Annotated in this window: 50 protein-coding genes and 1 tRNA gene (2 of these 51 cut by a window edge); 12 read left to right on the forward strand and 39 right to left on the reverse strand. The window is 58.9% G+C overall.

From position 1 onward, the window contains the following. Both EH31_RS13580 and msrA read right to left on the reverse strand, forming a co-directional pair. Positions 1-625, reverse strand: partial view of a hypothetical protein gene (locus EH31_RS13580; protein WP_034961130.1) — the 5' portion only. 206 nt of this gene lie to the left of the window's left edge; 625 of the gene's 831 nt are visible here — the first part of the coding sequence; it begins with the start codon at positions 623-625; the stop codon falls past the left edge of the window. A 12-nt stretch (positions 626-637) separates the two neighbouring features. Beyond that, positions 638-1,183, reverse strand: coding sequence for a peptide-methionine (S)-S-oxide reductase MsrA (gene msrA / locus EH31_RS13585; RefSeq protein WP_034961363.1), 546 nt, complete (start codon positions 1,181-1,183; stop codon positions 638-640). A 155-nt stretch (positions 1,184-1,338) separates the two neighbouring features. On the opposite strand from msrA, the gene EH31_RS13590 reads away from it, so the two are divergent. Genes EH31_RS13590 through folK form a run of 3 tightly spaced genes read left to right on the forward strand, consistent with a single transcriptional unit; the run spans position 1,339 to position 3,569 of the window. After that, positions 1,339-2,208 carry a class I SAM-dependent methyltransferase gene (locus EH31_RS13590; RefSeq protein ID WP_051699268.1) on the forward strand — a complete coding sequence of 290 codons (870 nt, stop codon included), beginning with the start codon at positions 1,339-1,341 and terminating at the stop codon, positions 2,206-2,208. Positions 2,209-2,226: 18 nt separating this feature from the next. Then, complete coding sequence (aguB, locus tag EH31_RS13595; RefSeq protein WP_034961132.1) at positions 2,227-3,093, forward strand: N-carbamoylputrescine amidase; 867 nt, start codon at positions 2,227-2,229, stop codon at positions 3,091-3,093. After that, on the forward strand, positions 3,090-3,569 hold the full coding sequence (folK, locus tag EH31_RS13600; protein ID WP_241765929.1) for a 2-amino-4-hydroxy-6-hydroxymethyldihydropteridine diphosphokinase: 480 nt from the start codon (positions 3,090-3,092) through the stop codon (positions 3,567-3,569). Before aguB ends, folK begins: the two co-directional genes overlap by 4 nt. An 88-nt stretch (positions 3,570-3,657) precedes the next feature. Here the strand turns inward: folK and EH31_RS13605 are convergent, their stop codons facing one another. Continuing rightward, positions 3,658-4,182, reverse strand: a complete 525-nt coding sequence (locus EH31_RS13605) for a PEP-CTERM sorting domain-containing protein (protein ID WP_034961136.1) — start codon at positions 4,180-4,182, stop codon at positions 3,658-3,660. A gap of 234 nt (positions 4,183-4,416) precedes the next feature. On the opposite strand from EH31_RS13605, the gene EH31_RS13610 reads away from it, so the two are divergent. Next, complete coding sequence (locus EH31_RS13610) at positions 4,417-5,967, forward strand: tetratricopeptide repeat protein (RefSeq protein ID WP_034961138.1); 1,551 nt, start codon at positions 4,417-4,419, stop codon at positions 5,965-5,967. A 138-nt stretch (positions 5,968-6,105) separates the two neighbouring features. Further along, positions 6,106-6,181 (forward strand) — tRNA-Lys (locus EH31_RS13615). A 94-nt stretch (positions 6,182-6,275) separates the two neighbouring features. Here EH31_RS13615 and EH31_RS13620 read toward each other — a convergent pair. From EH31_RS13620 to EH31_RS13630, 3 genes are all read right to left on the reverse strand, one after another. Next, positions 6,276-7,853, reverse strand: coding sequence for an alkaline phosphatase D family protein (locus EH31_RS13620; protein ID WP_034961140.1), 1,578 nt, complete (start codon positions 7,851-7,853; stop codon positions 6,276-6,278). Between the two features lie 70 nt (positions 7,854-7,923). Continuing rightward, positions 7,924-10,221, reverse strand: coding sequence for a GAF domain-containing protein (locus tag EH31_RS13625; protein ID WP_081853413.1), 2,298 nt, complete (start codon positions 10,219-10,221; stop codon positions 7,924-7,926). Then, positions 10,218-10,661: a hypothetical protein gene (locus EH31_RS13630; RefSeq protein ID WP_034961141.1), complete on the reverse strand. Its 444-nt coding sequence runs from the start codon at positions 10,659-10,661 to the stop codon at positions 10,218-10,220. The genes EH31_RS13625 and EH31_RS13630 overlap by 4 nt, the downstream gene beginning before the upstream one ends. A gap of 489 nt (positions 10,662-11,150) precedes the next feature. On the opposite strand from EH31_RS13630, the gene EH31_RS13640 reads away from it, so the two are divergent. Genes EH31_RS13640 through EH31_RS13655 form a run of 4 tightly spaced genes read left to right on the forward strand, consistent with a single transcriptional unit; the run spans position 11,151 to position 24,851 of the window. Continuing rightward, positions 11,151-12,821, forward strand: coding sequence for a ShlB/FhaC/HecB family hemolysin secretion/activation protein (locus EH31_RS13640; RefSeq protein ID WP_241765930.1), 1,671 nt, complete (start codon positions 11,151-11,153; stop codon positions 12,819-12,821). A 25-nt stretch (positions 12,822-12,846) separates the two neighbouring features. Then, a complete protein-coding gene (locus EH31_RS13645; protein ID WP_034961147.1) occupies positions 12,847-21,408 on the forward strand; it encodes a beta strand repeat-containing protein in 8,562 nt (2,853 codons plus the stop codon). Then, entirely contained in the window at positions 21,408-24,446 is a 3,039-nt protein-coding gene (locus tag EH31_RS13650; RefSeq protein ID WP_034961148.1) for a CHAT domain-containing protein, read from the forward strand. Before EH31_RS13645 ends, EH31_RS13650 begins: the two co-directional genes overlap by 1 nt. A 3-nt stretch (positions 24,447-24,449) precedes the next feature. Next, entirely contained in the window at positions 24,450-24,851 is a 402-nt protein-coding gene (locus EH31_RS13655) for a PaaI family thioesterase (RefSeq protein WP_034961150.1), read from the forward strand. Between the two features lie 33 nt (positions 24,852-24,884). On the opposite strand, the gene EH31_RS13660 is transcribed toward EH31_RS13655, so the two are convergent. Next, the gene (locus tag EH31_RS13660) at positions 24,885-25,340 is read right to left on the reverse strand and encodes a flavin reductase family protein (protein ID WP_206742038.1); all 456 of its coding nucleotides are present in this window, start codon (positions 25,338-25,340) and stop codon (positions 24,885-24,887) included. A gap of 344 nt (positions 25,341-25,684) precedes the next feature. Here EH31_RS13660 and nhaA point away from each other — a divergent pair, with 344 nt between their 5' ends. Beyond that, a complete protein-coding gene (gene nhaA / locus EH31_RS13665) occupies positions 25,685-26,920 on the forward strand; it encodes a Na+/H+ antiporter NhaA (RefSeq protein WP_051699270.1) in 1,236 nt (411 codons plus the stop codon). Between the two features lie 4 nt (positions 26,921-26,924). After that, entirely contained in the window at positions 26,925-27,797 is an 873-nt protein-coding gene (locus tag EH31_RS13670) for an alpha/beta hydrolase (protein WP_034961153.1), read from the forward strand. On the opposite strand, the gene EH31_RS13675 is transcribed toward EH31_RS13670, so the two are convergent. The 19 genes from EH31_RS13675 to EH31_RS13765 all read right to left on the reverse strand — a co-directional run bounded on the left by EH31_RS13675 (position 27,794) and on the right by EH31_RS13765 (position 44,454). Continuing rightward, the gene (locus tag EH31_RS13675; RefSeq protein WP_034961155.1) at positions 27,794-28,168 is read right to left on the reverse strand and encodes a hypothetical protein; all 375 of its coding nucleotides are present in this window, start codon (positions 28,166-28,168) and stop codon (positions 27,794-27,796) included. The two genes, EH31_RS13670 and EH31_RS13675, sit on opposite strands and share 4 nt — an antisense overlap. A 15-nt stretch (positions 28,169-28,183) precedes the next feature. Next, a complete protein-coding gene (fliD, locus tag EH31_RS13680; RefSeq protein WP_034961158.1) occupies positions 28,184-29,617 on the reverse strand; it encodes a flagellar filament capping protein FliD in 1,434 nt (477 codons plus the stop codon). Between the two features lie 30 nt (positions 29,618-29,647). Next, complete coding sequence (locus EH31_RS13685; RefSeq protein WP_034961160.1) at positions 29,648-30,784, reverse strand: EscU/YscU/HrcU family type III secretion system export apparatus switch protein; 1,137 nt, start codon at positions 30,782-30,784, stop codon at positions 29,648-29,650. A 3-nt stretch (positions 30,785-30,787) separates the two neighbouring features. Next, on the reverse strand, positions 30,788-31,588 hold the full coding sequence (locus EH31_RS13690; RefSeq protein ID WP_034961162.1) for a flagellar biosynthetic protein FliR: 801 nt from the start codon (positions 31,586-31,588) through the stop codon (positions 30,788-30,790). Between the two features lie 15 nt (positions 31,589-31,603). Next, complete coding sequence (locus tag EH31_RS13695; RefSeq protein ID WP_034961163.1) at positions 31,604-31,876, reverse strand: flagellar biosynthetic protein FliQ; 273 nt, start codon at positions 31,874-31,876, stop codon at positions 31,604-31,606. A gap of 13 nt (positions 31,877-31,889) precedes the next feature. Continuing rightward, the gene (fliP, locus tag EH31_RS13700) at positions 31,890-32,684 is read right to left on the reverse strand and encodes a flagellar type III secretion system pore protein FliP (RefSeq protein WP_422110929.1); all 795 of its coding nucleotides are present in this window, start codon (positions 32,682-32,684) and stop codon (positions 31,890-31,892) included. Between the two features lie 2 nt (positions 32,685-32,686). Continuing rightward, positions 32,687-33,004 carry a flagellar biosynthetic protein FliO gene (locus EH31_RS13705; protein ID WP_051699271.1) on the reverse strand — a complete coding sequence of 106 codons (318 nt, stop codon included), beginning with the start codon at positions 33,002-33,004 and terminating at the stop codon, positions 32,687-32,689. Continuing rightward, a complete protein-coding gene (locus EH31_RS17395) occupies positions 33,001-33,642 on the reverse strand; it encodes a flagellar motor switch protein FliN (RefSeq protein ID WP_081853415.1) in 642 nt (213 codons plus the stop codon). Before EH31_RS17395 ends, EH31_RS13705 begins: the two co-directional genes overlap by 4 nt. After that, entirely contained in the window at positions 33,639-34,586 is a 948-nt protein-coding gene (locus tag EH31_RS13715) for a FliM/FliN family flagellar motor switch protein (RefSeq protein ID WP_034961166.1), read from the reverse strand. Before EH31_RS13715 ends, EH31_RS17395 begins: the two co-directional genes overlap by 4 nt. Then, positions 34,583-35,161 (reverse strand): flagellar basal body-associated FliL family protein, encoded by a 579-nt coding sequence (locus tag EH31_RS13720; protein WP_034961169.1) that lies wholly within the window; start codon positions 35,159-35,161, stop codon positions 34,583-34,585. Before EH31_RS13720 ends, EH31_RS13715 begins: the two co-directional genes overlap by 4 nt. Positions 35,162-35,223: 62 nt before the next feature. Further along, positions 35,224-36,630, reverse strand: coding sequence for a hypothetical protein (locus EH31_RS13725; RefSeq protein ID WP_152553573.1), 1,407 nt, complete (start codon positions 36,628-36,630; stop codon positions 35,224-35,226). Between the two features lie 79 nt (positions 36,631-36,709). Next, positions 36,710-37,162, reverse strand: a complete 453-nt coding sequence (locus tag EH31_RS13730; protein WP_034961173.1) for a hypothetical protein — start codon at positions 37,160-37,162, stop codon at positions 36,710-36,712. Next, positions 37,155-38,522 carry a FliI/YscN family ATPase gene (locus EH31_RS13735; protein WP_034961175.1) on the reverse strand — a complete coding sequence of 456 codons (1,368 nt, stop codon included), beginning with the start codon at positions 38,520-38,522 and terminating at the stop codon, positions 37,155-37,157. The genes EH31_RS13730 and EH31_RS13735 overlap by 8 nt, the downstream gene beginning before the upstream one ends. Before the next feature lie 10 nt (positions 38,523-38,532). Next, positions 38,533-39,363, reverse strand: coding sequence for a FliH/SctL family protein (locus EH31_RS17005; protein ID WP_051699272.1), 831 nt, complete (start codon positions 39,361-39,363; stop codon positions 38,533-38,535). Continuing rightward, positions 39,347-40,417 (reverse strand): flagellar motor switch protein FliG, encoded by a 1,071-nt coding sequence (locus EH31_RS13745; RefSeq protein ID WP_081853416.1) that lies wholly within the window; start codon positions 40,415-40,417, stop codon positions 39,347-39,349. The genes EH31_RS17005 and EH31_RS13745 overlap by 17 nt, the downstream gene beginning before the upstream one ends. Further along, entirely contained in the window at positions 40,417-42,225 is a 1,809-nt protein-coding gene (gene fliF, locus EH31_RS13750; protein ID WP_051699273.1) for a flagellar basal-body MS-ring/collar protein FliF, read from the reverse strand. Before fliF ends, EH31_RS13745 begins: the two co-directional genes overlap by 1 nt. A gap of 5 nt (positions 42,226-42,230) precedes the next feature. Next, positions 42,231-42,617 (reverse strand): flagellar hook-basal body complex protein FliE, encoded by a 387-nt coding sequence (fliE, locus tag EH31_RS13755; RefSeq protein ID WP_051699274.1) that lies wholly within the window; start codon positions 42,615-42,617, stop codon positions 42,231-42,233. Beyond that, positions 42,614-43,939 carry a sigma-54 interaction domain-containing protein gene (locus tag EH31_RS13760; protein WP_241765931.1) on the reverse strand — a complete coding sequence of 442 codons (1,326 nt, stop codon included), beginning with the start codon at positions 43,937-43,939 and terminating at the stop codon, positions 42,614-42,616. The genes fliE and EH31_RS13760 overlap by 4 nt, the downstream gene beginning before the upstream one ends. Before the next feature lie 227 nt (positions 43,940-44,166). Next, the gene (locus EH31_RS13765; RefSeq protein ID WP_034961177.1) at positions 44,167-44,454 is read right to left on the reverse strand and encodes a hypothetical protein; all 288 of its coding nucleotides are present in this window, start codon (positions 44,452-44,454) and stop codon (positions 44,167-44,169) included. Between EH31_RS13765 and EH31_RS13770 the strand changes: the two genes are divergently transcribed. Then, positions 44,453-45,271: a flagellin N-terminal helical domain-containing protein gene (locus EH31_RS13770; RefSeq protein ID WP_034961179.1), complete on the forward strand. Its 819-nt coding sequence runs from the start codon at positions 44,453-44,455 to the stop codon at positions 45,269-45,271. The two genes, EH31_RS13765 and EH31_RS13770, sit on opposite strands and share 2 nt — an antisense overlap. A gap of 127 nt (positions 45,272-45,398) precedes the next feature. On the opposite strand, the gene EH31_RS13775 is transcribed toward EH31_RS13770, so the two are convergent. The 13 genes in view from EH31_RS13775 to EH31_RS17010 are tightly spaced (at most 57 nt apart) and all read right to left on the reverse strand, a layout consistent with a single transcriptional unit that may run on beyond the window. Next, positions 45,399-46,217 carry a class I SAM-dependent methyltransferase gene (locus EH31_RS13775; RefSeq protein WP_034961181.1) on the reverse strand — a complete coding sequence of 273 codons (819 nt, stop codon included), beginning with the start codon at positions 46,215-46,217 and terminating at the stop codon, positions 45,399-45,401. Beyond that, positions 46,214-48,736: an HAD family hydrolase gene (locus EH31_RS13780; RefSeq protein ID WP_051699276.1), complete on the reverse strand. Its 2,523-nt coding sequence runs from the start codon at positions 48,734-48,736 to the stop codon at positions 46,214-46,216. The genes EH31_RS13775 and EH31_RS13780 overlap by 4 nt, the downstream gene beginning before the upstream one ends. Before the next feature lie 48 nt (positions 48,737-48,784). After that, on the reverse strand, positions 48,785-49,756 hold the full coding sequence (locus EH31_RS13785; protein WP_051699277.1) for a flagellar motor protein MotB: 972 nt from the start codon (positions 49,754-49,756) through the stop codon (positions 48,785-48,787). A 14-nt stretch (positions 49,757-49,770) separates the two neighbouring features. Further along, on the reverse strand, positions 49,771-50,634 hold the full coding sequence (gene motA / locus EH31_RS13790; protein WP_034961184.1) for a flagellar motor stator protein MotA: 864 nt from the start codon (positions 50,632-50,634) through the stop codon (positions 49,771-49,773). Positions 50,635-50,683: 49 nt separating this feature from the next. After that, on the reverse strand, positions 50,684-51,601 hold the full coding sequence (locus EH31_RS13795) for a flagellin N-terminal helical domain-containing protein (RefSeq protein WP_034961186.1): 918 nt from the start codon (positions 51,599-51,601) through the stop codon (positions 50,684-50,686). After that, positions 51,601-52,959: a flagellar hook-associated protein FlgK gene (gene flgK / locus EH31_RS13800; protein ID WP_034961188.1), complete on the reverse strand. Its 1,359-nt coding sequence runs from the start codon at positions 52,957-52,959 to the stop codon at positions 51,601-51,603. The genes EH31_RS13795 and flgK overlap by 1 nt, the downstream gene beginning before the upstream one ends. Continuing rightward, positions 52,959-53,285, reverse strand: a complete 327-nt coding sequence (locus tag EH31_RS13805; protein ID WP_034961190.1) for a rod-binding protein — start codon at positions 53,283-53,285, stop codon at positions 52,959-52,961. The genes flgK and EH31_RS13805 overlap by 1 nt, the downstream gene beginning before the upstream one ends. Beyond that, positions 53,282-54,343 carry a flagellar basal body P-ring protein FlgI gene (locus EH31_RS13810; protein WP_241765932.1) on the reverse strand — a complete coding sequence of 354 codons (1,062 nt, stop codon included), beginning with the start codon at positions 54,341-54,343 and terminating at the stop codon, positions 53,282-53,284. Before EH31_RS13810 ends, EH31_RS13805 begins: the two co-directional genes overlap by 4 nt. 57 nt (positions 54,344-54,400) lie before the next feature. Beyond that, on the reverse strand, positions 54,401-55,096 hold the full coding sequence (locus EH31_RS13815) for a flagellar basal body L-ring protein FlgH (RefSeq protein WP_081853417.1): 696 nt from the start codon (positions 55,094-55,096) through the stop codon (positions 54,401-54,403). Between the two features lie 15 nt (positions 55,097-55,111). Further along, a complete protein-coding gene (gene flgG, locus EH31_RS13820) occupies positions 55,112-55,903 on the reverse strand; it encodes a flagellar basal-body rod protein FlgG (RefSeq protein ID WP_034961197.1) in 792 nt (263 codons plus the stop codon). Positions 55,904-55,921: 18 nt separating this feature from the next. Further along, positions 55,922-56,683, reverse strand: a complete 762-nt coding sequence (locus tag EH31_RS13825) for a flagellar basal body rod protein FlgF (protein WP_034961199.1) — start codon at positions 56,681-56,683, stop codon at positions 55,922-55,924. Between the two features lie 22 nt (positions 56,684-56,705). Continuing rightward, a complete protein-coding gene (locus EH31_RS13830) occupies positions 56,706-57,518 on the reverse strand; it encodes a flagellar hook-basal body complex protein (protein WP_034961201.1) in 813 nt (270 codons plus the stop codon). A 30-nt stretch (positions 57,519-57,548) separates the two neighbouring features. Then, positions 57,549-57,671, reverse strand: partial view of a flagellar hook assembly protein FlgD gene (locus EH31_RS17010; RefSeq protein ID WP_081853418.1) — the 3' portion only. 270 nt of this gene lie beyond the right edge of the window; 123 of the gene's 393 nt are visible here — the last part of the coding sequence; its start codon lies beyond the right edge, outside the window; its stop codon occupies positions 57,549-57,551.

Below are 57,671 nucleotides of genomic sequence, written 5' to 3' on the forward strand. Positions count from 1 at the left end.
TTGAGTTCACGTGGTCCCCCGACCCACCGATAAAGGCATTGCCGGGAGGAAATCCGTTTTCAGCCGTTACCAAAGCCTCGATATAACCCTTGGCAAGGTCAAAAGGCGCGACGAACACGCGCTCGCCTTGGGCCAGGCCGAGCGTCTTTGGCTCAGCATATTGAAACGCGGTGGAAAGCGCCGATTGCTGAACCGATTGCTGGGCCACTTTCTTGGCCTCTTCGCGCCATTGCTCAAAATTGCGGTTGCGAAAGATGACGCCGCGCCCGCGAATGGTGACCACAACCGCGCCATCAGCGTTGAAAAGCTCAATCACATAACCAAGCTTTCCCTCCTCGCTTTCGAGACGATAAAACCCGCGTGTCGCATGGCCGCCGTCAGCTTCGCCAAGCTCCCAGTCAATCCAGGTAAGCGCTGTCCATTTGGTCTCCTCCCACCCTTGCAGCGCGCTCGACGCGCCGACGGCAGTCCAGAAGCTTTGCGTCTGGACCACCACCGGATGATGCACGGGCAGGGCGAGCCAAGGGTTGGCCCTCACATCTTGCGAGCATTGGAAGGCGACCGAGTCATGCGCCTGAACCTCATGCGCGAAGGAATAGGGATTGGCCGGATGTTGGGAAGCCATCGGCGTTTGAGCCTAGCTTTTCACATATTTTTGAAAACTCTTGCGAAGTTTCATGATCTTGGGCGGGATCACAGCAAGGCAATAGGGATTGCGCTGCCCTTCGCCGTCCCAATACTCCTGATGGTAATCCTCAGCCGGATACCACGGCGCGGTCTGTGCATCGCCATCAAGGCCCTCGATAGTGGTCACAGCCACCTTGCCATTTTCCGCATTCCAACGCTCAATCGCGGCCTTGGCTTCTTCGCCTTGCGCCGCATTCAAAGGGAAGATCGCGCTGCGGTATTGTGTGCCGATGTCATTGCCCTGGCGGTTCAATTGGGTTGGATCGTGCGTGCCAAGGAAGACGTCGTAAATCTCACCCAGGCTGATCGCGTTGGGATCAAACGTCACACGGATGCCTTCGGCATGGCCGGTGGAGCCGGTGCACACCTGCTTGTACGTCGGATTGGCAATTGTCCCGCCGATATATCCGCTTTCGACTTCGTTCACACCAATCACGTCCTTGAACACGGCCTCGGTGCACCAAAAGCACCCGCCTGCGATAATTGCCTGTTCCATAAATTCTCCGATCATTCGTTTGGCCAGAACATAGGAAGCGACACGTATTTTCAAAAGACCCAAGCTATTTTCAAAGGATAGGGCGCGCCTCTCTTGTCATGCGCCCTCCACGCCTTAAAACAAGCCGCAGGCTCACCCAGAGAGGATCTCTTGCCATGAAATTCAAATTCCTTGCCCCCGCAGCAGTTCTTGCCGCTTCCACTGCGATGATTTCAATTGCCGCTCCGGCGGTCGCTGACGATCATGCCGAGGCGGCGGCACCTGCCCTTGCAGACGTGCTTGCACACGAACGCCGCGATGGCGACCGCGAGCGTGACCAATATCGCAATCCTGCCGAAACCCTTGCCTTCTTCGGCGTCGAACCAACCATGACGGTTGCCGAATATAGCCCCGGCGGTGGATGGTACACCCGGGTGCTTGCGCCCTATTTGATGCCGGCTGGCACCTACATTGCGTTTAACGGTGACAGCGATGGACGCACCTACCAAACCCGCGCTCAAGAAGCGCGCGCCAAGGGTTGGACGGAAAGCTTCAAGGAAGGCATGGCACAGGCCATGGGCGTTGAAGCTGATAGCGTGATGGCTTTTGAAGTCGACGAAATGCCTGAAGAAGCCGCTGGCACGGTTGACCGCGTGCTGATCTTCCGTTCGATGCACGGGCTGAATATTGGCAATAATGCCGATGATATCCTGAAAGCGGCACGCGTCATGCTAAAAGATGATGGCATGGTCGGCGTGGTTCAGCACCGTGCACCCGAAGGCGCCAGCTATGACGATTATGGCGCACGCCAGCGCGGTTACATGCGCAAACAGGACGTTGTCGCAATTTTCGAGGCCAACGGATTTGAACTCGCCGCAGAAAGCGAAGTGAACGCCAACCCCAAAGACACAGCCGACTATGAAGGCGGCGTGTGGACGCTTCCTCCATCGTTTGGGTTTGGTCGCCAAAGCGAAGAGGAAATGGCCAAGCACCGCGCCATTGGTGAAAGCGACCGTATGACCTTGCTCTTCCGCAAGGCTGACTAAAGTTCTAAGGGCGGCGGCATGAACACTCTTACTGTCGCCGCCCTTCAACTTGCGCTTGGCCGCGCTGATGAGGCTGAGAATATCGCCGCTGTTGCCGCTTTGGTCGAAGAGGCTGCGGCGCGCGGAGCCAAGGTGATCTTGCCGCCAGAGCTATTCTCCGGCCCCTATTTCTGCAGCGTTGAGGACGAGGCGCTCTTTGCGCTGGCGCGTCCTACATCAGAGCACCCCAGCGTGATCGCGATGCAGGCGCTTGCCGCGAAGCTCAAGGTCACCATCCCGACCAGCTTTTTTGAACGAGACGGGCACCACTATTACAACACGCTTGCCATGATCGGCCCGGATGGCGCGATCATGGGCACATACCGGAAAAGTCACATTCCCGATGGGCCGGGCTATGAGGAAAAATTCTATTTCCGGCCCGGCAACGATGGCTTCAAAGTCTGGGATGTGCCGGGTGACGAGGGCACGAGCGTGCGCATTGGCGTCGGCATTTGCTGGGACCAATGGTATCCTGAATGTGCCCGCGTGATGGCGCTGAAGGGCGCAGAAGTGCTGCTGTATCCCACGGCCATCGGGTCAGAGCCTTATGACGCCGACCTCGACACAAGCCGGATGTGGCGCAGGGCAATGGTGGGGCACGCAGTGTCCAATTGCATGCCGGTGATCGCGGCCAATCGGATCGGCACAGAGGGCGATCAAAGCTTCTATGGCCACTCCTTCATCACCGACGAATGGGGCGATTTGGTCGAAGAATACGGCGCTAAGGAAGCGGGCGCGCTTCTCAGCACTCTCGACCTTGGCGAGGCTGCCAAGCACCGTGCCGGCATGGGGTTTTTCCGTGATCGCCGCCCGCAGCTTTACAGCCGCATCGCCGAAGATATTTGAACGCGGTCCTTGTGAGCAGTTCGTATCTCATCGCGTTGGGGTCCAACCGGCGCCACCACATTTACGGGCGTCCGCGCGATGTTGTGCGCGCTGCGATGGAGGAATTGGCTGTGCTGGGCACAGTCACTGCGCGATCAAGGATCATAACAACCGATCCCATCGGCCCTGCACAGCGGCGTTTTTCCAACGCCGCCTTGGTGATTACAAGCGAATACGACCCGCTAAGCCTTTTGGCAGGGCTTAAACATATCGAAAGCGAGTTTGGGCGGCGCACGGGACAACGCTGGGGCGACCGTGTGCTTGACCTTGATATTGTGCTTTGGAGCGGAGGGGCGTTCGCCTCGCGCACGCTCACCATCCCTCACCGTGAATTCCGCCTGCGCGATTTTGTGTTGAAACCAGCGCAGATGGTTGCACCCGGTTGGCGCGACCCGGTGACGGGCTTAAGCATCAGACAGTTAAGCGCCCGGATTTAGGCGCCAGATACGGGAAGGGCGCCTCGCCAGTTTCCTGACAACGCGCCCTTATCACTTACAGAAGGACCAATTCTGCGAGACGAATTCGTTAAGCGGCTGCAGTAGCTGCCTTGATGCGCTTGCGACGGCGGCCAAAGCCGAGCGCCACAAGTGCCAGACCAAACAGGCCAAGGACGCCCGGTGCAGGGACATCAACCACGCGGTAGTCAGCAATGCGGCGCACGTAATCGCCTGCAACCACAGGGTTGCCCCACCATGACCACAAATTGATGCGGTTGTTGCTCATGGTTTTGATCATCCATGGGTGGAAGCGGCTGCCGTTCTGGCGGGTCGGCGTGTATTCCTGACCGCGTATAGTGCGCGTGCCGGTCATGTCAGAAAGCGTAAACATGAAACTAGGGTTCGCGCCGCCCTGGAACGACCGAAGTTCGTCCCCGGCAAAGGACACATCCATGTCATCGCCGATCCAACTGCCGGTGCCATTATCGGTGTTGATCGTGAGGATGTCGCCATCGCTCATTTCGTATTCAAAGATTGTCGCTGATGCAGGCGCAGCGGCAACCATGGCAGTTGCGGCCATTGAAATCGCAGCCGTTTTGATCGCTGTTTTCATACTTAATCCCCCTGAACGCGCAATCGTATGTCGAGGGACATTCGGTGCTGCGCCATGCGTCTGTTGATTGGTTATCGTCGGATAAGCAATTGCCGTGCCAACACGTTGTAAAGCGCGCTTTTCAGGAGAGTTTGATGGTTAACGCAAAGATCCGGTAAAACCGAAGTGTCAACTTTTCCGACGCTATTGCCTTGAACAAGAAGGCGTTAACCCTTCAACGGTACACCGCGCAGGATGCAACTGCGCCAAAACCTCCTTCATCTAAGCGGTGCGACCGCCTTGCTGCTTACCCCTGTGCTGGCAGGGTGTGATACCGGCCCGTCAGATCCCCTTGCCGCTGCGCAAGAAGCGCTTGCTTCAGGGCAACCGCGCACAGCGCTCGATCTGATCGGAAAAGCGATTGAGGCATCGCCGGACAGTCCTGCCGTCCGAATGCTTGCAGGGGACGCGGCGATGGCTCTGGATAATCCAGACCGGGCAATCGCCGAGTTCCAGCGTATTGGCGAGGATGCGGCTGAGTATTCTCTGGCTCAGGCCAAGCTTGCCGAAGCGCAGGTGATGGCCAATTATCTGGAGGCGGCAAGCGACACGCTTGAAAATCTCCCTATGGATCACGCGCTCTCATACACCGCGGCGATTGCCTACCATCTGGCGCGCGGTGAGACGTTTGAGGCTTTCGATGCGCTTGATGTAGGACTTACAAAATTTCCCGACGACCCGCGTCTTGTGACAACAGATGCCGAGCGACTTTGGGCACAAGGCAGGGACGAGGCAACCTTCGCTCGCCTTGCTCCCATCCTCAAGCTGGAGCCTGCTATCAGCCAGGCCCATCTGTTCGCGGGGCAATTGCGCCTTGGAATGCGCGATGCTGAGCAAGCAAAGCGGCACTTCCAGAAGGTTTTGAGCGTTCGCCCGATGCATCAAACCGCGATGCTTGCGATGGCCGCGATCGCCCGGGACGCAGGCGACATGCGCGAAGCAGGCAATTGGATCAACAAAGCCAATGATGCAGGCCCCCCTCACCCGGTTGGCCTCCTGTTCGCAGCGCAAATGGCTTATGATGCAGGCGATATGAGCCGCGCGTTCGAGCTGATTGAAAAAGCGCCCTCCTCGGTCGTCAATGAACCCGAATTTGCGCGCCTTCGCGGACTGATTGACGCAGCGCGAGGTCAAGATGCGATGGCCGCTCTTGCGCTTGGCGATTATGTCGAGGCCACAGGAGGCGATCCGTTTTCGCGGCAGATCCTCGCCAACAGCCTCGCACAGCAAGGCAAGTTCGACGAAGCCTGGAGCGCGATACTCCCGGTCATTGATCACCCGCAATCCGATGTGCCTGCTCTGAGGGTTGCTCTGGCGCTGGCTGAAAAAACCGGCAAGGGCGACGCGGCTTCGATCCGGGCAAAGATTGCACGCCAGCAAAATGCGCCCTCAATCGATGCCGAAATGCGCAAGGCGGCCGCAGCTATTCGTGCTAGCGAATGGGCGAAAGCTGACAGCATCTATACCCCTCTGGTTGAGGGCAAAGGGAAGCAAAATGCGGGGCTTCTCAACAACGCAGCGGCGGTAAAGACCAAGCTTGGCGAGCACGACAAAGCGGTGGCATTGGCGCGCCGCGCTCTGGCTGAGGCCCCGACCAGTCCAGAAATTATGGACACTTTAGCCTGGGCCTTGTGGCAAGGCGGCAGTGACAAGGCCGAGGCGCGCGCATTGCTCCAAAAAGCGCGGCAAGCAGCCCCTGCCAACCGCGAAATTGCCGAACATTGGGCGATTGTTAACGCGCTCTAGGCGGTATAAAGCGCGACAAAGTGCAACATTCGCTGCGCAATCCTACAGTGATGGCTTGACCGACCGCCTTTGCCTGCCTAGTGGGGCGCTTCTGCGAGCGACACAAGATTCTCGCACTTACCGAGACACCTCGCTTGGGGGCCCTTAGCTCAGTCGGTAGAGCAACTGACTTTTAATCAGTAGGTCGCTGGTTCGAACCCAGCAGGGCTCACCACCTTTTTCCTGTGAAAATCGATTTCAGCGTGATCCATATGGAAAGCTGAAACGGCATACCGGGCATTCCGGGCCTCGAACCCCAGGGCGCCTGGTCACTGCGCATCATCGGGCGCAAATTGTGGCGGCTGCTTCCATTCATAGGCCGTTTTGCCGCGCTCCAGGATCAGATAATATTTAAGGCCCTTGGCCGCGGCCTTGTAGAGAAATCCGACATTGCGGTCGTAGATCGTCTTTGGAGCCTTACCCTCATTGCCAAACTCGGCCAGACCAACTTCGTAGCCTTTAACCCGGCTTTTGCGGGTCGAAACAATATCGACAAACCACTGGAAGATTTTACCGGCCGGCTTGTGCACGATCGCTGATGATACGGCCTGATTAACATATCGCTCACTGCCGCTTGTTCGTTTGATCCTGCCAGCGCCAGCAGAATGCACATCGCCTGAAAGGACATGGACATATTTGGGCGAATGGGTGTCGCCAAAGTTGAAGATCAGATCGATCAATTGCCTTTGTTCGTCCGCGTGAATGTGGTGGTCCCAATGATCGAGGGCATCATCATCAAGACTCTTTCGAAAGTCACCTTTCACAAGCCATTTGAGCCACTCTTCCACCCGGCGCCTGTAATTCAAATGGGCAATGGGCACAGGGATCGCGAACAAAACCACGCGTTGCCCCTCAAGCGCCACTGGGCATGAGCCAAACAGCGCGCTGTCATTGATGCGACGAAGGTCCTCATATTGCTCATCAGACATGATTTGATCTTGCCGGCGAAAAGACCGGTTATCCAAAATCAAGATCTCGTAATTGCGAAAGCTAATGTGCTGGGAATAGTGTGTGTTTGAAATCAGAGCGGCATTGTCGCGCGTGCGCACCTGCAAAAGCTCAAAATACCGCTTTGCGACCTCAAAGATGGCGGCGAAGAGCTCGCAGTTTTGAAGCGCCTTGGGATAGGAGCCCCACCCATCAATGATATCATGATCATCCCACATCATGGCCGATGGGATGGATGCAAGAACTCTGCTGACAGGGGCTTTGCTCCAACTGGCGATGTAAAGGTCTTCGTAGAAATTCTCGATTTCCTCTATCAGATCAGCCTTGTCCCGCGGATCAACGGTATGGCTCGACATCTTCTTTGTAGACCGCCAGCCGAGCAGATCGTGGTCCTTGAAATAGGAAATGCGCTCCCAGATAGGATCGGCATAAATCTGATCGCCGCACAGCAAGAGGCCGTGGAATGAATAGTCCAATCCATCCGTCTCGTGATTGTCCCACAACCTGTCCCACATGATGTAATCGGCGTTGTTCATCTCACTTGGAAAATGCGAAGAGCTACCGTTGCAAGAGGCAAATCCGATCTTTGGAAGCGTATCTGTGCCCGGCACGACAAATGTCCATTCGCTTTGCCCTGCGGTGTTGGCTAGCGACCGGCCATCGCGGATTAGGCGGTAAGTGACCTCATAGGGCTGAGGCGCTTTTTCTATCGGGATTGTGCAGCGATAGAGCCTGTTTGCCCTAAGAGTGTCGCACGCTTGAACATCAAGTTCGTGCTTTCCTCCGCCAAATGACAGGCACAGTTTTAGCGGCTTTTCCTCAAGGTCCAATGGCAGCAAAAGGACCAAGGAGTATTGGTAGTCACCTTCAATACCCAGCAATGGCCCAAGCGAAATCACATCTTACCCCTAGCTCTGCCCGCCAAGTGTTGTTGCACCATACTGGAGAGTTGAGAAGCACAGATTGCAATTACTTCGAGGTCATCACCCAAACGCCGTCCCACTCATCGCCAGGAGGGCTCGCTTTCATAAGCTCGCACCGGTCGATGTAAGTCTGACTGAGCTTATCTTCAGGGTTTGCAGCCAAAGCTTTGGCAAAAAAGCCCGATGCGCGGTCCCATTCCTGGCGGCGGTAGAGTTTTACCCCCTCGTTGAAACAGCCCAGCACTTCTTGCAGTTCGGGGAAGGTGGTGTCGTCGTGGTAATCGAGGCATTCAAACACGCCAACGGGCTCTGTCTTGCCTTTGACCACCACCTTGTCGATTTCGCGAAGACGGTACACGCCTTTGAGCCGCGCGACCGTATATTCTGAAAGAAGGATGCGCGCCGAATACTGCTTGCACGCGCTTTCGAGGCGGGCCGCCAGGTTCACCCCGTCGCCGATCATGGTGTAATCCATGCGTTTCCTGGAGCCGATATTGCCCGCCACAATGCGGTCGGTGTTGAGGCCCAGGCCCATATCGACCGGCATTTGCCCTTGCGCCTCGCGCGTCTTGTTCCATTCGCGCAACGAGGCGATCATATTGATGCCAGCGCGAAGACCGCGATCTTCGTCGTCCTCATGGCCCACCGGAATGCCAAAGGCGGCCATAATCGCATCGCCGATAAACTTGTCGAGCATCCCGCCCTGGTCGGTGATGCAGCCCACCATAAGCTCAAAATAGTCATTAAGAAGCGCCACGGTCCCTTGCGCGCCCAAATTTTCCGTGATGGTCGTAAACCCGCGAATATCGGAGAAAAGGACGGTTGCAGTGGTGTCTTTCCCACCAAGAAATTCGTCCTCGCCCCCGCCGCTCAACATTTGGGCGGCAACGCCCGGGTCCATATAGCGTGAGAGCGTGGATTTCGCGCGTTTGGCGTCCGAGATATCCTCGATCATGCACAGCGTGCCCAGCGCCTCATCCTCGCCCAATTGCATCGGCAGCACGGTGACATTGGCCGACACAGTATCGCCGCCAAAGACCAGCTCCACATCGGTCAGGCTTTGCGAGGTATTGGTGTCCGCCACCGCCGCAATCGTCTCGGCCAGCCATGCATTGGCCTCACCCAAAATGTCCTGAGGCGATTGACCCACAAGATCACCCGCCAACGCGCGCAAAATCCGCTCGCCCGCTTGGTTGCAGGTGCGGTTCTCACCTTTCTCATCGAACGTAATCACACCGTTCGACATGGATTGCAGCATGCTTTCGTTATAGTTCTTCATCGACTGGATATCAGCAAACAGCTTTGCATTTTCCAAACCGATGGCGATTTGCGCGGTGAAGGCTTTAAGACGGCTTTCGTCTTCCTCGCTGAAGGGTCCGCCGCGCTTGTTCAGCACCTGCGTCACCCCGATCGTCTCGCCCGCCTTGTTGATCACGGGCACACACAGGATTGAACGGGTGAAAAAGCCTGATTGCTTGTCAAAGGCGGGGTTAAACCGAAGGTCGGTGTAGGCGTGGGGAATGTTGATCGCCTCGCCATTGGTAAAGACTGAACCTGCAATCCCGGCGGTATTGGGCAGACGGATCTCCATCGAATCAAGCCCTTCGCCCACGTGGCTGAAAAGCTCGCCCGTTTTCTCATCATTGATAAAAAGGGTCGAGCGCTCTGCGTCCAGCATGGCAGTCGCCTCTGCCATCACACGGCGCAAAAGCGTGGTCAGCTCAAGCTCTGAGGTCATTTCTGAAACGATGTTCAAAAACTCAACCTCACGCTTTCGCGAGGCTTCCATTTGTTCAACCAATTGCATGGATTGAAGGGTGATCGCGCACTGGGTGGTGATCCCGCCAAGCACGGTCAGGTCCTGCGCGGTAAATTCACCGTCGACCTTGTTAAGAGCCTGCGCCACGCCGATGATTTGGCCCCGGGCATTGCGCACAGGACAGGCAAGGATGCTCTGCGTTTTAAAGCCCGTCTCGGTGTCGACATCGCTGTTAAATCGCGGGTCGGCATAGGCATCGTGAATGATCATGCCCTCACCGCTGTGGAAGGCAGCGCCAGCAATACCGATATCATCCATAATGCGAATTTCGCGCCGCTTCATCCCTTGGGCGATACGGCTGTAGAGTTCGCTCGTCGCCGGGTCATGCAGGAACAGCGAGCCGCGATCGGCCCCCACCGCCTTCACCGCGACCGACATCAGCGTATCAAGCACTCCATCCAGCGTGTCCATCGAGGCCACCTGGCGCGACACATCAAGGATCATTTGCAGCTCTTTCAGCTGCTCTTCCTGCGAAAGCTCAGGCGCGCTGCTAGCCGCTTGCATGGATGTCGGCATTTCGTTCATGCGCTTTTCTCCGTCAAAGAGGCGCGAAGCTTTTGCACCATAGTCTCCAGCTCCTTGATCTCATTTCGATGAGCCAGAAGGAGCGATTGCCTGTCGCGCGCTGCGTCAGAGCGTTGGTCTTCCAATGTCTCTCGCAAACCTTGAATGGTGTCTTTCAACTGGCGAATTTCCGCCGCAGTTTCGGCCCGCGCTGCCTGAACAGTGTCGCCAATGCTGGCGGCTTGTTCTTCCAGAGCATCACGCAAGGATTGCACCGTGCTTTTCAGCTGAGTGATTTCGGCGGTCGCATCGCTTTGCGCTTTTTGGACAAGGCGGCGCGCTTCGTGGTCCTTGTCTTCCAGCGCATCGCGCATTTGCGCAATGGTCCGTTGCAACTGACGGTTCTCGCCAGAAAGATCAGGTGCCGGATCGGATGCAGAATTTGTGTGTGTTTGCGCCATTGTCGAACTATCTTCAAACCCCCAAATTCAGCATATGCGAAGAGCGGTGTTCCCCGCCTGCGTGCTGCCTACTTACCGCGCACCAAGCGCGCGCCACCTGCAGCAATCCACCCGCACCAGGCTGTTGCCCATCGAGCCAACCGGCACGCGGCGCAAGCACTTTCGCCTCAGAACCGGTACAATCTTGCATCGGCATCAACGACAAATTCGGATATATCCGCATCCACTCTCACTTTGCTTAGGCTGCGTTAATCTCTGCACAACGATGCTCGTTTATCGCTCCTGCGAACCGTGCCCACAAAGATGTAGAAATTTATGGTTAACAGTCTCTTGCCGCATTGCCTGTTAAGCGGTACCGGCTTTGTAACAAGACGTATTGCGAGCCGAGCAAAGTTGCACGATTTGCATGTTTCGGGTCGTTAAGGGGGAACAATGATATCGACGAAAGCCTGCTTTGCAGGTCTCGCTGTGGCTACGTGCGGCGCAGTTATGTTGCCTGCCACAAAAGCGCAGGCACAAGTTGCTCCCACCAGAGAAGAATTGCAGGGCATTGCTCCTACCGATGAGCTTCCCGCGCCGCGTCTCAACATCGAAGGCGGGATTGAACGGTCCCCCTGCTCGCTTGCTGATCCGCAATATGCCGATGTCACGGTCACCGTGCGCGAAGTTGTCTTCAACGGATTAAAAGGCGCGACGCCAGCAGAGCTTGAACCGGCGTGGAGGCCGTTTGAGGGTGAGCAGCACCCGGTCGCGGTGCTGTGCGAAATCCGCGATGCGGCCGCGACAATCTTGCGCAACAAAGGCTATCTTGCCGCAACGCAAGTGCCAACCCAGCGGATCGAAGACGGCACGGTCGAATTTGAAGTGCTCTATGGCCGGATCAGCGCGGTGCGCGCGCGCGGCGAAACAAGGGGCGCAGAAACCAAGCTTCAGCAATATCTGGGCCGGCTTGCCGAGGACGAGATTTTCGACCGCAATCAGGCAGAACGAGCGCTTCTGCTTGCCCGCGACTTGCCCGGCTACACCGTCAATCTGACCCTGCGCCCCGCTGGCGGCGCGCCCGGTGATTTGATTGGTGAGGTGACCGTTCGGCGCGACAGATATGCGCTTGATATGGCGGTTCAGAACTTTGGCGCTGAGGGCACCGGCCCTGTCGGCGGCCAGGTGCGCGCACAATTCTTTGGCCTCACTGGCCTTGGTGATGTGACCTCGCTCTCATACTTTTCCAGCAGTGATTTTGACGAGCAGCAGGTTTTTGCCGCCTCTCACGAATTTCGCCCCGGCGGCTCTGGCCTGACAGTGGGCGGGCAAGCAACATACGCCATCACCCGGCCCGACCTTGGCACTGCTGCGGCGCTCGGGTTTGCGGTTCAGGATCTGGAAGCCACAACATTTTTCGCCAGCCTTTCGGCAAGCTATCCGATCAAGCGCACCCAGGGCGAAAATTTCTACGCCAGCGGCGGGTTTGACTATATCGATCAGGATGTCGACTTCATCGCGCCCCTGTCGCGCGACCGGATCAGGGTTGGCTGGCTTAAACTGGACTACGATTCCATCGATCTTGATCGGCGTGCGCCGCGGTATCAGGCGTCGGCCTCGCTCGAATTTCGCCAAGGTTTGGACATTTTCGGTGCCCGCGACGTATGCCTTGGCGCAGCGTGTCCGGCAGGCCAGGTCAATCCGGGCCGGATTGACGGGGAGGCAACCTCTTCGGTTATCCGGGCAAGCGGCAATCTGGAACTGGCGGTCACACCCAAATTTGCGATTGCTTTCAAACCGCGCGCGCAGCTTTCATTGAGCGGCGGATTGTTCGGATTTGAAGAATTTGCAGCGGGCAACTTCACCGTTGGCAGAGGCTATGATCCGGGCACGATCATCGGGGACAGCGGCTTTGCCATGACCACCGAGCTGCGCACATCGACGCTGCCTTGGGGGGACAAGGTGGCTATGCAACCCTACGCATTTTTTGATCTGGCACGCATCTATAATGAAGCGCCAGACCTTGATGATGATCTGTATTCGGCTGGTGTGGGTTCGCGCATTGCATTTGCGGGGCGATACTCGCTCGACAGCATGATCGCGGTCCCTCTGAAGCGCGCCGGACTTCAGGCGCGCCGCGGTTCGATCCGCTTCCTGTTTACGCTGTCCGCCAGCTTTTAAGAAATTTGCGAAAGAGCCCAAAGTAATGTCGAAAAAACACTCTATCGCTCTCACGCAAAGTTCAGCGTTGGCCCTCGCCACCGGATTGGCGATGGCGGCAACCCCTGCTGAGGCCCAACTCAATGATGGCTCGTTTCAGGCCAATGGCACCATCATCGAAGGCTCGGGGCAGATCATCCAGGACATTGACCTTACCGAGGTCATTGTCGAATCCGACAGCGTCGTCATCGATTGGGCGCCTTTTGATGATTTTGGCTCTGGTGACATCGATTTTCAGCCGTTTGGCACCACCGCGATCTTCAGAGACGATGGCATCGTCACCGATTTTGCCGTCCTGAACCGCATTTTGCCCACTGATCTGTCGCGCCGGGTTGTGTTTGACGGCACGGTCATCTCCGAAATTCAGGGGCAGGTTGGCGGAACCGTCTTCTTCTATAGCCCGGGCGGCATTCTGGTCGGCTCCAATGCGGTGTTTGACGTGGGCAATCTGGGCCTGACGACGGCAGAGCCTGTTACCGATGGCTTTGGCAATTTCATTCTGGGCGACACTGTCACCTTTGCCCAAAGCGATCCCACCGCATCAATCACGATTGATCCGGGCGCGAGCATTTTCGCGGACCAAAATCAGGGCAGCTATGTTGCGCTGTTTGCGCCGAGCATTGTGAACCGTGGCGGTATCTTTGTTGATGGGCAGGCGGCTCTTGTCGGCGGCGAAGCAGGCACAATCACTTTCAGCCCGGACGGCCTGTTCGACATTCAGGTTTCTATTGGCAGCGAATTTGCGACCCCGATTGAAAACACCGGGGTCATTGGCGGGGGTGCAAGCCTTGATGGTTCCAGCCGTGTTTACATGGTTGCCATTTCCAAAAACAACGCAGCAACCATCGCCATCAGCGGGGGAAGCTCGCTTGGCTTTGATGTCGCGAACAGCGCTTTCATGGACGGTGACACGGTCGTGCTGTCTGCTGGCTTTAACGTCACAGCCGGACAGATCGAGAGCGCTGAGGCCAGCGATGGCATTATCGATATCACGTCCGAAGACACAGGCTTTGGCGGCGGTGTTTCGTTCACCTCAAGCGTCGTGGGCCAGGCGGCAAGCGATGTGATCCTGAATGTCCGGGACACACTTGGTTTTGAAGGCAATGCCACATTTTCGGGGCGCCAGGTCCTCGCAACGCTCGACGCCAATGTTCAAACTGGCACATTTGGCAATCTGGTCGCTGATGGCGATTTAACCCTTCTTGCCGACCGTGCCCGCATTGGCGCGGATGTGGGCAATGCGCAGCTTAGCCTGTTCAGCGGCTCTCTGGCGGACATCACCGGCAATCTGCAGGTGAGCTCGATCGCGACAGCGGATGGCGATGGCAATGGCAATGGCATTGCGCTTGCGTCCAACAGCGGCGTTCTGGTCACCGGGCCCGGCTCGCAATTGAATGTGGGCGGTGATCTTATTGCTGAATCGCTCGCTGACCTTTTCAACGATCCGTTGTCGCTTCGCGCGCAAAGCTCAGGCGCGCTCATCACAGCCGAAAATCAGGGCTCGATCACCGTCGGCGGAGTGACAAGAGTGCGAAGCGAAGCCATCGCTGGTCTTGGCGGCATCGCTCAATCGGCCGCGGCCGAGCTTTTCGCGCGAACTGGCGGGACAATCACAACAGGCGAACTCAACATCGCGTCGCGCGCGCTTGGCGGTGATGGCGATGCCATGGGGCTGCAGGCGGGCGACGCAATCGGCAGTGTTGCGCGCATCAATTCGAGCGATGCGGGCAGCGCGATCACGGTCCTAAACGCCAACACCATTGGCGACCCGGCGACAGGAGAGCTGGCCTTCCTGTTCAGCGAGGCGATTGGCGGCACAGGGATCAGCGGGAATGGCGGGAATGCCAGCACCGCTGATGTGGATCTGGGGCTGGGCGTCGGGGCTTTGCTTTCCCTGCCCAATGTGCCGGGCAATCCGATGACAATCATCAACCGCGCTGTGGGCGGGGACACGCTCGCCACTGAGGCATTTGGCGGGGATGCAACGATAGGCCGCACATTCTTTCAGGTTTTTGGCGGCACGCACAACCTTGGCCGTGTCGCATTCCTGACCCAGGCCATCGGCGGCTCTGCCGCGCCCGGTGTTGCGCTTAGCAATGGCGGCAATTCCAATAGCGACCTGCTTTTATTGAACTTCTTTGACACGATCACTGCAATTGCCATTGACGAAGTCCGGCGCGAGGCATTCGGCGGCAATGCCTCCGACGTCCAAGGTGGCTTTGCGGGCGGCGGTAGTCTCAACACTGTTGAACTCAGAGTGACGGACAGCGAGCTCGATATCGGCTCTGATCTTGATATTTCGCAAGTGGCAATCGGCGGGATTGCGTCCGAAAACGGCGGCTTTGCGTCGACCGGGCAAATTGGTGTCTTTGCGCAAAACTCGGTCATCTCGGTTGCAGGCGACGCCACACTGACGAATGAGGCGATTGGCGGCGTGTCGCTGAATGAAGCCGTTTTCGATCCGGGTTTCGCCTATCTCGAACAAGGCGGGGGCGCGAGTAGCGGGCAGACCGTCGTATCTATCGACTCCACTCAAATAAACGTCGCAGGCGTGCTTGATCTTGGCTCGTTTGCAACCGGCGGGAGCGCGCGCTCCAATCTTGGCGGCAATGCGGATGCGCAGCGCGTCTTTGTCGCTCTCAATGGCACGACCGCCCCAAGCATCATCACCGCAAACGAAGTCCTGCTCACATCCAGCGCCGAGGGTGGCTCGATTGACAGCACCGGCAATCCAAACAGCTTTGGCACCGGTGGCAATGCGACCAGCGGCGGCATGCTCCTTTCGTTTTTTGGCGGCGACAACCTGATTAACGCCGATGTTTCTGTATTGGTGCAATCAGACGCAGGCGACAGCGGCCTTATTCAAGGCAATGGCGGGGTCAGCAACACGGGCAATTCATCACTGGTCGCAGACGGAGCGGGCAGCCCTGCCATTTCCGGCAACTGGGTTTCGCAGATCACGTCATTGGGCGGCGATGCCCCCGCTGGCTTTGCGGGTAATGCCAATTCAGGCTTCAGTGAGATATTCGCCCCCGGCGGCGATATCACCATCACAGGCGATGCCAGCCTCTCCGCCATTGTCGAAGGCGGCGATGGCCAAACCGGCGGCAATGCCACAGGCTCGTTCGCGCAAGTTAATCCGGGCGCTGGACGAACAATCCAGATCGGCGGGACGCTCGCCCTGTTTAATTCGGCAACCGGCGGCGATGGCACTTTAGGAACAGGCGGGACTGCAAATTCCGGTTCGCAGAACGCAGAAGCGCGTCAAGGCGGTGCGATCACGATAGGCAATGCGATCCAGTTTGGGTCTGTCGCGGTTGGGGGCAATTCCACCAACAATCGGGGCGGAGACGCCGCTATTTCCTCGATTAACATCGGCGCTGTGGATGCCGGATCAAGCTTCACGGTGCAGGGCAACGACCCGCAAATCGCCAGCTCCATGACGACGCAGGCAATCGGCGGCACGGGCGGCGCAGGTACCGGTGCAAACGGCGGATCGGCGCAGGGCGGTTTCCTATCAATTGGCGCATTCAATGATGCGACGCTCACTCTGACGAGTAATGCCGACCCCTTCCTCATCAGCCAGCTTGCGCGCGGCGGAGATACCTTGGGGAATGATGCCTTGGCGGGCGAGGGATCGCAGGGCGGGATCTCGATCAATGTGAATTCCTCCACGGCCAATCTGGGCAATCTGGAAATTCGGACCGAAGCATTCGGCGGCTCTGCGCTGCCGGGCGCTCAGCGATCGGCGGGCGGCAATGTGTTTCTTGGCAGCGTTGGACTTTCGTTTAACGACGCAGATGTCGATGTGGCCTTTAGTGGGATCACCATTGATGGTGTTGGCGGTGATGGTTCTGGCGATGAATTCGGGGTCGGTGGTAGCGCACAATTTGGCGATTTCAGCCTGAATGTGACGAACACGGCCCTTGATATTCCAAGCGAGCTTGTCGTCCAGGGAACGGCGCGCGGTGGCAATGGCTGGGCAGGCGGCGACGCTACTGCACCGGGCTCATCACCGTTCCTTGAAAACACAATCGTCAATATCGCAGACGATCTCATCATCGACTTGCAAGCCACAGGAGGTCTGGCCACGGGCGCTGGTCAGGCAGGCGGATCGGCCAGCGGCCAACCGTTTGTCCTCGACCTTGTAAACTCCACCCTTGCGGCCACTGGCTCTATTGCATTCGAGGCATCAACCACGGGCGGCGATGCGCAGGACGGCGACGGCGGCAGCGCAACGACAAGCCGCGTGGATGTAAACATCTCTGGTGGGTCGACCATCAGTGCGACCGGGTTGCTTTTTGATGGGAATGCCGTTGGCGGGTCTGCGCTTGGACAAGGCATCGGCAATGGCGGTGATGCGTTTATCGACCCTGCGCGCCTGAACTATACATTTGATGGCACCACCAATGTGGCCACAGTCGATACAGATGTCATTTTTGCCAGCAGTGCGCAGGGCGGAAATGCCGCAGCGGGCGGTGGTGACGGCGGCAATGCAACGGCTGGCAACGGCGAAATCTACAATTTCACCAGCGGCACAATCGCCATTAGTGGCGGCATCGATTTCTTCAGGGAAGCCCTTGGCGGAACCGCAGCATCCGGCATTGGCGGCAGCGCCGCAGTATCAGAGACCGATGTCATAGCCTTTAGTGGCGGTTCGCTTCTGGTTGATGGCGGTTTGACGACCACAACACTGGCGCGCGGCGGCGATGGCCAAGCGGGCGGCGATGCGACCGGAGGGTCCAGCCGATTGTTAGCGCGCGGCACGCTGACCCTTGGCGAGGGCTTGATTGTCAATGAACAGGTTCAGGGCGGCAATGCCTTGGCCAGCCCAGCGCCGGGCACAGCGCCGGGTGCGGGCGGAAATGCGCTGGCAGGCTCCCTGCAAATCCTGGGCGGCAACGAAGCCACCGTTGCAACATCACAGCTGACGCTTCCCTCAATCGAGGTCACTTCGAGCGCTGTGGGCGGCAATGGCGGCGCGGGGCTTGGCGGAGCAGATGGCGGGGTCGGGGGCAATGCCACTGGCCTTGGCGGCACTGTTTTGGGCCAAGCGATCAATGGCATTTTGCAGGTTAATGGCGCGACGAGGATCACCGCCAATGCAACCGGCGGGCAAGGTGGTACCGGCGCAAATGGCGGCGACGGTGGCCGCGCAAGTGGCGGTTTCTTGCAAATCGGTACGTCGAGCGGCGGCGAGGTGCCCAACCCGCCAGAAGGCTCTGCTACGTTTACAACCCTTGATGTGGTCAACAACGCTGTGGGCGGCAACGGCGGGAGCGCGACTGCAAGCGGCGGTGTTGGTGGCACGGGCGGCGAGGCGATTGGTGGCAATGCCACTTTGCTCGTGCGCGGCGCATTGGTCACCGCTGACAGCGCAACTTACACCCTCAATGGGACAGGCGGCAACGGCGGCTCCGGCAGTGTTCAGGGCAGCGCCGAGGGCAATGGCGGCGACGGGGCAGGCGGCAACGCGTCGCTTCTTATCAGTGAGGCTTTCACCAATCCGGGCCGAGGCGCGGCTGATATTGGCGCGCTGGTCATCAACAGCGCAGGCCAAGGCGGCCTTGGCGCAGTTGCAGGCTCGAGTGAATTTGCAAACGGGGGTCAGTTGACGATTGAACAATCTGACGTGACCATCGGGTCAATCACCGTAAACCTTGCAGGCGACAACACGCCCGACTTCCTCGTCGACGATGGCATGGGCGGACAGGTCCCTGTCCCGGTCAACCCCTTTGCGGTCATCTTTACAGATGGGGCCAATATCGACTTTGGCAGCATCACCATCACCACGCCGGGCGATGTGTCCCTGGTCAACAGCGGTTCGGCGGCAACCGGCGATGTGTTCGACATCGACGCCGGCGGCTTTGCCCCATCGACCATCGATACATCCGACCCAGCCTTCGTCCCCGGCGTCATCAACGCCGCCTCTTCGCTGGTGCTGACATCTGCCACTGGGCATATCCTTGCAGATACGCAGCTTGCAACACCGGGCGATCTGATCCTCAATTCCTTTGGCGGGATCACCACGCGCGGTCTTACCGGTGGGTCGATCTTCCTGACCCTTGGCACAGGCGGCGCGCTGGATGTGACAAGCCTCACCGCTTCGGGCGGCGGGATTTCCATCGAAGCGCAAGATGATCTGGCCACAAACGGCAATATTGATGCAGCTTCGGTTCTGCTGCGTTCTATCAATGGTACGGTCAGCATCGACAGCGCGGTTTCTCTGTCAGGCGATCTTGTGGCTCAAGCCGCTTTGGGCGTGAATGTTGACGCGGTGAGCGCACAGAATGTCACCTTGACCACGGCGGCCGGCGACATTGTTGCCACTGGTCTTGTGACTGCGTCCGATCTGGTTGACCTTGATGCAGGCGGGTCCATTGATGCGCAATCGCTGATTGCATCAAACGGTGTTGTCGATCTGGATGCCTTGGGCTCGGTTAGCGTCGCGAATGTCGATGCGTTATCGATCATAATGCGCGCACAAAACGGAAATGTTGCGGCGACCGGCGCGCTTACCGCAGAAGATGACATCGACATTGAAGGCAGCGGCGGTGTGGCTATCCAAATGGCCTCAGCACGCACACTTGGCCTTCGCTCCTTGCTTGGCAATGTCAGCAGCGGCGGCCAGATTTCGGTCGATAACGCCGCCAATATCGCCGCCAATGGCGATGTGGCGCTTGCCGGTGTCGATGCAGGGGCGCTGGGCGTTTCTGCGGCGCAAGGCAATATCAGCGTCAATGGCAGCGCGCTCGTCGATAGCGCTGCGAATTTCGATGCAGCCGCAGGCGCGGTGACACTTGGCGAGGTCACAGCCGGGTCCATCCTTGCGAATGCCGGTGGGGGTGCGATTAACGCAGGGCCGTTGAACGCGGCTGGCGGCGATGTTGTTCTCAACGCATCGAGCAACATCGACCTGGAAAGCGTCGATGCAGACACGCTTAACGCAGTGGCACAAGGCGGCAACATTACAGCAGGGCCCATCAACGCAGGCGGCGGCGCGTTTCTGGAAGCGGGGACTGCGCTGATCCTTGGGGACGTGACAGCCGGGATCATCATCGGACAGGCGGCCGAAAACCTTTCGGTCAATGGAACCTGGCAAGCCCCCGTTGTCGCATTGACCACACCCGCGCTTGATTTTGGCGGCGATGGCTTCATCGACACAGGGTCAACTGGCCAGATAACGATCAACTCCACAAACCCATTTGGCGTATTGGTCGGGGCAAATGATGGCTCCACTTTCGATGGGCTTGCACTGGACTTGGATCGGCTTGAACGCCTGACTGCGGGCAATCTTGATGTAACCGCGCTTGGCGCTGTTGGTCAGGGGAACGCGGATGCCGCGACGATCCGCCTGGGCGATCTTGATGTGACCGGCCTTACCGGGCTTGCCGATCTTGCCTTCTTCGCAGGAGACGCCGTTGCAATCGAGGGCGCGTTTACAAGTTCAGGCGACCTGCGCCTTCGCGGGCAATTGGTTACACTCAACACCGAGGCGGGCCGGATCAATCTTGGTACCGATGGCACCGCCCTTACCGTGGATGCTGGCACATTCATCGTCGGCGATGCCAGCGTTCTCGATGGCTTTAACGCCGGGCTTTCAATCGAGGATGCTCAGGCGCTCGTCAACGCACCGGCCACAGCGCCCATCGAAGGCGGGGTCATTACCGCCGGATCGATCATCCTTGATGTGGGCGCCGCAGCGGTGATCCAGAACACCGGAACGACCGAACTGCCCGAAGGCTTTGTGATTGGCTCGCCGGAGGGGCTGACTATCAACAGCACGGCTCTCACGGGAGAGAGCACGCTGGTGATCCTAAACGGTCAGGTCGCGGGCGCAAACGGCGCAAATCTTACTGGCAACGAAGCGGCAGAGGCGATCTTCGCGGCGCTGGGCGACAACGAAGGCATCGCATCCGGCAGCCAGATCAACGCCTGCAACTTCGTCACCTGTGATGACGTTCCAGCGGCTCCCAATGGGACAGGAGAACTCACCTCGAGCGTTTCTGCGTCGGTCAATGGTGCAATATCGGCGGGGGCTTCGGGTCGAGGCTCAACCGCTTCGACACGTTCTGGCGCAAGTGGTGATGCAGGTTCGGACAACGCCGAAGAACGCAGCAGCACAGGCACATCACGCACCGCCTCAAACACGGGCACGCGCACTGCATCTGGCGACACCATCACAATCGATGATGTCGATGACGGCGGCGATGGCCCCGGTGAATTTGATATCGAAGATGTCGAAGAAGCCAATGAAACCGATGTCTCTGACGAGAACGAAGCGTCTGAAGAAGCCGGCGACGAGGTTGAAGACACCGAAGACACCGAAGACGATAGCGAAGAAGAGGCTGAGGAAGAGGGGTCTGAGGAAGAAGAGGAAAGCGAGGGGCCAACCACCGGTCCAATCAACGCGCCTCCTTCGATCATCGACACCAATGCGCTTGAACAGCGCGGCACAATCAACGACCCCATCAGCGGCTCTGGCAACCCTGCGCTGCTTGACCCTGATGTAACGGTTGCACCCACCAATCCAGAGGGAGGCCAGTGATGAGACTTTCGAGCATTATTCTGGCCGCGAGCGGCGCCGTGCTGGCTTTGTCGGGCACGGCGATGGTCACGCCTGCTGCATCGCAAAGTGAACCGCTTTCGATCAGCACCAGTTTCCGCGTCGGGGATGCTGGCGTTCGCTGCACCGCGCAAAACGCGCCTGCCGAACCGCGCCTCGAAACCATGTTCGACCGCGCCTATCGCCTTACCTGCCGCGATGCGGCGGGGGCTGTGGGCAAATTGCTGATCCTGCGCGATGGCAAAGGCATCACTGGCCAGCCAGAGGCAGCGGGCAAAGATGCGCAGTGTGCGGCCCCTGAAAGCGCGAGCATCGACATGGTCGGCGCTGTGACAAAGCGCACCTGTACCGATCCCAAATTCGGCGTCGCCTATCGCAGCTACACGCTTGAAAACGATGGCCGAACCTATGTGGTCGAAGGGTTGGCAGGGTATGACCCCGTGCTTCGCCTCGCATTGGCGAGCGTTTTCAATGACAAAGCGCTTCCCGGCACAATCGAAGTGGCTCAAACCGAAGTCAGCGACGCTGCCGCATTTGCCCGCGTTCAAGCAGGCGCATTGAGCGAATTTGACGCATTGAACGAAGCCTATGTGCGCAACAATTCGGGGCGCTTTGCCGAAAGCGGGCAGTTTTTCGAAAACCTGCTTGGCCGCACGCAGGCGCGCACCTCTGCCTATGCCGAAGTGCTAGCCAACCAGGGCCTGCAACAAAGCAATCTTGGTAATTATCAGGCCGCCGAAAGCCTGTTTAACAGGGCCGATGAAACGCTGACCCGCAATGACGGCGTGGCGCAGCGGCTCATCCGCAATTACCGCGCAATCAACTTCCTCAACCGCCGCTTCCCCGAAGCCGCGCTGGATGCGCTGGCACAGCCGATGCGCGAGGTGTCGCAGGACCCGCAAGATCTTTCGATCCGCGAAGGCTTTATCGACAATCCTTTGTCCACGCAGATCAACCGTGAAAACATCGCGCTGCAACGCCTTGGCGGGGTAGAATTGGGCCTGTCACAGGCTGAGCGCGCAGAATTGCTTGATGCGCAAGGGATGGCCATCGAAGGCTCTATCGCGCGCCAGCAGGGCGAGCTTGCAAAGGCTGAAAAGATCCTCCGCGCCGCCGATGCACGCATTGCTGAGGTGCGCGAAGGCCGGGTTGCCTCTGCGCGCTGGCTGCGTTCTGAAATCGCGATTGAACGCGCTTTGGTCGCAGAAGGTCAAGGCCGGACAGAGGTCGCCCTTCGCGCCTATGATGTCGCGGCCAATGCCATTTCGCGCGATTACCCGCAGTCTCCCGTGCTCCTTGCAGCGTTTGCCCGCAAAGCCGGCTTCCTTATGCGGATCGGCCGCAATGAAGAGGCGCGCGCGGTCTTTGGCGAAGTGGTGACACGCGCGCAAAACACCACCGATAGCGGGGCGAGCATCAGAAACCTGCTGGAGCCGTATTTCGCGCTTCTGGCAGACGAGGGCACAAGCGAGGCAACCGCAGAGTTTTTCGCAGCCTCGCAATTGCTGCAACGCCCCGGTGTTGCGCAAACGCAGGCCATTTTGGCGCGGCAAATGTCGGAGGGCGATGACGAAGCCTCTGCCCTGTTCCGCCTGTCATTGAACCGCAGCCGCGAAATCGCGCGGACACAGGCGCGCGCCGATCGTCTGGCCGCACTGACCAAACCGACGCAACTGCAAACCGAAGGGCTGATCGCCGCGCGCGAGACACTTGAATACCTTCGCGCAGAGCAGACCGGACTTCTGTCAAAGCTTGGCGATTTCCCGCGCTTCCGGGCGTTGTCGCCAACGGGTCTGCAATTGTCCGATCTGCAATCAGAGCTCAAGCCGGGCGAGGCCTATTACAAGATGGTCCTGCTTGGTGAAGATGTTTACACTCTGTGGATCACAGCCAAGGACGCGCGCAGTTTCAAGATCGACGGCGGCCTTGCCGAGATTGACGATGCGGTGGCCTTCATCCGCGATTCCATCGTCATTTCCGAAGGCGGCGAACAAGTCACCTACCCGTTTGACGTAGAGCGCGCCCGCGACCTGTACTTGCGCCTGTTCGGCCCCGTCGAAGCGGAAATGGAACGCGCCAAGCACATCATCTTTGAACCCGATGGCCCGATGCTGCAATTGCCGCCGCAAGTGTTGATCGCAAGTCAGGAGGGCATCGATGCCTATCAGGAACGCACCGCCAACACCGTTGATGATGACGAGCTGTATGATTACCGCGAGATCGACTGGCTTGGCCGGTCGCGCGATGTGTCGATTGCGGTGAGCCCGCGCGGGTTCCTCGATATTCGCCGGATTGCGCCATCCAAAGCGAAGAAAGCCTATCTCGGGATTGGCTCCAACTCGCTGCCCACAAACCGCCAACCATCAAGCGACCCATGCGCGTGGAGCCTTGATACGTGGCGCGATCCGATTGCGCCCGACGAGCTTTACTTTGCCGCTGGCCGTTATGGCGAAGCAAACAGCGATGTCGCGGTGGGCGATGCGTTTTCTGACACGGCATTGCTCGCCAATGACAAATTGTCCGACTACCGGGTCGTGCACTTTGCAACCCACGGCCTTGTCACCGCGCCAAAGCCCAATTGCGCGGCGCGCCCGGCGCTTGTCACTTCGTTTGGGGGTGAGGGTTCTGACGGCCTTCTAAGCTTTAAGGAGATCTTTGACCTTCGCCTCGACGCGGACGTTGTGATCCTTTCGGCCTGCGACACAGCCGGTATCGCCACCACAGCAGCATCGCGTGAGGCGGGCGTTGTCGGGGGCGGCAATTATGCGCTGGACGGTCTGGTAAGGGCCTTTGTTGGTGCAGGTGCACGCGCGGTTGTCGCAAGCCACTGGCCGGTCCCCGATGACTTCGACGCAACGCAGCGTCTGGTCCAGGGGCTGATCTCTGGTCAGGAAAAGGGGCTTTCGGTTTCCCTTGGCCAATCGCAGCGCGAATTGATGGACGAGGCCAACACCTCGCACCCCTTCTATTGGGCGGCGTTTATTGTCCTTGGCGATGGCACGCGCCCGGTTGGTCAGTGATCTGTGACTGACCCGCGCTTTCATCCAGAGAAGGGCGGGCTGGTCCCCCACATGGGGATCACTCTGATCGACGAAGGCGAAGGCTGGCTCGAAGCGCAAATGGTGATCGGGCCGCATCATTTGCGATCAGGCGCAAATGCGCTCCATGCCGCTTCCATGATCGCACTGGCAGACAGCGTGTGCGGTTTTGCAGCGGGCAATGTCCTGCCCCAAGGCGCCAAGGGGTACACCACGATCGAGCTCAAATCGAATTTCCTTGGCACCGCGAGCGAGGGAACGCTTATCGGGCGCGCCGACGCCGAACATCTGGAACGCACAACGCAGGTTTGGACCTCTACGGTGACGCATAAGGAAACGGGGCGCAAATGCGCTCTATTCCGGTGCACTCAAATGATTTTGTATTAGCGCGGCCGCACTAAACCATCAGGCTTAAGTCCATCAGTTTTCTGGCACGCTAACAAATTCGCCGCGATAAAACCCAAGCGCCTTTGCCGCGTCATCTGCGCCGCCTGAAATGCCCGTGACCTTGCCCAGGATCATCGTGTGATCGCCCGCCGGGTGATTGGTGTGTGCACTGCATTCAAAGGTTGCAAGCGCGCCTTGCACCACCGGCAGACCCGAGGCGCTTTTGTCAAAGTCGCTTTCACGAGGATTGTAATCGGCGCGAGAGGCATAGGCCACGGCCTGCTCGCCTTGGGTCGATGAAAGAATGCTGATCGAGAACCGTTTTGCTTTGGCGAAAAGGTCGAAGCGGCCTGAATCATTGTGCAAGCTCCAGCACACAAGCAAAGGCTCAAGCGAAACCGAGACAAACGAATTGATCGTCATCGCCGCAATCTCGCCATCCTCGGTTTCAAGCGCCACAACGCACACGCCGGTGGGGAATTGCCCCATGGCTTTGCGGAAGTCTGCTGAAGTGGGTTCCGCTGAAATGGGCGGCGTTTGTTTTTGAACGTCGCTCAAAGATGGCTCCGATGGGTGAAGGTGCGAGGGGGTTGGACTGCGCAATGCAACGCATATGCGCGTTCGCTTGTGGTGGTGCAATTGTCAATGCACGAGGCCCCACCCCGTTCCCGCACAATAGCCCCGTTGCCGCACTGGCACCTCATTCCCGTCTAAACGCAGCACCAGGCGCGCCGAGCATAGGCCGGGCAGCCTATTGCATTTGCGGATCAGGAACCGAGATGCTCTATAGGGATTAAGTCCAGTGTAAGTTACCTGAATTTGGGGACAGATTGATGATCGACCGGGTGGGCACAGCGCTCAAAGACTTTCTGAAACAGGAAAGCGCAGGCGGAATTGTGCTGATCGTCGCAGCCGCACTTGCGCTGGTCATCGCGAACAGCCCGCTTGCCGATGCCTATTTCGGTACGCTTGCGACCAAGCTGAACGTCTCCTTTGGCGCGTTTGAAATCAACAAAGCGCTGATTTTGTGGATCAACGATGGCTTGATGGCGATTTTCTTCTTCCTCATCGGATTGGAAGTGAAGCGCGAAATCCTGACCGGCCAATTATCAAGCTGGGACAAAGCCTCCCTCCCCCTTGCCGCAGCGATTGGCGGGATGGCGATCCCGGCTTTGATCTTTGTCGGTATCAATTGGAATTCGCCTGAAAGTATCAGCGGATGGGCCATTCCAGCGGCCACCGACATCGCCTTTGCGCTTGGTATCCTATCGCTTTTGGGCCCGCGTGTGCCCGTCGCGATGAAAGCGCTGCTGCTGGCGATTGCGGTGATTGACGATATTGGCGCGATTACCGTCATTGCGCTGTTTTACACCGGAGAGATCAAGCTCGATATGCTGGGCGGAGGCGCTGCGGCGCTGGCGCTATTGTTTGTTCTTGGCCGGCTCAGGATTTCATCGACCATTCCCTATGTCCTGCTCACCGTCATCATGTGGGTGTTCGTCCTCAAATCGGGCGTCCATGCAACGCTTGCAGGGGTGACAGCGGCCATGATGGTTCCGATGGTCGCGCGCGATGGCTCGCATATGCTTGAGAACATGGAGCATGGCCTTCACAAATGGGTCGCCTTTGTCATCATCCCGATCTTCGGTTTTGCCAATGCGGGCGTCACATTGTTTGGCCTGTCACCTGCCGACCTGCTTGAGCCACTGCCCCTTGGTATTGCGCTTGGCCTTTTGATCGGAAAACAGATCGGGATCGTCGGCTTTGCCTGGGTGGCGGTCAAAGCGGGCATCGCCAAGCTTCCCGACGGGGTTGGCTGGCGCAAGATCCACGGGCTTTCGCTGCTTGCCGCAATTGGTTTTACCATGAGCCTGTTTATCGGAAATCTGGCCTTTACCGACCCTGCCCTTATCGACGCTGTGAAAGTCGGCGTCTTGTCGGGGTCACTGGTCGCAGCCTTCGCCGGGTTCTTCATGCTGAAAGCCGCCCTCCCTGATGAGGTCGCACCCGATGAAACCGTGCCCGATGAGGGCTTGCCAAAAGAGGCGGTGACCGGGCAAAGCGCCTGATCATATGCGCCAGACAAAAAACCCCATCACCCGCCACATCAAAGCGGGCGACATCACCCTTGCCTATCACGAATGGCCTTCTGAAAACGAGGCTGCACCGACCCTGCTGATCGCCCATGCGACGGGGTTTCATGGGCGATGTTATGACGCGATTGCAGCGCATTTCCCCGATGCCCGCGTGATTGCGGTGGATATGCACGGCCATGGCCAATCCACGGGAGAACCGCTTAGCGAGTGGCAGATTGTCGTCGATGAGCTTACCGATCTGATCGACCATCTGGAGCTTTCAGGCGCCGTTGCGATGGGGCATTCCATGGGCGGCCATGCGGTTCTTCGCGCCGCTGCCAAGCGCCCGGACGCGTTCCGGTCGCTTGTCCTGTTTGATCCGGTGATCCTTTCACCAGAGTTCTACCAAGTCGAAGTCCCCGGCTTTGCCCCCGGCCAAATGCACCCCGCAGCAAAGCGCAAGCGCGACTTTGCAAGCGTTGAAGAGATGATCGAGCGGTTCCAGACCCGCGACCCTTACAATCTCTTCCGGCCCGACGTGTTCGAAAACTATTGCCGCTGTGGCCTGACGCCTGTGGAGGACGGCGGTTTTGAGCTGTCGTGCTCCCCCGAAATGGAAGCGGGCATGTATATGTCGAGCCTTTCGGGTGCGCCCGCTCTTGATGCGGCAACAAAGGTTGCGACCCCCACCACGGTCGTGCGCGCGATGCAGCTTGAAGAGCGCGACTTCAAAGGCTCTCCGACATGGCCGGGTCTTGCCGCCAGCATGCCCAATGGCATCGACATGAACCGGCCGGATATGACCCATTTCCACCCGTTTCAGGACCCCGATGACGCGGCTCGCATCATCCGTGAGGCAATGAACGCCTAACCGGCGCGCGCTGCGTCCAGCAGGTCTTTGAGATCACCGCGCGCTCTTGCAAGGTCCAAGGGCGAACTCCGGGTCAAATTGCGCGCAATCGTCGCGGCAATCCCGCCATAGAACTGGGTCAGAGGGCCGCTCAACGGGTTGTCGGCCGAAACGCTGCGCGCAAGCCAGAGCACAACCCCATGCGCGCGCGACAAGGGCTCTTGGGGAACGAGCCCCGGCCTTTGTTCAATCGCAGCCAAAGCCTGTCCCAGCGCATCGACCGCTTTTTCAAGACAGATACGGGTCAATTCCTCACCCGAAGACGCCTCGATCCGGGCGTCCAGATCAACCCGGCGATAGGCACTCGCGGCTTCTTGAGACAACGGCATCATCGCAGCTCGCTTCCCTTAGTTGGATGAGTTGAACGCGTCGATCTGCTGCTGAAGGAAGCTCAGCGTCGACTGTGACTGGGAGACATTGTTTTGAGCAGCAACAAAGCTTCGGGTAAGGCGACTGCGCAAGGCTTCCTGATTGTCAGCGACGCGCGACAGACGTTCCTCATTGCGTTCGATCTGGGCCTGATAGCGGGTGATCGAACCACCCAAGGAGCCCGGATCTCTTAGCAAGGTGTTTTCGCGTGCCAACTTGTCAATGGTTGCAAACACACCCGACGCGCCCGCGGTGAACATCGCCGCCACCCCATCAGGTGAATTGGTCAGCGTTGCATTAAGGCGAGTGGTATCAAGCTGAAATGTGCCTTCGCGGGTGATGGAGAGGCCCAGATCACTTAGCGTGCGTGGCTCGCCATCCTGTGCGCCAGGCATCACAATCCGGCTTGCAAGCCCCGACAGGTCTGCACGAAGGCCGCGCGCACCTGAATCATTGCCAAGCGTGCTGCCAAGGCCCGATGCCTCCTGATTAAGCAACAGCACAATGTCATTCAACGCTGCGACAAAATCGGTCATCACCGCGCTGATTGCGCCGTTATTTGTGTCAAAATCAAGCGTGGTCGGCGCGCCGACATTGGTCGCGTTCAGGGTGAGACTTATCCCTTCTGGCAGGCCGGTGACATTGTTCGATGGGCTGGTAAGTTGCACAGTATCAAGGCTGAAAATCGCATCTTGCGACGCTTGGCGCAGTTCGCCCGCGTCGGTGGCCGGGTTCCAGCTGAGGTAATCGAGATTGCCCGCAGAACCACTTGGAGCACCACTTGTGCTGACCGGTTCAAGGACAAAGCCGTTTTGCGCGCCGTCCTCTCCCTTGATCACTAATTGCGCGCCGTTTGACCCTTGCGCCACATAAGCGAAAAGCTTGCCGTCGCTTCTGTTAGAAATCTTCGTCGCAATCGAAGCCAGAGTGTCCTGCGCAGTCACATCAATCGCAAGGGCCGTTTGACCGGTATCTTCGCTAAAGCTGGCACCGTCCACTGTGCCAAACCGGATGTTGAGTGTACCCTCGCCCACCAGATCGGTGCGCGCGCCATAGCTTCGCGAGGCGAGCGTCTGGCTTTGCGCAAGTTGTGACACTTCGAGCGAATAGCTGCCCTGCGGCGCGATGCCGGTGGTGGTCGAAACATCGGCAATCGCCGGGTTGCCAAGGCGCGGTTGCGGCGCCAGATCGCCATTGCGCACCCGGTCGCCAAGCGCGCTTGCAAGGTTATTCAGCGATGAACGCAGCAGGGCCGCCGAGGAAATCTGAGCCTCAAGCGTTGCATTGCGGTTTTCCAGATTGGCCCGGCGCGGCGAGAAAGAGGCCTCAGACAAATCATTAGCCAACTGAATAAAGTCGATGCCACTGCCAGCGCCAAGCGCGGTGATGATTGATGAGCCTTGATTTTCCATGGGTCAAAGGACGGCCATTTGGAAAATTGCTTAAGGCGTTTTTTGAAGCTTTCCATCAGGGTCAAAGCGCAAGGGTTCAGGCACGGTGATCTGAGGCAGTGGCACCCGCTCACCCCGCTTCAACGACAGCACGAATGCAACCAGTGCCGCGATGGCGATGTAAAGCTCTTCGCGCACCATCTGATTGGCCTTTGTGGTGAAGTAAACCGCGCGCGCCAATTGCGGATATTCAAGCACGGGAAGCCCCATTTCGCCCGCCATTTCGCGCATTGCAAGCGCGGTTTCCCCGCGCCCTTTGGCAAGCACGACAGGAGCCGGGGCAAGGTCAGGGTCATAGGTCATGGCAACCGCAAAATGCATCGGGTTCACGACCACAAATTGCGCATCTTTCATCGCCTTGCCAACACTGCCGCGGGCAAGGTCGCGTTGCCGTTGACGCCGGGCCGATTTCATTTCGGGCGAGCCTTCGGCCTGCTTCATTTCGTTCTTCAAATCCTCAAAACTCATCTTTAGGCGTTTGTTGCGCTGAAACGCCTGGATGGGATAATCGACCATCGCGATAATCACGAGGCCGCCCACCAAAAGCATGATCAGCAATTCGCCTGCGTCCATCGCAAAGGCAAGCTGACCTTCAAGCGATCCGCGCCCCAGCCCCAGAAGGCTTTCGAGCGTTGTCGAGATCCAATAGGCCGCGAGTGTGCCAAGCAGGACCAGCTTCAGGATCGACTTGCCAAGCTCGATCAGCCCTTGCGATCCAAACATCCGCTTTAACCCGCTAAGCGGGTTGATACGCTGCCCCTTGGGTTTGAGATTTTCCGGGACAAAGCGCCCCTCTCCCAGCAGTAATTGGGTGGCAACGGTGATGACCATCACAGTCAAACCAATCACAAAGATCGGCGGCAAAACCGCACTTCCTGCACGCCATGTGATGATAGCGGGATCAAATTCAGCTGTGCGATCAAGCTCGAACTGAAAGCTGGCAAGCGCGACGCCTTTGACGCTCTCCCACAGCCAAGGCCCGACCATCGTCAGCATGAAAATGCCGGTCAGCATCGCCACTGCGGTCGCGACCTCTTTTGAACGCAGGACATCGCCGTTCTTGGCAGCTTCCGACTTGCGCTTTGGGGTGGGATCAAACCTTTTCTCGCCCGAAGTTTCCTCTGCCATGGCTTACCCGGCGTCCCCCAGGCCCGGCGTGAAAAGCGCGGCGGACTGTTCGAGGGCCACTTGCAAAAGGTCGCTGAATTGCTCGATAAAAATCGGCATGGCGACAATCATCGCTGCGATCCCGGCAAGCGTGCCGGCGGGAAGGCCAAGCGCGAACAGGTTCAACGCAGGGGCCGCGCGCGAGATGGTGCCAGTGATAAGCTGCACGCAAAGGAGCACAAGAATAACCGGCAGCGCAATCGCAGCCGCGGTCGCAATGCAATATCCGGCAAACAGGACGATGCTCTGCGCCTCAACACCCCCGAAAGCCGCGCTTCCTGCGGGCAGCAGCCGATAGCTTTCGATGATGAGGCGAAACCACAAAAGGTGCCCGCCAATGATGTAGAACAACAACGTCAGGATAAGCCCGAAAAAGCTGCCCAACGCGCCCGATTGCGTACCGCTTGCCGGGTCAATCGAGGTTGCGATGGCAAGGCCCATCGTACCTGATATTTGCTCCGCCGCGATAAGCGGGACGGCAAAGGCGATTTGCAGCACAAACCCCAGGGCGGCCCCGATAATCACCTCCTGCAAGACGGCAAGGATTGCCGCAAAGCTGAGCATATCGGGAAGCTCGGGCATGGGTATCCAGACGCCGACAAAGACCGCGATGACAAATGCGGCCATGGTGCGCGCGGTTGCTGGCACCACCATGCCGCCCACCATGGGCGCTGCAAGCATGGCCGCGCCGCATCGGATCGAGAGGAACAGCAACTGCCACAATTGTTCGAGCAGCGTATCAAAACCAAGGTCGAGAAAGGTCATGGGGCGCGGCCTGCCCTAACGCGCCATACCGGCGACCTGAGCGAAGATTTCAACCGTGAAATCCCCCAAAAGCGCCATCATCGTGCCGCCAAGCACAACGAACACCAGAGCCGTGATCGCAAGCTTTGGCACAAAGGTCAGCGTTTGTTCGTTGACCGAGGTCGCCGCCTGAATGATGCCAACAATAAGCCCCACGACCAGCGCCGATAAAAGGACCGGCCCCACGATAAGCGCGGTCACCCACAAGGTGCGGTCGGCCAATGCCAAAAGCTGTGCGTCTTCCTGCATGGTGCCGGGCGCCCTATCCAAAGCTCATCGCAAGGCTGCCCATCAAAAGCGACCAGCCGTCAACCAGCACAAAAAGCAGCAGTTTGAAGGGAAGCGAGATGATCGTGGGCGAAAGCATCATCATCCCAAGGCTCATCAAAACGCTTGCGACGACAAGGTCGATCACAAGGAAGGGCAGGAAGATCATAAAACCGATCTGAAACGCAGTTTCAAGCTCGCTTGTCACGAAAGAGGGGAGCAGGATGGAGAAGGGAATGTCCTTCGCGTTTTCGAACTGTCCAACGCCAGCGATATCGGCAAACATCATCAAGTTCGCCTCGCGCGTTTGGCGAAGCATGAATTCGTGGAACGCCTCTCCCGCTGCGGCGATAGCGGCATCCGCCTCCAATGCGCCGCTCGAATAGGGTTCAATCGCGGCCGTGTTCACCATGTCGAGGGTGGGTGCCATGATGAAAAGCGAGAGGAAGAGCGAGAGCCCCACCAACACTTGCGTCGGGGGCGACCCCTGCAAACCCAATGCCTGGCGCAGGATCGAAAGCACGATCAAAATGCGCAAGAATGAGGTCATCATGAGCACGATCGAAGGCAGGAGCGTCAGCAGGCTCATCAGCAAGAGCAGCTGGATCGAGAAGCTTAACGGCGTGTCCTCGCCTGCTCCATCTGCGCTGAGCGCGCGCTCTATCGCGCTGCCGATACCAGCAGCGTCAGGTTCGACGACTGAAACCGCCGCAAGCGCGGGCTGGCTTGCAAAAAACATGGTTAACGCAGCAACGCCCAAAAGGCCCAATATGCGGGTGAAAACGCGCATGACTAAAAGTCCGACTTTGAAGGATTAGCGAAGATTTCGCGGCGCTCATTGGGGCGGCGTTCGCACCCGTCCGCCTCGCCCAGCCGCACAATCCCGTTGCGCGAACAACCCAGCAGGATTTCGCGGTCGTGAAAACGCACCACAGCAAGCTTAAGCCCGGGGGCAAGAAGGCTGGTTTCGACGAGTTCGAGCGATCCCGATCCATTGGTAAGGCCGACAAGGCGCGTTTGCAGATAGCGGGTGAGCTTGAGGCTTCCCCAAATCATCAACCCCAACAAGGGCAATAGCAGCGCGAGGCGCAAGAGATAGTCGACCATCATGCTCCTTCACCTCCCTTTGGACCACCTACTTCAGGGCCACCTACTTCAGGGCCACCTTGCTCAGGAGTTGCCCCTTGAGATGATTGATCGTCTGATGGACCAAGGCCGCCCGTCAGGTCATCCAATGCATCAAGGAGTGGATCGACCTCAGGCTCTTCAGCGATTGGCGGCACCGATGCGGGCGCGTCTTGGGATGCGGCAGCAGCATCAGCCGCCTGTTGCGGCGATGCACCAATATCGGAGGCCCCCATATCGGAAGCGCTCGGCGGGTTGGGCGTGGCGGGCGAAGTCGGTGCGGAGTTAGGAACATCCGGCCTTGGCCCGCTGGCAGGTGTTGTGTGAGTTGGTGAAGTGCGGGGCGGCGCACGCACAGGTTCATCCCCGCCCGCCAGGCTCACGATCCGAAGCGCGAATTTGCCATCTTGCGCGATTACTTCGCCATGGGCAATCACCTGACCATTGGCGGTGATATCCAAAAGTTCATCGGTCAGCTTGTCGAGCGAAACAACGCTCCCCTCGGTAAGGGCAAGCACATCCTTGAGCGCCATTTGCGTGCGGCCAAGTTCAACCGAAAGGCGAACGGAAACCTCGCCCAAGCGTTGCAATGCTGGATTAAGCGTGTGGCTAAGCGCACTCATGATCGGCCTCCCATTGCCAAAGCGCCCATTCCAGCAGCCCTGTGAGGCACGCTGGTCAGGCGCAGCGCCATCTGGTTTTCTTTTGTGCCCGGCACCCCGAATGCGAACACATCATCACCAACCCGAAGCGGCAATTCGCGCGGGATGGTAAGAGCGATCTCATCGCCCGGTGCCAGCTTCTCAAGCCGCGCCAATGACATCTCAAACTCGCCCAACACCGCACCAACCGACAAAGGCACCGCGCCATAAGGGTCATCGCCTTTGTTCGTCTTTTTTTTGGACGCAGAACGGTTGGAATTGGGCTTGGGCAAAAGCTCCTCCAGCCGCTCGCTGGGAAGCGCGATCACCATTTTCCATTCGACAAAGGCCCCCTGCGCCACAGTCAGATCGAGCACTGAAATCGCCGCCTCTGCGTTAAAGGGCTTTAACCGCACAACGCTTTCGCTGCGCACCAGAACATCGCCGCGCGCGGGCTCCCCTGTGCCGCGTGCCAATGCGATGGCTTGCGCGATCTGGGCTCCCAATTGTTCCACCAACAACCCGGCTGAACGCGGCAATTGGGTGGGAACATCATCAGGAAGCGCCCCTTCCCCGCCAAAGGAACAATCAGTAAGCGCAATCGCGGTGGCATAATCGAGGCTTAGCAAGACCGTTTGATCACCCGATCCAATCCGCAGCAGGCTGTTGACCGCAACGGGGCCAATTTTCTCAAACACCTGCGTACCGGTCATCACATCCGGGCCGTTGATCGTAACCTCAAGCTTGTCGCCCTGAAGCACCTGCCCAAGCTCTTGTGCCAATTCACCCGAAAGATCGCGCTTCCATGCTGAAATCACGCCGTCGCGTTCTTCGGGGCGTGGCCCGCGCCAGGTGAGCTCAGTGCAATGCTGCGCAACAGGGCGCGCAAAAGCAAAGTCATCAGCAAAGGTGCCAGACATATTCATTGGACTAAAAGCCCTTTGAAATGGACGTTTTCAACGCCGCCAAAGCCTTCTTTTTCCTCAAGCACGGCGTTGATCGCCTTGGTCAGACGCTTTGCCAGCGCCTCCTTGCCCTTGACCGAATAAAGGTCTTGTTCGCTGGTCGAGGCAAGCTGGACGAGGATTGCTGAACGGATCGCCAATTGATGGTTGTGAACCCACTGCAGCACCCGCCCATCGCGCTGGGTCGAGGCAGCCAGTTCGACCTGGATCAGCCCGGCAGAATCGGCCAAATTCGACGTGAAGCTGTCTTCGAATGTATAATAAGCGGTGCGAAATTCATTGCCGCCCTCGCCATAGACAACCGGTCCCTCGTCCTTGTCACCGCCCGGCGCTGGATAAGGATCCGCCTCGCCTTTGCGCACCAGTTCCGGGTGGTTGGGACCGCTCGCACCGCCACCACCAATAAGGCCCGCTGCAAACGCGCCATAGGCACCGCCCGCACCCACAACAAGCGCGGCCACGATGCCAATGATCATCTTCATTGAGCCGCCGCCTTTTTTGGCTTCGCCATCGTCTTGCGCTTTTGCATCAGCCATTGAAGGTCATGTCCCTGCTTGAGTTTTTGAGCGACACTTTCGCGCGCCGATTGTCGGGTGGATCAGGCGAAAATTTCGCCATCTCCTTCTGATCCATCGCCTCGGCCCATCCTGCGAGAGCCTGCATCCAAACCAGATTCTTCATCTCGGCCTTCGGTTTGCCCTGTGTATGGTTGAGACGTTCCTTGACCTGACCCTGTGGAAGACCCGTAGGCCGTCCCGGAATTCCAGCCCTGACCGTGCCCGTGCCCGTGCCCGTTACCTTGGCTGTGACCCTGAGAACCGGAGGAGGTGCCGGATTGGGAATTGCTCTGAGATTGAGAGTTCGAACCGGTCTGGTCGTTGTTGCGCCCTGCGTTTGCGGCCTCGCCGCTCATCGCAATCGCGCGTTCGGAAAGCGCGGCCTGTATTGCGGGCACAAAGCCGGGATCGCGGGCCGAAAGCGTCGCTCGAAGATCGCCGCCGGTGGTGTCCAACCGCATGGTGATCGCGCCAAATTCCTGATGGCGCAGCGTCAGTTCAGGCTTGTTGGCCTGCGCGGCGCTGCGGGTTTCGGCAAGCTGTTCAATCGCATCCTCAAGCTGCGGTGCGAGGCGCAAGGCAGCGCTGGTATCGGTCATCGGCATAGACGTGCTGGGTTGAGCACTGACCGGCGCGGCTGCAACCTGAAGCGCGGAGCCAGGGGTTTGCGAAGAGTTTTGCGGGCCAGCTGCGTCACTCGGGCTTTGTGCGGCTGATTGGGGCATTGCCTGAGGTGATGCTGGGGCAGCAGGCGGGGCGGCGCGGGGCAAGTCAGGGTCTGCATCGCTCTCACCCAAATTCAGGATTGCCGGTTGCAGTGGATTTGTGGCCAGGCCTTGCGTCACATCGCTGATGCCGGTGGCGCTGCGTTTTGCAGATGGGTCAGCCTTAACCCGCAGATCAGCGCCCGCGTTCAAGGCTATTTCCTCTAGTTTCTCGGTAGGCCGCAAGCCAGTCTCTGAATTGGGCTGGTTAACCCTCGAGCTTGGCAAGGTGAAGGGCGCGGCTTGCGTCGCATTATGCGCCAATGGCATCGTGAAAAAGCCTTGCTGAATGGCAAGCTCGGGTCCTGCATCACCCGCATCATCTTCGAACCACGCACCGGGCTGCGACCTCGAAACAGCACCGCCTTCATCCACGCCGTTGCGCGCCGATGTCTGGTCAAGCGGCAAGCTTGTGCCGAACGGGGGAAGAGCCTTGCCGCTGGCTTGCATTGCCGGTGTCGGCCCTGTCGCGAAATCTGGCGTGACTTTGCCCACCGCTGTCTTGAGACCGGGCTCCTCAGTGGCAGGAGCCCCTTGCACGGATACTGCCTTGGCGGTGGCGCCGTTTGCCTGAAATCCGCCTAGCAATTGCGGGAAATTCGCGTTTCCAATCAATTCCTTGGGCGCAATTGATGACGCGGGCAAAACAGGAGGGGCGGTGAAGTCATTTGGCACAGAGATCAAGGTTCATGTCCCTTGGTTTGGCGTTGCGAAGATCAGGCGTCACGGGCTCAATTGACTGCGCCCCAAAACACCCTTGCGATCACCTGCTTTGCAACTTGCGTGCCAGCCCAGCGGGCCCCATCAACTCAGCAGGAAACTCGCGCCGCGCCTGCAGGTCGGCAAGCGCGCGGCGTTCCTCCTTCACCCGTGTTTCGCGGGTTTCCATCCGGGTTTCTGCTTCGGCAAGGGCGCGCATCTGCCACTGGGCCTGATCGCTTGCGTCCTTGTGGGCCCCATGCGCATCATCGGCCATCACTTGCAGCGAGCGGACAAATGCAAGGTTCGCCTGCAAGGTCTGGCTTGTCCCGACGCCTTTGCCTGCGGCCACGCGTTTTGCATATTCATTCAGAAGGGACTGAGCACGGGTGTGCACCTTGCCGCTGCGATCTTCTTCGGCAAGCGCATTGGCAAGCGCAAAGCGCGCCTCCCGGCGAGCGATCTGCGCCAAAACCAATTGGCGTCGGGCAATTTTGAGGCGTTTGTCCTCACGCATTGAGCGATGGCTTTGGCGATTGTGCCTGCGCGCTCAGAGCCAGAAGATCAACGAGGCTTTCTTCCAGCCCAAAGGCTGTCCCACGCGCCTGTGTCAAAAACTCGTCGATCGCACCGCTATGTTCAAGCGCGCGGTCGAGTGCGGGGTCTGATCCTGCGCGGTAAGCGCCCATCATCACCAGATCGCGGTTGTCCTCGCGCGCGGCGATAAGTGCACGCAACTGCCGCGCTGCCTCGACAATTTCAGGCGCAACAACAAAATCCATCACCCGGCTTAAAGAGGCGGGCACATCAATCGCGGGGTAATGCCCGCGCTGCGCCAGATCGCGTGAGAGCAAGATGTGCCCGTCAAGGATCGCGCGCGCTGTATCGACGACCGGATCGTTCATGTCGTCCCCATCGGCAAGCACAGTGTAAACCCCGGTGACAGAGCCCCCAGAGCTTGCCGAATTGCCGGCCCGTTCAACAATCCGGGTGATCGCAGCCAAGGCCGAGGGCGGATAACCGCGCGCAGCCCCTGGTTCACCCAACACCAGCGCCAGTTCGCGTGCTGCATGGGCGACGCGGGTAAGGCTATCGAGCACGAGCATCACGCTTTTGCCATTTTTGCGGAAATATTCAGCGATAGAGGTCGCATATTGCGCCGCGCGCAGGCGCAGGTTTGGTGCATGGTCAGCGGGCACTGCGACCACCACCATTCGCCCGCGCCGTGCATCGGTCATATGCCGTGCCACAAAATCAGAAACCTCGCGCGCGCGTTCCCCGATCATGGCGACGACCGTGACATCGGCCTCTGCCTTGCCTGCGATAGTGTCGAGCAGTACCGATTTGCCAACGCCGGACCCTGCGATTACGCCCACCCTTTGGCCCCGGCCCATCGTTGCAAGGGCATTGATCGCGCGCACACCGCAATCAAACGGCTGTGTCACGGGCGCGCGTTCAAGGGCGCTTTCGCGTTTGCCGCCAAGCGGCCAGCTTTGGGGAAGTTCAAGCGGCGGACCGCCATCAATCGGTTCGCCAAGGCCATCAACCGCGCGCCCGAGAAGCGCCTCTCCAACGCGGACCATGCCCGGCATTCCAACGGCCCTTACGGCAGATTGCGGGCGCAGCATTTGCGTATCGCCCAGCAGCATCATCAGCGAATGGCCTGCGCGAAATCCGATCACCTCGGCTAAGGCTTCTTGGGTTTCAGGCGCGCGCTCATCCCCGGCAATCGCGCCAAGCGAACCGATAGGAAGCGCAAGGCCAGAGACCTCGATCAAACCGCCATCGCAGGCAACAACCTTGCCCGAGACGACCGGTCCCCCATCCACCCTTGCTGCGCGGTAACGTGCCAGTTCGATCTGAAGTTCGGCGAGCATTTTGCGTCCCCTACCCCCGGATCGCCGCAGCAATCGCGCGGCGCCAATCGGAAGGGCTGTCGCTGATAGAGCCATCCTGCGTTTCGAACCGCAGACTGCCGCGCTGTGCCAGAGGGTCGCCCACAATCTGCCACCCGGTCAAACTCGCTTCTTCAAGCAAGGCGCAATCATCCGGGTGGAGATGGAGCACAGCCCCGCTGACCTCTTTGCCAAGCCGCCGCGCTGCTTCGAGGCACCGCGCGTGCAAGGCGGATTTGTCAGGCGCATAATCGGCAAGGGTTTGCGCGCAAAGGGCAATCACCGTTTCGCCAAGCTCACCTGCAAGCGCGTCCATCGCCGCCTGATCGAGCGTGCGAAAAGTCTGGCGCAATTCAAACTTGCGCGTGGCCAATGCCTCGTGTTCGGCAAGCGCCGCCTCCCGCCCAGCAGCCTCGCCGCGCGCGAAGGCTTCGGCAATTGGATCAGGTTGTGGGTCGGGTTGCAGGTCGGCCTGTGGGTCCGGTTGTGGGTCAGGTTGTGGGTCCGGTTGCGGCTCCGGCTCGACGGGTTCAACTGCCGCATCCTGCGCAAGAGCCTTGCGCAAAATGTCCTCCAACGCGTCACCCGTGTCCGCGACCGGTAAATCGGTGGCCCCTTGCCGCGGATCATCGGCATTAGGACCTGTATCGGGAGCAACCGCTGGCTCTGCTGAAGGCCGGTCAAACGCCATACCCTCGACAAAACCAGCATCATCCCCGCGCCCGAAATCAGGCAGCCAGCTAAGCGGTGCCGGGCCAGGATCAGCTTCCTCACCCAAAGGCCGATCAAGCAGCGCGGTCAGCCAATCAGATGAACTCGTCATCGCCGCCTCCAAGGGAAATCTCGCCTTGTTCAGCCAATTGGCGCGCAAGCTGGACGATCTTGCGCTGGGCATCTTCGACGTCCTGTTTGCTCAGGCGTTGACGCATTTCAATCTCGTCCTTGATGCCATCGGCGGCGCGCGACGACATACAGCGGAAGAAGACATCGCGGCTGGCTTCCTCAATGCCTTTGAGCGCATCGATAAGCGCATCATTATCGACATCGCGCAGGATGCGGCCCATCGTTTTGGCATCAAGTTCAAGCAGCATTTCAAAGGTGAACAGCTCTTCTTCGATCCGTTCTGCCAAAGGCGCATTGCGCTGCGCGATGGCGGGCAGAACAGTGCCTTTAAGATCACCGGCCCCTGCATTGATAAGCGCCGCTGCGTCCTTCGCCCCGCCAATGGTAAGCGCTGCTGGGCCAAAGTTTGCCCCGATCCGCTGTGACAAGAGCTTGTCGATCATATCGATCGCCTGCTGCGACACCGGCCCCATGGTAGCGACCTTTTCGACCACCACCGACTGGATATGGGCGGGCAGATTGGACAAGACTTCGGCCGCAGGTTGAGGGTCAAGCATCAGCAGAAGCGCTGCGATCACCTGCGGGTGTTCATCCTCAACCAGTTTGAGCAGAACCGAAGGCGCAAGCCAGCGCGCCATCTCAAGACTGCGCGGACGAGGGTCAGGATCAAGTTTGAGCATCATGCTTTCTGCCTTGGTGGGGCCAAGCGAACGCTCCATCATTTCGCGCACCTGCACCTTGCGGTCTGGCACCGGCATCCGGTCGCTTTTGCTTTCAGTGACGAAATCTTCGAGCGCCTCGTTCATCATCTCGCGCTTGATCTCGCCCACTTCGAGCATGGTCGCCCCGATCAGCTCAAGCTCATCGGGCTCCATCCGCGCCATAAGCGCCGCTGCCTCTTCATCGTCGAGCAACATCAGGAAAATCGCCACGCGCTGAACGCGGGTAAGGATCGGGCGGGGCTTGGGTGTTAGCTCGGGCCGGGCCGCGTCGAGAACCGCTTCTTCGCCTTCCGGAAGGGTATCCTCTTCCATTACGCCCCCTCCTCTTGCAAGGGTTCCTCAGACACCTCTTCAGGTTCCACAATCATCCGCTTGAGCACTTCGACCGCACGGTCAGGCTGGGCAAGGGCGAGCTCGCGCGCGGTTTCGATGCGCTGATTGAATATCTCCTCGGGGGTGAGCGTGACCCCTCCGGGCGCATTCATCACCTCGCCTGCGATGGCCTTGGGTGCCTGATCGCCTGCAAGACCAGCGTCCTTTGGCCCGCCATCGCCATTTTTGCCGCTTGCATCATCGTCATCGCTCTGACCTTCGGACGTTTCAGGATCGCTGTCCTCATCCTTGCCCTTGGATTTCTTGTCCTTCTTGGCTTTCTTTGCCTTCTCATCTTCGGGGCCTTTGACCGCCTTGATAAGAGGACGCACCGCCAAAAGCAGGACGAGAAGCACCGCGATAAGCGCGGCCACAATCCGCAACACTTGCGCAAACCAGGCCTGCTCGTAAAAGGCGGGCGCTGGCATTTCGGAGCTGTCAAAAGCGCCCACGACAACCTCGACCTGATCGCCGCGCCCATCATCTGCGCCAACAGCCGCGCTCACCAGAGTTTGCAATTGTTCAGCCGTCATCGGGGCGGCCGCCTCAAGCGCTGCTTCGCTCACTGCGATGGCCACGGAGAGTTTGAGCAGCCCACCGGGCCGCGCTGACGTCACCGCCACTTCGCGGCCAAGCTCGTAATTGCGCTGAAACGCGTTTTCCGTGTCGCGCGGCGCTTCGCCTGCTGCGCCGGCTTCCTCATCGGGGTTGGGCGCGCCTTCGACAAGGTCGGGGTCATCGGGGGGCGTGTTGGTTTCGGCACCGGGAATGCCGCCGGGGCCAGCGGCCGCAATCCGACTTGAATTGCGCTCGCTTTCAGAGCGGACCACGCCTTCCTGATCGTAGCTTTCGCGCGCCGAGGTGACTTCCTCGCGCACCAATTCAGCCTGCACCTGGCTCGAAAAATTGCCCTCTCCCAAAATCGGCGTGAGAAGGCTGGCAACCTGTTCCTGCAATTTGGCTTCAAACTCGCGTTGGAGCAGCAGGCCATCAAGCGTGTCTTCGCGTGGGGAAGACAACAGTCGCCCGTTCTGATCCACCACGCGCACATTATCAGGCGTCATGCCAGGAACAGAACCAGAAACGAGGTTCACAATCGCCTCAACCTGGCTCTGGCTGAGTGATCGACCATTAACAAGACGCAGCATCACACTGGCGCTGGGCGGATTGTTTTCGCGCACAAAGACCGATCGTTCCGGCGTTGCCAGATGCACGCGCACGCTTTCCACCGCATCAATTTCGCGGATCGTCAGGGTCAATTCGCGCTCTCGGGCAAGGCGCAAACGCTCCCCTTCAAGGGTGCGGCTTGAGCCCAGGGGAATGGAATCGAGCATTTCACTCGCCCCAAGCGGAGCCGCAATCCCGCCCTCGCCTGCCAAAAGCAGTTTGGCCGGTTGCAGATCGGTTTCGGCAACCGTCAAAATGCCGGTGCTAGGGTCGATATTGTAATCGATGCCGCCCCCTTCGAGCAATTGCACAACCTGTGCGCGTTCGCTGTCGTTGAGGCTGGAATACAAAATGCGCTGGGGCGGGGTAGAGATCGCCAGGTAAACCGCCCCAATCGCCGATACAGCGCCAAGGCCGATAAGACCGGGCAAAGCGCGCTTGAAGGCGGGCTGATTGGTAAACGCGTTCAATTGCGCTTGCCAACCGCCACCACCACCCGCGCCATTGGCGGCTGCGCCAAATGCGGGGTCGCCCATTGGGATCGCGCCTTGCGCTGGAACAGGGACACTATTGTCAGCCACCTAGATCAGCCCCCCATCCGCAAAATGTCTTGGTAGGCTGAAAGCAGCTTGTTGCGCACCTGAATGGTGGCCTCGAAGGCAACACCGGCTTCCTGGCGGGCAAGCATCACCTTGGCGACATCGGTCACCTCGCCGCGTTCATAGGCTGCCTGCATATCAGAAGAGCGTTTTTGCACCGCGCTCACATCCTGCATCGCGTTTTGCAGCGTGTCGGCAAAGCCAGCGACTTGGCCCGTGGCACCTGCTGCCGGTTTTTGCGCGTCGCCAGCACCCTGAATAGTCGTCCCGCGCACCTCCTGGAGCGCTTGGCTGCGAGCAAGGATTTCCTGCCGCAACGCCATCACTTGATGGAGGCCGCCCGCCGCGCCGTTCATGGGACCGCCGACCTTCATGCCTCAGCTCCCGTTTGCAAAAGTCCGTTTTCGCGCATGGAGGCAAGGCGATAACGCAGCGTGCGCTCGGATATGCCAAGGCTTGCTGCGGTTCTGGCGCGGTGTCCGCCATGCGTATCAAGCGCGCGCAAAATCGCCTGCGCTTCGGATTGAAACGCGACATCGGACAGCGAAGATGGGCTGGCATTGGGAAGAGGCGGAGCAGGAACGGGCGCAATTGGAGCGGGTGCAGTTGGAGCAGCAAGCGCGGTCGCTTCTTCTCCCGGAGCGCCCGCAACAAATGGACGAGGGCTACAATCAAACACCACGTGCTCGGCCTTGATCACAGCGTCGTCTCCGGCAAGCAGGATCGCACGGCGGATGACATTTTCGAGCTCGCGCACATTGCCGGGCCAATTGTGCGCCTCAAGCCGCGCGATAGCCTCGCTGGAAATCCAGCTGGGCAAGGCGCGCTGTGCTCCGTGGCGCAACACCATACCAAATGCGAGAGGCGCAATATCGCCCACCCGCTCGCACAAAGCGGGCAAGACAATGGGGAAAACATTCAGCCTGTAATAAAGGTCTTCGCGAAAACGGCCCGCGGTCACTTCGTTCGACAAGGTGCGATTTGTGGCCGCGATAATGCGCACATCCACTTTCACCGGCTTTGTCGCGCCAAGGGGCAGCACTTCGCCTTCTTGCAAGGTGCGCAGAAGCTTGGCTTGAAGCGCAAGCGGCAATTCGCCGATCTCATCAAGCAGCAATGTCCCGCCATCGGCTGCGCGGAACAACCCTTCGCGCGTTTCTGCAGCGCCGGTGAACGCCCCCTTTCGGTGACCGAACAATAAGCCCTCTAACATCGCCTCGGGCATGGCGGCACAATTGACCGCCACGAATGCACCGCTGCTGCGTTTGCTCATCTGGTGGATGAAGCGGGCGAAGACTTCCTTACCTGTCCCCGTTGGCCCCTCGAGAAGAACCGGAATGTCGCTTGCCGCAATCCGCTCGCTCAATGTGAGCAGAGCAAGACTTTGCGTATCGCGCGCAATCGGCCACCCGCCATGCGAAGCGCTGGCGATAAGCGCGGCGCGCGCCTCGTCCTGGGATGCATCATTGTAGCGAAGGGCGATCTTGCCATCGCTGATCCGGGTGAGAGCAGGCGTATCGCCGGCCGCGATCTTGCACAGATCGACAACTATCCTGTTACCTCGGGCACGGCTTGCAGCGGTGCCAGGAGCAGAGTTTTCAAACCGGCCCATTCCTCCTGTGCCGCCAACATCGCCAAGAACCAGCCGATCCTGCAGCCAGCTTTGCGCTAGCAAAGGCACGGTGGGATCAACCAAGGGGGCATGGCCTGCGCATGCGGTTCGGGTAACGGCCCTTTGCGCGCTCCCATGTGTTCCCTCACAATTTGACGAAAGGCTGCGTGTGTGAGCCTGCATTGTTCCACCTGCTTTGGGGTTGACCGCTGTATTGCTGGTGGAAAGGATTTGCCGCCCCCACGGACAAGATAGAGCAAATTTAAGCACCCGTAGGGGCCCTTAGGGAACTCTACTATTCCGCGCCCAAGTCATTGAAAAATAATGGGCGCAGTCGGTTTTCCGGGCTGGTCGATGTTTTCAATTATAAAGAAATCAAACGGCAAAAGTCCGCACACGGCAACATAAGGCGGCACAAGACAGCAGGGCGTCCGGCCAATCTCCATTAGGGTCAGGCGAGGATTTTCCCCCTTGCCAACGGGCATCTCACTTTTTTGACTTAAACATTTTTGGATGTGTCCGGTCTTAGCTTCAACAGGCGGCACATGAAGCTGCCCTGTTCCAACCACTTGCACTTGGAAAACGGGAGTAAGATCCATGTCCGTAATCAATACCAACATCTCCGCACTGCGCGCTTCGAATGCTAGCGCTGAAGCCAATGAAATGCTCGGCAAATCAATGGAACGTCTGGCAACCGGCAACCGCATCAACAGCGCTGCTGACGATGCCGCCGGCCTTTCTATCGCAACCGGCTTTACCAGCGACATTCGCGCATTGAACCAGGGCGTGCGAAACGCTTCAGACGGTATCGCGCTCGCTCAAACCGCTGAAGGCTCGCTTGAAGAAGTGTCCAACATGCTCCAGCGTGTTCGCGAACTTGCCATTCAATCACAAAACGGCACGCTTGATGACGTTGACCGCGGCTTCCTCGACACCGAGGTAACCGAGCTTGCCGCGCAGATCGACGACATTCTCACCAACACCGAGTTTAACGGCGTGTCAGTGTTCAGCACCACCAGCGGCACCGACGTGTCGGTGAACATCCAGATCGACGCTGGCCGTTCGATTACCCTAACCAGCACTGCGATCGACAACACCAACCTTGATGCAGCGGGCCTCGATGTGAGCTCTGCCGCCAACGCTGCGACCGCGGTAACCAACGTGGACGCAGGGCTCCAGGCAGTGAACACCACACGGTCATCGCTGGGTGCGGGTCAAAACCGCCTTGAAAGCGCGATCAACAACCTGACCACAACCTCGACCAACCTCGCAGACGCCCGTTCGCGGATCCAGGATACCGACTTTAGCCAGGAGACCACCGCATTGGCCAAGGCGCAGATCCTTGGACAGGCTTCGACCGCGATGCTGGCTCAGGCGAACCAGTCACAGCAGAACGTCCTGTCGCTCCTGCGATAAGAACACGCCTGACTTAAAAGCTCCCCACCGGGGTGGCAAGGAAACCCGGAAGTCTAACAAGGCTTCCGGGTTTTTGCTGTGATGGAACTTTTTTGCAAACACAGCCAATATGAGCCGAAGACTAGGCTCAGGACGCAGCCCTGTCCTGCCAATCGACCACTTCGAGCCAATTGCGCAGGCGGTTTTCTTCGAGCCGCGCAATCAGGGGGTTGGCGTGAAAGGGGAGGAGAAATTCTGCCACCGCGCCCGACCATTGCGCTTCGGCATCAAAGATGATCCCAAGGCCCAGAACCGCTGGCACATGGACATAAAAAAGCGGGCGTTCATCCGTGTCCGCCTCTTTCAAAAAGTCCTCGACTGCGGTCAGAACGCCGTTGCGTTCGCCGCCCGATTGAAGGGCAACGGCAAACGAACCCATACCGCGAAGACCGCGCCCTTCCAGAACGCCGTCTTCGCCAAGGCGAACGCCGTGGTCATAGCTGTGGGGATGACGCCAGCCGGGAGGCACGCGGTCCGGCGCGTAGTAGAAATCACGCCGCGCGCATGGCCAGGACACATCATGCATGAACGCAAGCAAGGGTTTGCCCGCCTCGCGCTGTATCCGGTCAATCGCGGTCAGTTCGTGATACACGGTATAGTAATTGTGATCGCCGTCCACGAACCACGCATCAACGGCTTGCGCGCCGGTTTCCAACGCGTCTAGCGAAGGGCGCGTGATATGTTTCACATGGCCTTGTTCCTTGGCCCAATCGGCAAAACCATCGGCTGGTTCAGGGTCAATGCACGTCAATGTGCCGCCCGCATCGCCCGAATGTTTTGCCAAAAGCTTGGACATGCCGCCAAACTCGCTTCCGATTTCGGCAATATTTTTGACCTTGGCATGGTCAAGACAAGGCAGGATCAGGCTCGAAAATTCGGCCATGGAATGGATCAATAGCTCGCTCATGCCGCAGCTTCCTTTTTCGAGAGCAGCGCGCGGGCGTGCCCCTGTTTAACAGGTAGGTTTTCAGGTGCCATCTCAGCGGTGTTTGTCTTTCGGCGGATAAGTGGGCGCATCACAATTTCGATCATTTGGGGGGGCTCCCCATCACTGCCCAGCGGCGTCTTGACCAGCAGAAATGCCGCCGTCCCGGTGCATTCCAAAAGGCCTGGCGCATGGATTTTAAGCCCATCAAACTGCGCGCCGATTTCAATGTCTTCCTCCTCGCTTCCCATCGCCCCTTTGAGCGATTGGATCGTGGAGACCCAGATACTGCCAAGCTCAAACCACTCGAAAACCGAGCCAACTCCCAAGGCGATATTCTGAATTCCCGCAGGAATGGGAATGCGCGCGCTGTAAAACCCTTCGTGGGTGGGCTGCGCGTCAACCACGCTTTGCGCGCTGTCGTTCTCGCTCATGAAGAAAGCGGGAATGGGGATCGAGTTTTGCGCTGTGTCGTTATAGGTGAGGCCAAGGCCAAAGCGTTTTTGCGCCAGAAGAGAGAGCTTTGTATGGATGTCCTCGCTCTCCAGTTCAGCGGGCAAGAACATGCGCTGTGACCCTTTCATATAAAAGAGCCCGCGCCGCCTCATGCTCGCTTTTGCGCGGGCCTTGTCAAACAAGGGCACCATGCGCTCAGAGCCAAGGTTCACATCGTGCTCAAAGGCTTTGAGAACATCAAGCTCGCCCGAATGTGGCAGAAACATGAAACGCGACAACGCACCCAGCGCGCTTTCACGAAGGGCGGTTTCAGTGTGCAGGCAATCTTGCCGGATGACGGGCGCGGATCGTGCCGCACGCACATATCGCAAGACGCCTGCCTGCACCTTGTCGCGCACCTCGCTTTGTGCGCCTTTCACGCTGACCTCTTCGCGGATCGGTTCGCCTTCAGGCGTGAAGTCGCGCACCGATCCAAGCGCGCATGTGGCAAGCTGTTCGATAACAGCGACATTGCCGCACAGCGCATCGATCAGCTCAAAATCATAATGGCGTTCATCAATCAGACCCTTCTTATCAAGGCCGGTTGCGGCCAGTTCGCGTAGGAGCAGATAGCGGCCTGCGACATGGCAATCGAAGCTTTGCGCCAAAAGCGCATCCACATGGCTTTGCGCCGAGCCATTATAGCCAAGGTCCACCAGCATAAGCGTGTCGCCAGGGGCCGGGTTCACTCGCGCGCGCACATGGGCGACAAGGCGGTCGGCCCGCTCACGCGCACGCCGCCGGATGATCTTCTGGCGCTTACCTTTCTTGAGCTCATCAGCCAGCCTGTAGCTGCCTTCAAGCATTTGTTCCTCGGTCTTGTCCTCGCCCACGATCTGGCTGATCTCGTCCTCAGTGAACAGCATTTGGCGCGCTAGCGTAGAGGGTTTGCGGCCCAATTCGCCCGAATAATACCGGGTGTAAGCCTCTTTGGTTGTCAGTGAGGCTGCGATGGAAACAAAGCGGCTAATCTCGACCAGTGCGGTGGACTCTGCTGCGCCCCCAGCGGTTCCGCCTTCCTCGTGCACGATATGCGGCAAATGCCCATCGCGCAGCATAAACAGCCAGTGGACCCGGCCCCCGCGCGCCGCTTCAAGGGCCGCCGCTTCGCTGCGAAGCCATTGATCAAATGCGTAAAACACCGGGCCCAAAACCGTTAAGCCCAATGCCGCCTCGCGCCCTGTCACTTTGGGTCCTTCATGAGCAAGGACACTGCGATGCGGCATAAGGCCCCGCGCCGCTTCTTTCTGCATGTGCCTGCTATCGCCGACCAATTGCTGGCACGCGCGTTCCAGCCGGAGACGCTGGACCGCACTTTCGCTAAACTGGACAAGGTGCAGCGCGGGCACACCAAGGCTGCGCGATGCTTCAAAGTCGGCCTTCGGATTGTCACCAATATGCAGCACCTGAGAGGGTGCCACTTTGAGGGCCTTCATCACCTTTTGCAAAAGCCCCTGCGATTTGGAAATGCCCGCTTCGGACGAGACAAAGACCCGGTCGATGAGGCCCGCAACCTCGACCCCTGCGGCGCATTCGATCAGCTTTTGCAATTGGCGTGCGCTCAAATATGTGTCTGAGACGATCACAACCTTGTGCCCGCGTGCCTTGGCCTCGCGCATCAATTGGACAGTGGGGGCAAAGGCAAAACAGCTGCGCGCCTCTGCATCCAGTTCATCCCTCACCGCTTTGGCGCGCGCCCGATCATTGGCGCCGGGCATGGCGTGTTCGTAAATCGCCTCAATCCCGATTTCGGTGCGCTGCCTCTGAATCGCTTCGGCTTTGCGGGCCTTTTGTTCGCCCGCGATACGCTGGCCCACTGAAATATCCGGCAGGGCGGCAAAAACATCGGTTGGCGCATGGCAATCGCGCCACAAAAGCGTGTCAAAACAATCGAGCGACAACACTTTGAGCCCATCGCCCGCCCGGCCAAGCGCCTGAGGCAATTCATGCGGCAGGATCTTATGGTTCGCCGTTTCTTTAGGGGCGGCATTCGCGGTTGCAGGCATCTCGTATCTCCCATTGGGTGGCAGATGCGAGAGGTAAATGCTCGTGGTTTACGGTGTGGAAGCGGACCTTTGCGCGTTTTGACTTAAGGTTAATTGCGGAGCCGCCTCCTCTTCTGCACCCGGCCCCGCGCGCCTTGGCCTGTCTTGCGATTTATCAAGCAGCAGCAGGGATATGCGCCGATTGCGCGGATCGGCGGGATTATCCGCGATCAAGGGTTCGGTTTCGGCCACCCCTTCGATCCGGGCAAAGCGGCCCTTTGGGATACCGCTTCGGATAAGCTGTTGGCGGGTCGCCTCTGCGCGCCCTGCGGAAAGCGACCAATTGTTCGCCTGAACTCCGTCACGGTAAGGCAGCGAATCGGTATGCCCACGCAAGATCAGCGGCTTTGTTTCATTCGCGACAATTTTGCCGATAACCTCGATAATGCGGCGCGCCTCAGGCGTCAGGATCGTCGTGCCAAGCGTAAACATCGAAAAATCCGCATCATCGACGAGATCAATCCTGATCCCATCGGCTGCGCGCAACACTTTGACCTGCTTGGCGTATTTCTCAAGACCTTTATCCTTGAGGATCTCTTGCATGATTTCCTGCTTGATCTCTTCGAGTTTCTTTTCGTCAAGCTGACCTTCAAAACCGCCTTCCTTGGGGCCACCCGATTTGCCGCGCGGCACAGTGATGGTGCGCGTACCAGTTTGCCCCATCGCATTGGGGTAATTGTCGACATCGGTAAGCGAGCTGCCTCCCAGCAGCCCTTCCGCAGAACCGGCACTTTGCTGGCGCGTTTTGACGAGAGTGGGGGAGAAATAATCGGCGATCCCCTTGCGCTGGTTCTCCTCCGTCGCGCCAAGCAGCCAGAGGAGCAGGAAGAACGCCATCATCGCTGTCACAAAGTCGGCATAGGCAACCTTCCACGCACCGCCATGGTGGCCGCCTTCTTCGATCGTGATCTTTTTGACGATGATCGGGGGAAGAGCCTCCCCGCCTCCGCCTTTGACACCACCGGCTGCTTCCTCGGCCATGTTCCTTGCGCCCCCTATTTACCGCGCATCATATCGAGAAGGTCGGTGAGCTTTGGCCGGTGCGCAGGCGGAAGGCCCGAACGCGCAGCTTCCAGAACAAGCGGTTGAGGGTGGCCGTGAAGGCTCGCCACAATCACCTGTTTGATCGAGTGATAAATCTGCATGTCATGGGTGATGACCTGCTTCACCCGGCTCGCCATGGGACCAGCCAAACCATAGGCGAGGAAAATACCGAGGAACGTCCCCACAAGAGCGCCGCCGATCATTCCGCCCAGAACCTCTGGCGGTTCGTTGATCGAACCCATGGTCTTGATCACGCCCAAAACCGCCGCAACAATACCCAGAGCCGGGAATGCGTCGGCAAGGCCCTGAATGGCGTGCTGGGGTTCCTCCAATTCATGGGCCTGCGTCTTGATCGCATTGTCGATCACATCTTCAACCGCATTGGTATCCAGCGTGCCCGAGGATACCACCATAAGGGTCAACGGATCGCAAATCAGGCTGGAGACGACGGGATCGTTCTGGAGCTTGGGATATTCGCTGAAAATCGCAGAGGTCGACGGGTCTGTCACGTGCGATTCAAGCGCAACGGCCCCTTCGGAACGCAGCAATTTCATAAGCTTGGATGTGAGCGCGATGGCATCAATATGGTCCTGATCGGAATATTGGGGGCCTTTGAAAACCTTGCCAAATCCGCCGCCCAAAAGCTTTAGTTCGTGCATGGAATTGCCGATCAAGGTCGCACCAATCGCAGCCCCCCCAATCATCATCATCTCAAGCGGCAGCGCTTTGAGGATCGGCCCCATCGCGCCGCCTGCAAGCATATAGCCGCCAAAGACCATGACGATCAGGACAACAATGCCAATCCCTGCGAACACTTGGTGGTTTCCTTATTTTACGCCAAACCGTCCCACAGGACGGCACAGGTTAGATCGCGTTGAAGAGGGTAAGATTGCTGACCCGGGTGAAAGTGGTTTGGCTCGCTTCCAGTGCGGTCAATGTCTGCTGCAAACGCACGATGACATCGGCAAGATTGGTGTCGCCAATCTCCGAGCGTTTTTCGGCAATATTGATCCCGCGCTCGGCATTGTCGTCTTCGATCGCCTCGACCCATGCCGCGCGTGTCCCGACAATCGTTTGATTGCGATTGGCCGCATTCAACGCTTCGTCGATGCCCGCCAATGCGGCTTGTGCAGCAGCCGCTGGATCAGGAGCGGCCCCGCGCAGATCGCTTGCCAATTGACTGAAGACTTCAAAACTGCTGGTCGGTGTGCCCGCCACATTAAATTGGAACAAGGCATCACCCGTGATCCCGCGTGCGATACTGGTGCCGGGCGCAACTGGCACAGTGCCCACCTGGCCATTGCCCGCATAAGTGACTGTGCCATCGGGCGCTTTGGTAAAAGCAGGTGCGCCAGCGGTCCCGGAAAACAGCGGGGCGCCCGTGATCGAAATAGCGTTGGAGCGGGTAAAAAGCTCCTCTGCCATCTGTTCCAGCTCATCGGCAATCGCCGCGCGGCCAGTTTCGCCTTGCGTGTCGTTCGCCGCTTGCACCGCAAGTTCACGCGCGCGCTGGATCAGCTCGACCACGCCGGTGATCTGGTTGGATGCCTCTTCCAGATCCTGGCGCAAGCGCGCGGCGTTTTCTTCTTCGGTGCCCCCGCGAACCTCAAGTCGGGTAAGCTGGCGCAGGCGCGATGCGGCGACGGGGTCTTCTGACCCGCGCTGAATCCGCACACCGGTTGCGATTTGGGTTTGGAAACTCTCCGCACTTTCCCGCAAAGTCGCCAATTGGCCCAAAGACCGCTCATAAAAAGCGCCGGTTGAATTGCTGACAAAGCTCATCAGTTCAGCCCCAGAATAGTGTCGAAGATGTCATTCGCGACCTGGATCACGCGGCTGTTTGCCTCGAAGGCCTGCTGCAAACGGATGAGAGCAGCGGCCTCTTCATCAAGGTCAACGCCCGTTTCAGTCAGCAATTCTGCCGCCGCGCTGCCCGCGATGATGGAGAGCCCTTCGCGAGTTGTTTCAAGCCCTGAAATGCGGCTGGAAAGCGAAAGGAGCAACCGGTCGGTTTCGGCAATCGGGCCATCGTCCGCGCCAATCGCTGCGACAAGAGCCGACAGGTTGGTGGTATCCCGGCTTCCCGCGGGCGAGCCAAGCGGAGCAAGCGCCAATTGATCGCCATCGGTCAGGACCATTTCAATATCGCTGGCATTGGTGCCTGCAAAAAGCGGTTGTCCCGGCGTCCCGTCAAGCGCGGCCCCGCTGGCCTGTGCGGCGTTGGCCCGGGTGATGGTGGACAAGGCGATTGCATCCAGAGTGGCAGCGCGGTCGCGCAAGTCATTGAGCGCCGAAACACGCCCCGCCTGCGCGCCGCTAACGGGGGCAAAGGTAAGCCCATCAAGCGTAAAGGACGCCGTGCCATCTGCGGCAATAGTGGAGGTGAGTGTATTGGACGAAGGCCCATCGACCAGCACCGGCCCCACCGTCCCCGCTGGTGCAGGGGTGGTCACAAGGCGCACGGTGGCAGCGCCGATCTCGTCAAATTCAACCGTCAGGCTGAACTGTTCTGAAATATCGCGCAAAGCCGCATCGCGTGCATCGAACAGGTTCGCCTGAGAGGCAGAACCTGGCCTCACATTCACAAGCTCGCGGTTGATCCGGGCAAGCTCGGTTGCAGCCGCATTTGCCTCATTCGTCCCGACGCCGACCGCATCCTGAGCCAGATCACGCGCATTGTTGATGCCGGTTTGCGCCGATTGGAAGGTCACCGAAAGCTGGCGCGCTGTTTCCACTGCGCCTGTGCGAAGGGCAGGATCGGTCGGGTCGCTTTCCAGCAGGGTCAGCGCGGCTTCAAACTGGACAAGACCTCTAAACAGCCCCGATTGCTCAAGCCCGAGCTCTGCATCCCGCAGCGCTGCGATATCGTTGTCGGCGCGCTGGACATCGGCCAGACTATCGCGCGCTCTTGACTGGAGGAGCTGGTTATCAGGCCGGACAATTCCGCCAATGCGCACGCCCGAAAGCGCGTCGCTCGTTGAAAAGTCGATGACGGCAGAACCGACAAACTCTTCCAATCGCAAAGATCGCCGGACGTAATCCGGGTTCGATGCATTGGCGATGTTTTGCGCTGTCACCTCAATGCTGGCGCGCGCTGCTCTGGCCCCGCTTTGGCCGATGGAGATAAGATCTATTGGCATTACTCAACCCGTTTGGCAGAAACGAATTGAGCAAGCTGTTCCTCGATACTCCGTGCAAACCCTAAGCCGCCATTTGACACGGCGATGTCGGCAAAGTGTTCATCGCGCATGGTCTTGTACTGTTTCATCCCGCCTCCGGTAAGGGGCGTATCCTCAGTAAAAGGCGTCTCGCGCGCGGCTTCCAGAAACTTGCGGATCATGATCGCTTCAAACCCTTGCGCCGCCTCGCGCAGCTCTTGCTGCTCGGGGGTAAGGGGGGTGGGGGTTAAGGAGTTGGGGCTGGTGCCTGAAACAGGGGCCAAAGAACCATTGACTGGACCAATCATATCACCACCATTTCCGCTTGAAGGGCGCCCGCTTGCTTCATGCTTTCAAGGATCACCACCAGATCAGAGGCCCCCACACCAAGCAGGTTCAGCGCATCGACGATTTCGTTAAGACTGGCAGCTCCGGGAAACAGCGCGACACGGCTGTCCGCTTCTTCGATTGTGATTTGGGTGTCTTCTTCGATCGCGGTTTCGCCGTTCGCAAACGGTTCGGGTTGAACCACGGTGGGGTTTTCATCAATGCGGATCACCAGCTTGCCGTGACTGATCGCAGCAGGGGCAAGGCGCACCGCTTCGTTGATGACAACCGTGCCTGTGCGCGAATTGATGATGACTTTGGCAGCCACTGGCGCAGGCGTCACGGGGAGCATTTCAATCGCGGCAAGGGCTGCGGAGCGTTCGTCATTGCCAAACGGCAGCGCCAATTCGATGCTGACCCCGTCGGCGACTTTCGCCATGCCGGGATACATTCCATTCACCGCATCGCGCACGCGCGCAGCGGTCAGGAAATCGGCCTGGTGCAAGTTAAATCGCAGCGTGCCTTCGCGGTCGAAACCGGTCGCAACGCCTTTTTCAACCGTGGCCCCATCGGCAATCCGGCCAACGGTTGAGACATTGACCGAAACCTGTGACCCATCGCGCCCCGAAACGCCAAGGCCGCCAACCGCCACATTGCCCTGTGCCATCGCATAAATCTGGCCATCGGCCCCATAAAGCGGCGCGAGCACAAGCGCGCCCCCGCGAAGGGAGCGCGCCTGGCCCAGGGTGGAGACGGTGATGTCGATGCGCTGTCCCGGCTTTGAAAAAGCGGGCAATTCAGCCGTAATGATAACCGCCGCCGCATTGCGCAGATTTGGGCTGACGCCGGGCGGCAATTGCAGGCCCAGGCGGCCCGAAACCCCGCGCATGGCCTCGCGCACATATTCAAGGTTGTCATCGCCGGTCCCTTGAAGGCCCACGACAATGCCGTATCCGGTCAATTGGTTGGCACGAAGCCCTTCGAACTGGCCCAGATCGCGGATCCGTTCAGCATGAGCATCAGCCGGAACCAATGCCATGAAAGCCGCCAATAATGTGAGGCATAGCCGGGAAAACAACATTGCGTGTATCCTCTCTTAAAACGGTGAAATGCGGCTGAAAAAGCGTTGCAGCCAGCCGGGGCGGCTTGCCTGTTGCACAGCGCCTTTGCCGGTGTAGATGATCCGCGCATTGGCAACCCGCGAGGAGGGCAGTGTGTTGTCGCTATCAATATCGACAAGCCGGATGCGCCCTGCAAATTGCACCCATTCATCGCCCTGGCTCAAAGCCATCTGTTTCTCGCCCACGACCTCAGCAGTGCCATTGGGATAGATCGCCGCGATGGTGACAGAGACGAGCCCGTTCAACCGGCTTTGCTGGGACGCGCTGCCATTGCCGGCAAACGAGGTTTGCCCATTGCTGGCGATTGCATTGGGATTGAGGAAGGCGAGCGGGCCCGCTGTGGGCGGGATCAACCCGATGCTGCCATCGCGGTCGGTGGCGCTATTGGTGCTTTTGGATGTGCTGGTGCTTTCGACCAGAGTGATCGTCAACATATCGCCAAGCGTGCGTGCACGGGTCCCCACAACAAGAGGGGCATAGCCCTGGCTTGCCTGATAAATCGCGCCTTTGGTGCCCGTGTTACCGCCCGCCACCTGAGTAGGGGCCATTGGGGGCGGCGGCGGGGCATAGAAGCCTGCCTCGCGCTTGGAACCGGCGGTCATGCAACCAGCCAGCGAAACCGCGCAAAGCCCGATGATAGAAACCCGAAAAACCTGCATGATAAATGCCATTGTAAGTGCCTCTGATCAGAGCGTTTGGTTGGCGTTGCGCAGCATCTCATCAACCGCGCTCACCATGCGCGAATTGATCTCATAGGCGCGCTGGGCCTCGATCATTTCGACGAGTTCTTCGACCACGTTGACGTTGGAGCCCTCGAGCATTCCTTGACGGATATTCCCGCGACCAAATGTGCCCGCTGGCCCCACATCTGCCGGACCGCTGGCGGCCGTTTCGATCAGGAAGTTGTCGCCAATCGCCTGAAGGCCTGCGGGATTGATGAAGTTTGCAATCTGAAGCTGGCCCAGCTGAATGGGCGCTGCCTGACCGTCCTGCTGCGCGCTTACTGTGCCGTCGGGCGCGATCTGGATGCTGCGCGCGCCTTGCGGCACCTGAATGGGCGGGTTCAGCTGAAACCCTTGCGCGGTCACCAGATTGCCCTGCGCCGACAGATTGAAATTGCCTGCTCTGGTATAGCCGATCTGGCCATTGGGCGGGATTTCCACCTGAAAAAACCCCGGCCCGTCCATCGCCACATCCAGAGTGTTGCCGGTCTGGTTCAAAGTGCCCTGGCTGTTGATCCGGCTTGTGCCCTGGATCTGTACCCCGGTGCCCAGATTAAGGCCCACGGCAAAGGCAGTCTGATTGGTCGATTGCTGGCCCGCCACCCGGTTTTCCTGATAGGCGAGCGTTGCAAAATCCACCCGGTCGCGTTTGAAACCAGAGGTGCCGATATTGGCAAGGTTGTTGGCGATCACCCGCATCCGCGCATCTTGCGCTTCAAGTCCGGTTTTCGCGACGTGGAGGGCGGAAGTTGGCATGGTCTGATATCCTGAAAATTAGCGTATGCTAAGGAGGCTGGAGCTGGATTCATCGAGCTCGCCAGCGGTTTGAATAATCCGCGCGCGCTGTTCAAAGGCGCGCTGGGCATCGATCATATCGACCAGCGCCTCGGCGGTGTTGACGTTGGATTGTTCAAGCGCGCCCGGCGTCACCCCGGCAGTGGGATCTGCTGGCAGAACCCCGCCGCCCGGTACTTTCAAAAAGCTGTCGATCCCCTTGGTAAGCGGGCTGCCTTGCGCAGACACCAGCTTGATCCGGTCAAACGCTGCGGCAGGCAATTCAGGGGCGGCAGGGTCCGTGCCCAGAACCGAACCATCATCCGAAATCGCGATTTGAAAGCCAGCGGGCACCGTGATCGGCGCACCTGTCTCACCCAGCACCGGAAGGCCCTCGCCATTTTCAAGGACGCCAGATGGCGCCACCCGAAAATCGCCCCGGCGCGAATACACCTCGCCGCCATCGGGAGCCTGAAACGCGATCAGGCCATCGCCCTTGACCGCAATATCCAATGGCTGACCAGTGGGATTGACGCTGCCTTGCGACATATCGGCATTGCGCACAAAGCCGCGCGCCATGGCCCGCGCCTCCAACCCCAGTAAATCGTCGCGCGAGCGGTCTTTGACAGTCGAAGGCGTGACCGAAAACAGCTCTTGACGAAAACCGGGCGTGTTGGCGTTGGCAAGGTTGTTCGCGGTCATCCGCTGACGGTTCATTGCCGCTTCCATGCCGGTCATGGCGGTGTAGATCAGGCGATCCATGGCTTACCTCCCGACTTCCAGATTAGCTCTGAAGGTTCAGGACGACCTGAGAGATCGCGGTCGCGGTATCGAGCGCCCGTGCGTTCGCCTGGAAGTTTCGTTGAGCGGTCAAAAGGCCGACCATCTCCTCGGCCAGATCCACGTTGGAGCGTTCGAGAGTGCCGTTGCGAATAGCGCCAAAGCTGCCCTCACCCGGATTGCCATATTGCGCAATTCCTGAATTTGCGGTCGCTTCCCATTTTGTCTGCCCGATAGAGCGAAGACCGCCCGTGGCCGGGAAAGAGGCAAGCGCAACTTGCGAGATGGGCTGGCTGGTGCCGTCCGAGAAAGAGGCGCTCACCACGCCTTGCTGGTTGATCGAGACATTGGAAAGCCCCGCGCCCGCTCCATTGGTGGTGGGAATGACAATCGAGGCCGGCACCGCAGAAGTGGGGACGCCGTTGGCATCGACGGGAAAGCCCTGGACAATGTCGCCGCTGGTATCGACGAGCGAACCATTGGCCAAAACCTCAAGCGCGCCGTTGCGCGTGAAAGTGAGCTCGCCGGTCGTCGGGCTGGAGGTTGCAAGGAAGCCATCGCCGCTGATCGCGACATCAAGCCCGCGCCCGGTCTGCACGAGCGAGCCAAGCGCGAAATCTTGTGTGATGCTTTGTACAGAGGACCCGATGCCCGGCGTCAAACGCGGGTCGGTGCTGCCGCCGGTTGCAATGATATCGGCAAAGGCGGTGTTGCTTTTCTTGAAGCCGGTTGTCTCTGCGTTCGCGATATTGTGCGAGATCACAGCAAGGTCGGTTTGCGAGTTTTTCATGCCGCTAAGCGAGGTAAAGAAAGACATGGGGGTTTCCTTTGCAAAAGGGGAATGGGGTTAGATGACGGTTTGAGTGCCTGAAGGATTGAATGCCGCATTATTGGCTGCTTGCGCTGCTGCGGTGGCGGCCTCGGCGGCCTGTATCGCGGCCTCAGCAGCGGCGGTTTGCGCCTCGATCAA

Source organism: Erythrobacter longus (assembly GCF_000715015.1).
Classification (GTDB): domain Bacteria; phylum Pseudomonadota; class Alphaproteobacteria; order Sphingomonadales; family Sphingomonadaceae; genus Erythrobacter; species Erythrobacter longus.

Excerpts from the sequence above, each read along its gene's own strand:
- msrA (WP_034961363.1), bottom strand. The coding sequence starts at position 1,183 with ATGGAACAGGCAATTATCGCAGGCGGGTGCTTTTGGTGCACCGAGGCC.
- EH31_RS13590 (WP_051699268.1), top strand. The coding sequence starts at position 1,339 with ATGAAATTCAAATTCCTTGCCCCCGCAGCAGTTCTTGCCGCTTCCACT.
- aguB (WP_034961132.1), top strand. The coding sequence starts at position 2,227 with ATGAACACTCTTACTGTCGCCGCCCTTCAACTTGCGCTTGGCCGCGCT.
- EH31_RS13605 (WP_034961136.1), bottom strand. The coding sequence starts at position 4,182 with ATGAAAACAGCGATCAAAACGGCTGCGATTTCAATGGCCGCAACTGCC.
- EH31_RS13610 (WP_034961138.1), top strand. The coding sequence starts at position 4,417 with ATGCAACTGCGCCAAAACCTCCTTCATCTAAGCGGTGCGACCGCCTTG.
- EH31_RS13625 (WP_081853413.1), bottom strand. The coding sequence starts at position 10,221 with ATGAACGAAATGCCGACATCCATGCAAGCGGCTAGCAGCGCGCCTGAG.
- EH31_RS13630 (WP_034961141.1), bottom strand. The coding sequence starts at position 10,661 with ATGGCGCAAACACACACAAATTCTGCATCCGATCCGGCACCTGATCTT.
- EH31_RS13640 (WP_241765930.1), top strand. The coding sequence starts at position 11,151 with ATGTTGCCTGCCACAAAAGCGCAGGCACAAGTTGCTCCCACCAGAGAA.
- EH31_RS13645 (WP_034961147.1), top strand. The coding sequence starts at position 12,847 with ATGTCGAAAAAACACTCTATCGCTCTCACGCAAAGTTCAGCGTTGGCC.
- EH31_RS13650 (WP_034961148.1), top strand. The coding sequence starts at position 21,408 with ATGAGACTTTCGAGCATTATTCTGGCCGCGAGCGGCGCCGTGCTGGCT.
- EH31_RS13660 (WP_206742038.1), bottom strand. The coding sequence starts at position 25,340 with ATGGGGCAATTCCCCACCGGCGTGTGCGTTGTGGCGCTTGAAACCGAG.
- nhaA (WP_051699270.1), top strand. The coding sequence starts at position 25,685 with ATGATCGACCGGGTGGGCACAGCGCTCAAAGACTTTCTGAAACAGGAA.
- EH31_RS13670 (WP_034961153.1), top strand. The coding sequence starts at position 26,925 with ATGCGCCAGACAAAAAACCCCATCACCCGCCACATCAAAGCGGGCGAC.
- EH31_RS13675 (WP_034961155.1), bottom strand. The coding sequence starts at position 28,168 with ATGATGCCGTTGTCTCAAGAAGCCGCGAGTGCCTATCGCCGGGTTGAT.
- fliD (WP_034961158.1), bottom strand. The coding sequence starts at position 29,617 with ATGGAAAATCAAGGCTCATCAATCATCACCGCGCTTGGCGCTGGCAGT.
- EH31_RS13685 (WP_034961160.1), bottom strand. The coding sequence starts at position 30,784 with ATGGCAGAGGAAACTTCGGGCGAGAAAAGGTTTGATCCCACCCCAAAG.
- EH31_RS13690 (WP_034961162.1), bottom strand. The coding sequence starts at position 31,588 with ATGACCTTTCTCGACCTTGGTTTTGATACGCTGCTCGAACAATTGTGG.
- EH31_RS13695 (WP_034961163.1), bottom strand. The coding sequence starts at position 31,876 with ATGCAGGAAGACGCACAGCTTTTGGCATTGGCCGACCGCACCTTGTGG.
- fliP (WP_422110929.1), bottom strand. The coding sequence starts at position 32,684 with ATGCGCGTTTTCACCCGCATATTGGGCCTTTTGGGCGTTGCTGCGTTA.
- EH31_RS13705 (WP_051699271.1), bottom strand. The coding sequence starts at position 33,004 with ATGATGGTCGACTATCTCTTGCGCCTCGCGCTGCTATTGCCCTTGTTG.
- EH31_RS17395 (WP_081853415.1), bottom strand. The coding sequence starts at position 33,642 with ATGAGTGCGCTTAGCCACACGCTTAATCCAGCATTGCAACGCTTGGGC.
- EH31_RS13715 (WP_034961166.1), bottom strand. The coding sequence starts at position 34,586 with ATGAATATGTCTGGCACCTTTGCTGATGACTTTGCTTTTGCGCGCCCT.
- EH31_RS13720 (WP_034961169.1), bottom strand. The coding sequence starts at position 35,161 with ATGGCTGATGCAAAAGCGCAAGACGATGGCGAAGCCAAAAAAGGCGGC.
- EH31_RS13730 (WP_034961173.1), bottom strand. The coding sequence starts at position 37,162 with ATGCGTGAGGACAAACGCCTCAAAATTGCCCGACGCCAATTGGTTTTG.
- EH31_RS13735 (WP_034961175.1), bottom strand. The coding sequence starts at position 38,522 with ATGCTCGCCGAACTTCAGATCGAACTGGCACGTTACCGCGCAGCAAGG.
- EH31_RS17005 (WP_051699272.1), bottom strand. The coding sequence starts at position 39,363 with ATGACGAGTTCATCTGATTGGCTGACCGCGCTGCTTGATCGGCCTTTG.
- EH31_RS13745 (WP_081853416.1), bottom strand. The coding sequence starts at position 40,417 with ATGGAAGAGGATACCCTTCCGGAAGGCGAAGAAGCGGTTCTCGACGCG.
- fliE (WP_051699274.1), bottom strand. The coding sequence starts at position 42,617 with ATGAAGGTCGGCGGTCCCATGAACGGCGCGGCGGGCGGCCTCCATCAA.
- EH31_RS13770 (WP_034961179.1), top strand. The coding sequence starts at position 44,453 with ATGTCCGTAATCAATACCAACATCTCCGCACTGCGCGCTTCGAATGCT.
- EH31_RS13765 (WP_034961177.1), bottom strand. The coding sequence starts at position 44,454 with ATGGATCTTACTCCCGTTTTCCAAGTGCAAGTGGTTGGAACAGGGCAG.
- EH31_RS13775 (WP_034961181.1), bottom strand. The coding sequence starts at position 46,217 with ATGAGCGAGCTATTGATCCATTCCATGGCCGAATTTTCGAGCCTGATC.
- EH31_RS13780 (WP_051699276.1), bottom strand. The coding sequence starts at position 48,736 with ATGCCTGCAACCGCGAATGCCGCCCCTAAAGAAACGGCGAACCATAAG.
- EH31_RS13785 (WP_051699277.1), bottom strand. The coding sequence starts at position 49,756 with ATGGCCGAGGAAGCAGCCGGTGGTGTCAAAGGCGGAGGCGGGGAGGCT.
- EH31_RS13795 (WP_034961186.1), bottom strand. The coding sequence starts at position 51,601 with ATGAGCTTTGTCAGCAATTCAACCGGCGCTTTTTATGAGCGGTCTTTG.
- flgK (WP_034961188.1), bottom strand. The coding sequence starts at position 52,959 with ATGCCAATAGATCTTATCTCCATCGGCCAAAGCGGGGCCAGAGCAGCG.
- EH31_RS13805 (WP_034961190.1), bottom strand. The coding sequence starts at position 53,285 with ATGATTGGTCCAGTCAATGGTTCTTTGGCCCCTGTTTCAGGCACCAGC.
- EH31_RS13810 (WP_241765932.1), bottom strand. The coding sequence starts at position 54,343 with ATGGCATTGGTTCCGGCTGATGCTCATGCTGAACGGATCCGCGATCTG.
- EH31_RS13815 (WP_081853417.1), bottom strand. The coding sequence starts at position 55,096 with ATGGCATTTATCATGCAGGTTTTTCGGGTTTCTATCATCGGGCTTTGC.
- flgG (WP_034961197.1), bottom strand. The coding sequence starts at position 55,903 with ATGCCAACTTCCGCCCTCCACGTCGCGAAAACCGGACTTGAAGCGCAA.
- EH31_RS13825 (WP_034961199.1), bottom strand. The coding sequence starts at position 56,683 with ATGGATCGCCTGATCTACACCGCCATGACCGGCATGGAAGCGGCAATG.
- EH31_RS13830 (WP_034961201.1), bottom strand. The coding sequence starts at position 57,518 with ATGTCTTTCTTTACCTCGCTTAGCGGCATGAAAAACTCGCAAACCGAC.